Annotated in this window: 53 protein-coding genes (2 of these 53 only partly in view); 32 read left to right on the forward strand and 21 right to left on the reverse strand. The window is 61.9% G+C overall.

The genetic code is table 11. The annotated features are described in order from the left end of the window. Both BLR19_RS12420 and BLR19_RS12425 read left to right on the forward strand, forming a co-directional pair. Positions 1-295 carry the 3' portion of a PDZ domain-containing protein gene (locus BLR19_RS12420; RefSeq protein ID WP_091751509.1) on the forward strand. It extends 194 nt beyond the left edge of the window, so only the last 295 of its 489 coding nucleotides appear in the window; its start codon lies off the left edge, out of view; it ends in the stop codon at positions 293-295. Positions 296-332: 37 nt separating this feature from the next. Then, positions 333-992 (forward strand): S41 family peptidase, encoded by a 660-nt coding sequence (locus BLR19_RS12425; RefSeq protein ID WP_091751512.1) that lies wholly within the window; start codon positions 333-335, stop codon positions 990-992. 4 nt (positions 993-996) lie between these two features. Here the strand turns inward: BLR19_RS12425 and BLR19_RS12430 are convergent, their stop codons facing one another. Then, positions 997-1998: an NADPH:quinone oxidoreductase family protein gene (locus BLR19_RS12430; protein WP_091751515.1), complete on the reverse strand. Its 1002-nt coding sequence runs from the start codon at positions 1996-1998 to the stop codon at positions 997-999. 144 nt (positions 1999-2142) lie between these two features. Here BLR19_RS12430 and BLR19_RS12435 point away from each other — a divergent pair, with 144 nt between their 5' ends. Continuing rightward, positions 2143-3012 carry an isoaspartyl peptidase/L-asparaginase family protein gene (locus BLR19_RS12435; RefSeq protein ID WP_091751518.1) on the forward strand — a complete coding sequence of 290 codons (870 nt, stop codon included), beginning with the start codon at positions 2143-2145 and terminating at the stop codon, positions 3010-3012. Here BLR19_RS12435 and BLR19_RS12440 read toward each other — a convergent pair. After that, the gene (locus BLR19_RS12440; RefSeq protein WP_176758342.1) at positions 3009-4730 is read right to left on the reverse strand and encodes an ATP-binding protein; all 1722 of its coding nucleotides are present in this window, start codon (positions 4728-4730) and stop codon (positions 3009-3011) included. The genes BLR19_RS12435 and BLR19_RS12440 overlap by 4 nt on opposite strands. Before the next feature lie 247 nt (positions 4731-4977). On the opposite strand from BLR19_RS12440, the gene BLR19_RS12445 reads away from it, so the two are divergent. Further along, entirely contained in the window at positions 4978-7842 is a 2865-nt protein-coding gene (locus BLR19_RS12445) for a M16 family metallopeptidase (RefSeq protein WP_091751524.1), read from the forward strand. A 56-nt stretch (positions 7843-7898) separates the two neighbouring features. Here the strand turns inward: BLR19_RS12445 and BLR19_RS12450 are convergent, their stop codons facing one another. From BLR19_RS12450 to BLR19_RS12465, 4 genes are all read right to left on the reverse strand, one after another. After that, positions 7899-8732 (reverse strand): S1 family peptidase, encoded by an 834-nt coding sequence (locus BLR19_RS12450; RefSeq protein WP_091751528.1) that lies wholly within the window; start codon positions 8730-8732, stop codon positions 7899-7901. 12 nt (positions 8733-8744) lie between these two features. Further along, positions 8745-9185 (reverse strand): DUF350 domain-containing protein, encoded by a 441-nt coding sequence (locus BLR19_RS12455; protein WP_091751531.1) that lies wholly within the window; start codon positions 9183-9185, stop codon positions 8745-8747. Positions 9186-9296: 111 nt separating this feature from the next. Next, positions 9297-10457, reverse strand: coding sequence for a dual-specificity RNA methyltransferase RlmN (gene rlmN, locus BLR19_RS12460; RefSeq protein WP_091751536.1), 1161 nt, complete (start codon positions 10455-10457; stop codon positions 9297-9299). Positions 10458-10538: 81 nt separating this feature from the next. Then, positions 10539-10838 (reverse strand): DUF6356 family protein, encoded by a 300-nt coding sequence (locus BLR19_RS12465; protein ID WP_091751539.1) that lies wholly within the window; start codon positions 10836-10838, stop codon positions 10539-10541. A gap of 171 nt (positions 10839-11009) precedes the next feature. Here BLR19_RS12465 and BLR19_RS12470 point away from each other — a divergent pair, with 171 nt between their 5' ends. Beyond that, positions 11010-12341 (forward strand): trypsin-like peptidase domain-containing protein, encoded by a 1332-nt coding sequence (locus tag BLR19_RS12470; RefSeq protein ID WP_218119420.1) that lies wholly within the window; start codon positions 11010-11012, stop codon positions 12339-12341. Between the two features lie 320 nt (positions 12342-12661). After that, complete coding sequence (locus tag BLR19_RS12475) at positions 12662-12997, forward strand: DUF2794 domain-containing protein (RefSeq protein WP_055807234.1); 336 nt, start codon at positions 12662-12664, stop codon at positions 12995-12997. A gap of 53 nt (positions 12998-13050) precedes the next feature. On the opposite strand, the gene BLR19_RS12480 is transcribed toward BLR19_RS12475, so the two are convergent. Beyond that, on the reverse strand, positions 13051-13800 hold the full coding sequence (locus tag BLR19_RS12480; RefSeq protein ID WP_091751546.1) for a Bax inhibitor-1/YccA family protein: 750 nt from the start codon (positions 13798-13800) through the stop codon (positions 13051-13053). 130 nt (positions 13801-13930) lie between these two features. On the opposite strand from BLR19_RS12480, the gene thpR reads away from it, so the two are divergent. From thpR to mmcB, 4 genes are read left to right on the forward strand one after another with little or no spacing between them, the layout of a single operon-like run. Next, positions 13931-14470: an RNA 2',3'-cyclic phosphodiesterase gene (gene thpR / locus BLR19_RS12485; protein WP_091751549.1), complete on the forward strand. Its 540-nt coding sequence runs from the start codon at positions 13931-13933 to the stop codon at positions 14468-14470. Then, positions 14467-15051, forward strand: a complete 585-nt coding sequence (locus BLR19_RS12490) for a GNAT family N-acetyltransferase (RefSeq protein WP_091751552.1) — start codon at positions 14467-14469, stop codon at positions 15049-15051. The genes thpR and BLR19_RS12490 overlap by 4 nt, the downstream gene beginning before the upstream one ends. A 58-nt stretch (positions 15052-15109) precedes the next feature. Then, positions 15110-15643 (forward strand): lipocalin family protein, encoded by a 534-nt coding sequence (locus BLR19_RS12495; RefSeq protein WP_091751555.1) that lies wholly within the window; start codon positions 15110-15112, stop codon positions 15641-15643. 45 nt (positions 15644-15688) lie between these two features. After that, on the forward strand, positions 15689-16132 hold the full coding sequence (gene mmcB / locus BLR19_RS12500) for a DNA repair putative endonuclease MmcB (RefSeq protein ID WP_091751558.1): 444 nt from the start codon (positions 15689-15691) through the stop codon (positions 16130-16132). On the opposite strand, the gene BLR19_RS12505 is transcribed toward mmcB, so the two are convergent. Beyond that, positions 16129-16911: a C40 family peptidase gene (locus tag BLR19_RS12505; protein ID WP_091751560.1), complete on the reverse strand. Its 783-nt coding sequence runs from the start codon at positions 16909-16911 to the stop codon at positions 16129-16131. The genes mmcB and BLR19_RS12505 overlap by 4 nt on opposite strands. 184 nt (positions 16912-17095) lie before the next feature. Here BLR19_RS12505 and BLR19_RS12510 point away from each other — a divergent pair, with 184 nt between their 5' ends. Further along, positions 17096-17575: a hypothetical protein gene (locus BLR19_RS12510; RefSeq protein WP_143007379.1), complete on the forward strand. Its 480-nt coding sequence runs from the start codon at positions 17096-17098 to the stop codon at positions 17573-17575. Between the two features lie 3 nt (positions 17576-17578). On the opposite strand, the gene BLR19_RS12515 is transcribed toward BLR19_RS12510, so the two are convergent. After that, on the reverse strand, positions 17579-18964 hold the full coding sequence (locus tag BLR19_RS12515) for a leucyl aminopeptidase family protein (RefSeq protein WP_091751566.1): 1386 nt from the start codon (positions 18962-18964) through the stop codon (positions 17579-17581). A gap of 86 nt (positions 18965-19050) precedes the next feature. Here BLR19_RS12515 and BLR19_RS12520 point away from each other — a divergent pair, with 86 nt between their 5' ends. The 7 genes from BLR19_RS12520 (at position 19051) to BLR19_RS12550 (ending at position 25449) form a co-directional block, all read left to right on the forward strand. Then, positions 19051-19887, forward strand: a complete 837-nt coding sequence (locus BLR19_RS12520) for a tetratricopeptide repeat protein (RefSeq protein WP_091751570.1) — start codon at positions 19051-19053, stop codon at positions 19885-19887. 42 nt (positions 19888-19929) lie between these two features. Further along, positions 19930-20589 carry an HAD-IA family hydrolase gene (locus BLR19_RS12525; protein WP_091751736.1) on the forward strand — a complete coding sequence of 220 codons (660 nt, stop codon included), beginning with the start codon at positions 19930-19932 and terminating at the stop codon, positions 20587-20589. Between the two features lie 57 nt (positions 20590-20646). Beyond that, positions 20647-21102: an iron-sulfur cluster assembly scaffold protein gene (locus BLR19_RS12530; protein ID WP_091751739.1), complete on the forward strand. Its 456-nt coding sequence runs from the start codon at positions 20647-20649 to the stop codon at positions 21100-21102. Between the two features lie 95 nt (positions 21103-21197). Beyond that, positions 21198-21428, forward strand: a complete 231-nt coding sequence (gene yidD / locus BLR19_RS12535) for a membrane protein insertion efficiency factor YidD (RefSeq protein WP_039243812.1) — start codon at positions 21198-21200, stop codon at positions 21426-21428. A gap of 3 nt (positions 21429-21431) precedes the next feature. After that, positions 21432-23360, forward strand: a complete 1929-nt coding sequence (gene thrS / locus BLR19_RS12540; protein WP_091751573.1) for a threonine--tRNA ligase — start codon at positions 21432-21434, stop codon at positions 23358-23360. Between the two features lie 97 nt (positions 23361-23457). Then, positions 23458-23958: a YciE/YciF ferroxidase family protein gene (locus BLR19_RS12545; RefSeq protein ID WP_091751576.1), complete on the forward strand. Its 501-nt coding sequence runs from the start codon at positions 23458-23460 to the stop codon at positions 23956-23958. Positions 23959-24144: 186 nt separating this feature from the next. Next, positions 24145-25449 (forward strand): sensor histidine kinase, encoded by a 1305-nt coding sequence (locus tag BLR19_RS12550; protein WP_176758343.1) that lies wholly within the window; start codon positions 24145-24147, stop codon positions 25447-25449. On the opposite strand, the gene dapD is transcribed toward BLR19_RS12550, so the two are convergent. Genes dapD through argB form a run of 3 tightly spaced genes read right to left on the reverse strand, consistent with a single transcriptional unit; the run spans position 25450 to position 27916 of the window. Beyond that, entirely contained in the window at positions 25450-26319 is an 870-nt protein-coding gene (dapD, locus tag BLR19_RS12555) for a 2,3,4,5-tetrahydropyridine-2,6-dicarboxylate N-succinyltransferase (RefSeq protein WP_091751582.1), read from the reverse strand. It lies immediately after the preceding gene. Then, a complete protein-coding gene (locus BLR19_RS12560) occupies positions 26316-26957 on the reverse strand; it encodes a pyrimidine 5'-nucleotidase (RefSeq protein WP_255366660.1) in 642 nt (213 codons plus the stop codon). The genes dapD and BLR19_RS12560 overlap by 4 nt, the downstream gene beginning before the upstream one ends. A gap of 29 nt (positions 26958-26986) precedes the next feature. Then, positions 26987-27916: an acetylglutamate kinase gene (gene argB, locus BLR19_RS12565; RefSeq protein WP_091751585.1), complete on the reverse strand. Its 930-nt coding sequence runs from the start codon at positions 27914-27916 to the stop codon at positions 26987-26989. Positions 27917-28026: 110 nt separating this feature from the next. Between argB and BLR19_RS14710 the strand changes: the two genes are divergently transcribed. Then, entirely contained in the window at positions 28027-29364 is a 1338-nt protein-coding gene (locus BLR19_RS14710; RefSeq protein WP_143007380.1) for a GT99 family glycosyltransferase N-terminal domain-containing protein, read from the forward strand. Further along, entirely contained in the window at positions 29357-30655 is a 1299-nt protein-coding gene (locus tag BLR19_RS12570) for a glycosyltransferase family 4 protein (RefSeq protein WP_091751588.1), read from the forward strand. Before BLR19_RS14710 ends, BLR19_RS12570 begins: the two co-directional genes overlap by 8 nt. A gap of 6 nt (positions 30656-30661) precedes the next feature. Here the strand turns inward: BLR19_RS12570 and BLR19_RS12575 are convergent, their stop codons facing one another. Together BLR19_RS12575 and BLR19_RS12580 are read right to left on the reverse strand one after the other, a co-directional pair. Then, positions 30662-31711: a phytanoyl-CoA dioxygenase family protein gene (locus BLR19_RS12575; RefSeq protein ID WP_091751591.1), complete on the reverse strand. Its 1050-nt coding sequence runs from the start codon at positions 31709-31711 to the stop codon at positions 30662-30664. Between the two features lie 74 nt (positions 31712-31785). Next, complete coding sequence (locus tag BLR19_RS12580; RefSeq protein WP_091751594.1) at positions 31786-33918, reverse strand: tetratricopeptide repeat protein; 2133 nt, start codon at positions 33916-33918, stop codon at positions 31786-31788. 101 nt (positions 33919-34019) lie between these two features. Here BLR19_RS12580 and BLR19_RS12585 point away from each other — a divergent pair, with 101 nt between their 5' ends. Genes BLR19_RS12585 through BLR19_RS12595 form a run of 3 tightly spaced genes read left to right on the forward strand, consistent with a single transcriptional unit; the run spans position 34020 to position 36696 of the window. Continuing rightward, a complete protein-coding gene (locus BLR19_RS12585; RefSeq protein ID WP_091751597.1) occupies positions 34020-35114 on the forward strand; it encodes an FAD-dependent oxidoreductase in 1095 nt (364 codons plus the stop codon). Positions 35115-35125: 11 nt separating this feature from the next. Then, complete coding sequence (locus tag BLR19_RS12590) at positions 35126-35887, forward strand: NAD-dependent epimerase/dehydratase family protein (RefSeq protein ID WP_091751600.1); 762 nt, start codon at positions 35126-35128, stop codon at positions 35885-35887. Further along, positions 35884-36696 (forward strand): sugar phosphate isomerase/epimerase family protein, encoded by an 813-nt coding sequence (locus tag BLR19_RS12595; protein WP_091751603.1) that lies wholly within the window; start codon positions 35884-35886, stop codon positions 36694-36696. The genes BLR19_RS12590 and BLR19_RS12595 overlap by 4 nt, the downstream gene beginning before the upstream one ends. Here the strand turns inward: BLR19_RS12595 and BLR19_RS14715 are convergent. After that, positions 36693-38636, reverse strand: coding sequence for a tetratricopeptide repeat protein (locus BLR19_RS14715; RefSeq protein ID WP_143007381.1), 1944 nt, complete (start codon positions 38634-38636; stop codon positions 36693-36695). The genes BLR19_RS12595 and BLR19_RS14715 overlap by 4 nt on opposite strands. Positions 38637-38978: 342 nt before the next feature. Here BLR19_RS14715 and BLR19_RS12605 point away from each other — a divergent pair, with 342 nt between their 5' ends. Beyond that, complete coding sequence (locus tag BLR19_RS12605; protein ID WP_176758344.1) at positions 38979-39890, forward strand: NAD-dependent epimerase/dehydratase family protein; 912 nt, start codon at positions 38979-38981, stop codon at positions 39888-39890. 15 nt (positions 39891-39905) lie between these two features. On the opposite strand, the gene BLR19_RS12610 is transcribed toward BLR19_RS12605, so the two are convergent. Further along, entirely contained in the window at positions 39906-40769 is an 864-nt protein-coding gene (locus BLR19_RS12610; protein ID WP_091751612.1) for a class I SAM-dependent methyltransferase, read from the reverse strand. A gap of 157 nt (positions 40770-40926) precedes the next feature. Between BLR19_RS12610 and BLR19_RS12615 the strand changes: the two genes are divergently transcribed. From BLR19_RS12615 to rfbA, 6 genes are read left to right on the forward strand one after another with little or no spacing between them, the layout of a single operon-like run. After that, entirely contained in the window at positions 40927-43881 is a 2955-nt protein-coding gene (locus tag BLR19_RS12615) for a glycosyltransferase family 4 protein (protein WP_091751615.1), read from the forward strand. Then, positions 43878-44606, forward strand: coding sequence for a glycosyltransferase family A protein (locus BLR19_RS14720; RefSeq protein WP_176758345.1), 729 nt, complete (start codon positions 43878-43880; stop codon positions 44604-44606). Before BLR19_RS12615 ends, BLR19_RS14720 begins: the two co-directional genes overlap by 4 nt. An 18-nt stretch (positions 44607-44624) precedes the next feature. Next, entirely contained in the window at positions 44625-45224 is a 600-nt protein-coding gene (gene rfbC / locus BLR19_RS12620) for a dTDP-4-dehydrorhamnose 3,5-epimerase (protein WP_176758346.1), read from the forward strand. 17 nt (positions 45225-45241) lie between these two features. Continuing rightward, on the forward strand, positions 45242-46297 hold the full coding sequence (rfbB, locus tag BLR19_RS12625; protein ID WP_091751618.1) for a dTDP-glucose 4,6-dehydratase: 1056 nt from the start codon (positions 45242-45244) through the stop codon (positions 46295-46297). Then, a complete protein-coding gene (gene rfbD / locus BLR19_RS12630; protein WP_091751621.1) occupies positions 46290-47192 on the forward strand; it encodes a dTDP-4-dehydrorhamnose reductase in 903 nt (300 codons plus the stop codon). Before rfbB ends, rfbD begins: the two co-directional genes overlap by 8 nt. Further along, positions 47189-48052 carry a glucose-1-phosphate thymidylyltransferase RfbA gene (rfbA, locus tag BLR19_RS12635; protein ID WP_091751624.1) on the forward strand — a complete coding sequence of 288 codons (864 nt, stop codon included), beginning with the start codon at positions 47189-47191 and terminating at the stop codon, positions 48050-48052. The genes rfbD and rfbA overlap by 4 nt, the downstream gene beginning before the upstream one ends. A 25-nt stretch (positions 48053-48077) precedes the next feature. On the opposite strand, the gene BLR19_RS14725 is transcribed toward rfbA, so the two are convergent. The 5 genes from BLR19_RS14725 to putA all read right to left on the reverse strand — a co-directional run bounded on the left by BLR19_RS14725 (position 48078) and on the right by putA (position 54971). Then, positions 48078-49001 (reverse strand): hypothetical protein, encoded by a 924-nt coding sequence (locus tag BLR19_RS14725; protein ID WP_143007383.1) that lies wholly within the window; start codon positions 48999-49001, stop codon positions 48078-48080. Further along, a complete protein-coding gene (locus BLR19_RS12640; RefSeq protein WP_091751627.1) occupies positions 48983-49654 on the reverse strand; it encodes an ABC transporter ATP-binding protein in 672 nt (223 codons plus the stop codon). The genes BLR19_RS14725 and BLR19_RS12640 overlap by 19 nt, the downstream gene beginning before the upstream one ends. Then, the gene (locus tag BLR19_RS12645; RefSeq protein WP_091751630.1) at positions 49654-50814 is read right to left on the reverse strand and encodes a KpsE/RkpR family capsule polysaccharide export protein; all 1161 of its coding nucleotides are present in this window, start codon (positions 50812-50814) and stop codon (positions 49654-49656) included. Before BLR19_RS12645 ends, BLR19_RS12640 begins: the two co-directional genes overlap by 1 nt. Before the next feature lie 35 nt (positions 50815-50849). Further along, positions 50850-51659: an ABC transporter permease gene (locus BLR19_RS12650; protein ID WP_176758347.1), complete on the reverse strand. Its 810-nt coding sequence runs from the start codon at positions 51657-51659 to the stop codon at positions 50850-50852. 180 nt (positions 51660-51839) lie between these two features. Continuing rightward, positions 51840-54971, reverse strand: a complete 3132-nt coding sequence (putA, locus tag BLR19_RS12655; RefSeq protein WP_091751634.1) for a bifunctional proline dehydrogenase/L-glutamate gamma-semialdehyde dehydrogenase PutA — start codon at positions 54969-54971, stop codon at positions 51840-51842. A 109-nt stretch (positions 54972-55080) separates the two neighbouring features. Between putA and BLR19_RS12660 the strand changes: the two genes are divergently transcribed. Together BLR19_RS12660 and BLR19_RS12665 are read left to right on the forward strand one after the other, a co-directional pair. Then, the gene (locus tag BLR19_RS12660) at positions 55081-55542 is read left to right on the forward strand and encodes an Lrp/AsnC ligand binding domain-containing protein (RefSeq protein WP_039243792.1); all 462 of its coding nucleotides are present in this window, start codon (positions 55081-55083) and stop codon (positions 55540-55542) included. 118 nt (positions 55543-55660) lie between these two features. Continuing rightward, on the forward strand, positions 55661-57255 hold the 5' portion of the coding sequence (locus BLR19_RS12665; RefSeq protein WP_255366651.1) for an AGE family epimerase/isomerase. It continues 619 nt past the right edge of the window; 1595 of the gene's 2214 nt are visible here — the first part of the coding sequence; the start codon lies at positions 55661-55663; its stop codon lies beyond the right edge, outside the window.

The following is a 57255-nucleotide window of genomic DNA, read 5'->3' on the forward strand; positions in this document are numbered from 1 at the left end:
TCTGCGCGCCGAAGCTGATGCGGTTCACGACAGCACCACCCTGCTGCGCTATGCCGAACGGCGACTGGCGTTGCTGGCGGACGCCCATGTCATCACCGGCAGTTCGTTTTCCGACAGCTGGGCCATTGTGCCCAGCTACGCCGACCTCTGGGTCGAGCCGGAGGGCGACACCTATCGCGTGACCGCCGTGCGGGAGGGATCGCCGGCCCGGGCCGCCGACGTGGCACCGGGCGACCGGCTGGTTCGGATCGACGGCGTCCCCGGTAGCCGAGGCCGTCGCCGCCTACTGGCGTGATCTGGGCCTGGAGTCGGTCGCCGACGCCGGCTACGCCGTGCGCGTCCTGGCGGCGGGACGCCGCGACCGCCCGCGCCGCCTGACGGTCCAGCGCGGCGACGGTCCGCAAAGGGAGCTGGCGCTGCCCAACCTTTATGCGGCGCCGCGCCCCGACACCGGGCCGATCACGACCACGCGCGGACGTGACGGCCTGACCATAACCTTCAACGATTCCTTGGGCGACGACCGCACCATCGCCGCCTTCGACGCCGCCATGACCCAAGCCCGCCGCAACGAGACGATCATCCTGGATTTGACCGACACCCCCAGCGGCGGCAACACGGTCGTCGCACGCGCGGTCATGGGCTGGTTCGTGAGCGAAGCCCGCCCCTATCAGGTGCACCGCCTGATGTCGGAAGAGCGCGAGACCGGCGTGCCGCGCCAGTGGATCGAAGAAGTGCTGCCCCGCCCCGGCCGCCATCACGCCGGCGCGGTTCGGGTCAAGGTCGGGCGCTGGACCGGAAGCATGAGCGAGGGCCTCGCCCTGGGTCTAGATGCCCAAGGCGCACAGGTCACAGGTTGCCCGATGGCCGGCCTTTTGGGCGCCATCTATAACTTCCGGCTCGAGCACTCAGGCCTGACCATCAAGCTGCCCGCCGAGCGGCTGTCGTCCGTATCGGGCGTCCCGCGCGAAGATTTCCGGTGTCCGGCGTCCTGATGTCTCAGCTCTCGACCGTCACCACGATCTTGCCCAGCGCCTGACGGTCGCCCAGGGCCTTGATCGCCTCTCCGGCCTTTTCCAAGGGGAAGGTCTGCGACACGCGCGGCCGAATTTTACCGTCCGCGTACATCTGCATCAGTTCGGTCATGTTGGCGGCGTGGGCCTTGGGATCGCGCATCACCGCCGCGCCCCAGAAGACGCCGATCACCGACACAGACTTCAGCAGCGTTAGGTTCAGCGGCAGGGACGGAATGCCCGCCGGGAAGCCGACCACCAGATAGCGCCCGTTCCAGTCCATGGCCCGCAGCGCCGGATCGGCGTAATCGCCACCGACCGCATCATAGACGACGTCCGCGCCGTCGCGGCCGGTCGCCAGCTTGAACTCGCCCGACAGCTCTTTCTGCGCCGCCTTGTCCATCGGTCCCGACGGATAGATCAGGCCGTTGTCGGCGCCCAGTTCAAGCGCGAACTCGACCTTGTCATTGGTCGAGGCGGCGGCGACCACCTTGGCCCCCATAGCCTTGCCCAGTTCGACGGCGGCGGCGCCGACGCCCCCGGCCGCACCCAGCACCAAGAGGGTTTCGCCCGCCTTCAGCTGCGCCCGGTCCTTCAGCGCATAGTAGCTGGTGCCATAGGTCATGATCAGGGCCGCCGCTTCTTCGAAGCTCATGACGTCGGGGATGGGGATGACCGTCTCGGCCCGCACCGCCAGCCGTTCGACCAACCCGCCCCAGCCTGGCACGGCGATGACCCGGTCGCCCTTGCGCATGCCCTTCACGCCCTCGCCCACCGCCTCGACCACGCCGGCGACCTCGGCGCCCGGCGAGAAGGGCCGCTCGGGCCGGAACTGGTATTTGTCCTCGATGATCAGGGTGTCGGGATAGTTGATCCCAACCGCCTTGACCTCGATGATCACCTCGCCCGCCTTGGGCGTCGGGTCGAGCACGTCCTCCACGACCAGGGTTTCGGGGCCACCAGGCGTCTTGGACAGAACAGCGCGCATCAAAGTTTCCTTTCTTGGCCTATCGCGCTTTGCGCTACTTGAGGCCGTTTTCCCTGGACCGACATGGCGCGGCCTTCATCGCGACGCTAAAGAGCGCCACGCCCGTTTGAAAGAGGCGATAAAGACAAGGCTCAGGAAGACGACATGACCGCCCTCATCCTCCACGGCGGCGCCGGCGCCCGGCGCGAACGCAACTACGACGCAGAGGTCGAGCATATGCGCGAGGTGGTCGAGGCCATGAAGGTTCGGCTGGAGGCGGGCGACAGCGCCTTGGACGTCGCCACCGCCGCCGTCGTTATGCTGGAGGATTCCGGTCTCTACGTCGCGGGCAAGGGCGCCTCGCCCAATCTGGCCGGCGCCTATGAGCTGGACGCCAGCATCATGGACGGATCGACCAAACGCGCTGGCGCCGTCGCCGCACTCCAAGGCTTCCGCAACCCCGTCGTCGCCGCCCGCGCCGTGATGGACCGCACACCCCACGTCATGCTGGTCGGCGAGGGCGCGGCCTTGTTCGCCCACGACCAAGGGATGGAGCCCATCGCTGACGAGGCCGCCTGGTTCACCGGCGCGGGCAAGGGTGAGGACAATCATCCGCCCGGAACCCTCAGCCACGGCACCGTCGGCGCCTGCGTGCTGGACAGCCAGGGCCGTCTCGCCGCCGCCACCTCGACCGCCGGGGTGTTCGGCAAGATGCCGGGCCGTGTCGGCGACACGCCGATCCCCGCCGCCGGAACCTGGGCGGACGCCTACGCCGCGACCTCCTGCACCGGCCAGGGGGAATATTTCATCCGCGTCGCCGCCGCCGCCCAGGTCGCCTGGCGCGTCGCCGCCGGCCAGTCACTGACCGAGGCGACCCAGGCCGTCATCGACGAGATCGGTCAGATGGGCGGCGACGGCGGCATGATCGCCCTGGACGCCGCCGGAAACATCGCCGCCCCCTTCAACAGCCAGGGCATGAAGCACGCCTGGCTGACGCCCGCCGGCGAGATCGGCGTTCAGGTCTTCCGCGACTAGGTCTTTGCGGACATCACGTCGGAAATGGTGGTCAGCAGCCGTTTCAGATCGACGGGCTTGCTGACCACCGCATCCATGCCCGCGGCCAGATAGCTCTCGACCTGCTCCACCATCGCATTGGCCGTCAGGGCGATGATCGGCGTGCGGACCAGCCCCTGGTCGGCCTCGCGCTGCCGGATCGTGCGTGTCGCCGTCGGACCGTCCATGTTCGGCATCTGCACATCCATCAGGATCAGGTCCCAGTCGCGCGTTTGCGTCGCTTCGACCGCCTGAAGACCGTCGTCGACGATCTCGACCTCGATCCCGACCTGGCCCAGAAGGCCGCGGATCACCTGCTGATTGACCGGGTGATCCTCGGCGACCAGCACCCGCAGCGCTCTCTCCGGCTCGGCGTCCGGCGCATCCTCGCCGGTCTTCACAGGTTGCGCCGGCGTCAGCGGCAGCGTGACGACGAAGATCGCCCCTTCGCCCGCCTCGCTCTCCACCTCGATACGGCCGCCCATCAGCTCCACCAGGGTCGCCACGATCGACAGGCCCAGCCCGGCCCCGTCACGCCGATCGACGGCCGCCGCCTCGATCTGGGCGAAGCGCGTAAAGAGCTGCCCGATCTGGTCCGCCGGTATGCCCCGCCCGGTGTCCGACACGCGTAACACCGCCCCGGCGTCCGTCCGCGCGACATCCAACGCCACCTGGCCCTCGGCGGTGAACTTGATGGCGTTGGACAGCAGGTTGAACAGGATCTGGCGCAGCCGGACCGGATCGGCGCTGACCCATCCCAGGCCCGTCGACACGACATGGAACGCCAGACCCTTGCTTTCGGCCAATGGCCGCAGCGTCTCAGTCACCTCGTGCACCAGGGCGTCCGCATCGATGGGCTGCGGCACGATCTCCAGTTGCCCCTCTTCGATCCGCGACAGGTCCAGGATCTGGTTGATCAGGTCCAGCAACGTGTGGGCCGACCGATCCAGAATCTCCAGTCGCGCCTTCTGCCGATCCTCCAGCGCGTCCCCCGCCATGATCTGCGCCATGCCGATGACGCCGTTCAGAGGGGTGCGGATTTCATGGCTCATATTGGCCAGGAAGCGGGATTTGGCGTCATTGGCCTCGTCCGCCTCCTGACGCGCGCATCGGGCGGCGTCGCGGTCCAGCACGGCCGCCTCATGCGACGCCTGCACGTCTATCAGCAACGCCTTGTTGCGCTGGTCCGCCGCGAACAGGTCGCACCACAGGGCGTGGGTCGCGCGCGAGATGATGAACAGGATCGTCGCCAGCATGACGAAGGCCGCCGCCACCGCCAGACCGTGCGGCCCCATCAGCGAGGGATAGATCACGACCAACACGGTCGCGCAGATCGGAGCCGCCGCCAGCCCCAACAGCCGAGGCGCCGCGCTGAACTGAACGAAGGCCACACCGATCGACCAGACCTGGATCAGCACCACCACCAGCATCACATCGGCGCGCGGGTTTATCAGCCAGGCGATCAGCGGCCCGGACACCCCCAGGGCGAACCGAATCCCCACGATGACCATCAGCAGCGGGGGCCAGCCCGCGACGGGCGCCTCAGCCTTCTGGTATCGTTTAACGCGCCCCTGGGCCCAAGCGTCGAACGCCATGCCGACGAGGGCGAACCCCAGCCCCACCCACGGCTGCCCGAGGGCCGCCAGGATCAGCCCGGCGGCCGCCCAACTGCCGTAAAGTACGGCGGGCGGAGTAACCATATTTTGCAGGACGAAGGCCCAGACCGCGATTTTTTCGTCGGAGACAGAAGTCGCTTTCGCTCGTCTCGGCACGCATCCTCGGCAGGGGGTCGCCGCTGACATGCGACATTGGGCGAATAGATCGCCGCCGGGGATTTGTCCATGAACGACCTGCGCTCCTTGCGCTTCATTACATCTCGGTAAGGTGCAAGACGCCCAATCGCTGATACGGTCTCAGCGCCCGGCGTTCCGGGCTTCGGAGCCCTTCATGAAATCCCGCCTGATCGCAACAGTTGCCGCCTCGGCCCTCCTTCTCGGCCTCGCTGCCCCCGCCTTCGCAGAGGGCGCCGCGCCCGCCGCAGCCGCCGTTCAATCGACGGGGCAGGCGCCGCAGGGCGTGACCGTGCCCCCACTGGGCTTCACCAAGCGCGTCCTCGCGAACGGGCTGGAAGTCTATTCGGCGCGTGACGCCGACACTTCGAACGTCACGGTCCAGGTCTGGTACAAGGTCGGCTCCAAGGACGATCCAGCCGGCCGTTCGGGCTTTGCCCACCTGTTCGAACACTTGATGTTCAAGTCGACCACCAACCTGCCGCCCGAAACCTTCGACCGGCTGACCGAGGACGTGGGCGGCTCCAACAACGCCTTCACCGCCGACGACACCACCGCCTATTTCGAGACCGTGCCCGCCAACCATCTGGAACGGATGCTGTTCGCCGAGGCCGACCGCATGGGCTCTTTGGTCGTGGACGAGCCGACCTTCGTCGCCGAGCGCGACGTGGTGAAGGAGGAATACCGTCAGCGGATTCTGGCCAATCCCTATGGTCGTCTGTTCGGCCTGTTCGTGCCCGAGACCATCTATCAGGACAGCCCCTATCGCCGTCCGGGCATCGGCTCGATCGAGGAGCTGGAGGCCTCGTCGCTGGAAGACGTTCGCCGCTTCCACGCCACCTATTATCGTCCCGACGCCGCCTATCTGATCGTGGCCGGCAACTTCGATCAGGCCCAACTGGACCGCTGGGTGGATCAGTATTTCGGCCCGCTGAAGAATCCGACCACGCCGATCCCGACCAACAATGTCGTCGAGCCCGAGCCGACGGGACCGCGCAACGTCACCTACTATGCGCCGAACGTGCCGCTGCCGGCCGCCGTCGTCGCCTGGCCGACGGTGAAATACGCCGACGCCGACCGCGCCGCCCTGACCGTTCTGGACGGCATCCTGTCCACCGGCGAGTCCAGCCGTCTGTATCGCTCGCTGGTCTATGACAAGCAGATCGCGGCCCAGATCGGCTCGACCCCCGACTTCTCGCAGCAGGCCGGCAATCTGTCCGCCCTGGCCATCATGGCTCAGGGCCATACGGCCGACGAAGGCATCGCCGCCCTGAACGAGGAAATCGGCAAGCTGCGCGACGTTCCAGTCACCGCCGAGGAACTGGCCGAGGCCAAGAATGAACTGGTCGCCGACGCCCTGCGCAGCCGCGAAACGGTGGACGACCGCGCAACCGCCCTGGGCTTCTCGCTGATCAACACCGGCTCGGCCGCCGCCGCCGACGAAGAGGTCGCCCAGATCCAGGCCGTCACCGTCGCCGACATTCAGCGCGTCGCCCGCAAATATCTGACGCCGCAGCGCCAGTCGACGATCACCTTCCTCGCCGCCGACGATCAGAACCCCGCCTCAGTCCAGAAGATGAACGTGGACGCCCCCGTGAAGGTCGCCGACCTGGCCCCCGCCGGCCCGCCCGCCGTCCTCCTGCCCGAGGCGGAGCGCAAGCCCCTGCCCCAGCCGGGCGCCGAGGTCGCACCCGTGACGCCGACCGTCGCCGACTTCCGCCTGGATAACGGCCTGCGCGTCCTGGTCGCCCCGACCGACGGCGTGCCGCTGGTCTCGGCCCGCCTCAGCTTCGATGCCGGTTCGTCCGATGATCCGACGGGCAAGGCTGGCGTCGCCGCCATGACCGCCGCCCTTTTGACCCAGGGCACCAAGACCAAAACCGCGCCCGAAATCGCCACCCAGATCGAACAGCTGGGCGCCAGCGTGGGCGCATCGGCCGGAGTCGACTTCTCCAACGTCTACGCCAACGCCCCGTCGAACGCCTTCCCGGCGACCGTGGCCCTGATGGCGGATCTGGTGAAGAACCCGACCTTCGCCGGCGAAGAGCTTGAACGTCAGCAGGCCCAGACCCTGGACGGCCTGCGCGTCGCCCTCAGCCAGCCGGCGTCCATCGCCGGCATGACGGTCGGCCGCGTCATCTACGGCGACGCCCCCTATGGCGCGACGATCACCCAGCAGACGGTCCCGGCCATCACGGCGGCCGACGTCGCCGCCTTCCACGCAGCCCGCTACCGGCCGTCGGACGCGACCCTGGTCTTCTCGGGCGACATCACGCCGGCCGCCGCCCGCGCCCTGGCGCAACAGGCGTTCGGCGACTGGCGCCCGGCCGGCGCGGCCCCGGCCGCTGCGACCAATCCGGCCGGTCAGCCCCTGGCGCCGCGCATCGTCGTGGTGAACCAGCCCGGCGCCGGTCAGGCCGCGGTCGTCGCGGCCGTTCGCGGCGTGTCGCGCACCGATGCGGACTTCTTCCCGCTGACGGTCGGCAACACCCTGTTGGGCGGCGGCTTCTCGTCGCGCCTGAACCAGGAAATCCGCATCAAGCGCGGTCTGTCCTACGGCGCCTCGTCGTCGCTGGGCGCACGGGCGGATGCGGGCCTGTTCACCGCCTCGACCCAGACCAAGAACGAGACCGCCGACGAGGTCGCCGATCTGATCCTGGCCGAGATCGCCAAGCTGGGAACCGAGACCCCGACCCAGGCCGATCTGGCCCCGCGCCGCGCCACCCTGATCGGCGGCTTCGGCCGCTCGCTGGAGACGGTGGACGGCCTGGGCGCCCTGGTCGCCAACCTGGCGCTCTATGATCTGCCGATGAGCGACCTCGCCGACTACGCCGGCCGTGTTCGCGCCGTCACGCCGGAACAGGTCGAGGCCGCCTTCGCCGAACACCTGCCTGTCAACCGCGCCAGCCTGGTCATCGTCGGCGACGGCTCGAAGTTCCTGGACGATCTGCGCGCCAAACACCCGAACCTCGAAGTCATCGAGGCCGGCGCCCTGAACCTGAACAGCGGTTCGTTGAAGTAGAACTGAAAGCTGGACGGCCCGTCGCCTCTGCGTGGCGGGCCGTCACTTTTCTTAAGCTAGACCGACAGGCACACCACCTGCGCCACGCGCAGGTCGCGCCTCAGGCGGTTGGACACCTGGCCGTAATCCTCGGTCGTGATGGTCTGGCCGCGCGCGTCGTCGGCCGACGTCTGTTCGCCGCGAATGGCCGGCCCGAAGGTTTCGGGTGCCGTCGTATAGATCCGGCCCCGCCTCGGCGCCTCGGCGATGGTGACGCCCACGACGCGGCCCTGCGCATCCAGGGCCGGCGCGCCGGACAGGCCCGACAAAGTGCCCTCAAGCCCGTTCGTGCGCCCGACCTCGGCCCAGGACAGCACCGGCTCGTCGCGCGCCCCTCGCCCGAAGACCTTCAAGGTCTCGCGCCCCAGCAGGCGTGACGTCACCTCGCCGGGACGCCCTTGCGGAAAGCCCGGATGGAAGGCGCGCTGACCCTTGCGCAGCGGCGCCTCGACCGCGACCGGCAGCGCGGCGGGACCGCCGTCGGTGATCAGCAAGGCGACGTCGGCGCGCGGCGCCAGACGGACGTCGGCCGCGACCGCCCGCCCCTCGCCGACCACCAGCGCCGGCTTGCGGCACCCCTCGACGACATGGCGCGCCGTCACCCAGCGCCCCCGTCCTGCGATGGAGAAGGCCGTGCCCGACGACGGCTTGAACGGCGCCTCGCCCGCATCGACGGTGACGGCGGCGTCAAAGGGGGTGATGGGGCCCAACAGCGCGCCCTCGGCGACATCCGCATCGGCCTGCGCGACCGGCGGCGCATCGGCGTTCTCGCGTCGCCCCAGGGACACCGCCAGAAACACGGCCGCCACCGCTCCATAGATGGCCCAGTCCGGCAGGCGGGGAAACTGCATCGCTCCGGCCGATCAGCCGGTCAGCGCGGCGGACAGGATGACGGCCGTCGCCAGCTTGGCGCCCAGCAGCACCACCGCCGCCGAAATCTCGCCGTGGCGGATTCGCTCCGGCAGGCCCGTCAGCAGCAGGTCCACGACCCGGAAGGCCAGAAGCTGCAGCACCACGGTCGCCACACCCCAGATGGCGATGTCGCGCACCGAGGTCGACACCGCCAGCGACACCGCCAGCGGCACGGCCAACCCCACCAGAATGCCCGCGAAGGCGATGGCGGCGGCGACATTGCCCTGACGGATCAGGGCGACCTCCTTCCACGGCGTCAGCAAGGCATAGACCGTCGCCCCCGCCGCGAGCAGCAGCAGGGTCACGATCAGGTGCATCACCATGACCGGGAAGCCCGAGGCGAAAGCCTGAACCTCGGCGCTGGAAAGGACGTTCGACAAGGAGGGGTCCATGCCCAGACGCCTTGCCCGATTGTCGCCCCAATCCGCAAGCGCGCCGGGGACACACTGCGTGACATTATGTGTCCGAAGGTTGTGCCCTCTCATCAAGAGAGGGCATCAGGATCAGGCCGCCTCTTGCTCCGCCTTCCGCAGAGCAGAAGCCCTGATCTTCTCGCTCTCCGACTTCAGCTGACCGCACGCGGCCAGGATGTCGCGCCCGCGAGGGGTGCGGATGGGGCTGGCGTAGCCGGCCTTGTTCAGGATGGCGGCGAAGCGTTCGATCGTCTTCCAGTCCGAGCATTCGTATTCGACGCCGGGCCAGGGATTGAACGGGATCAGATTGATCTTGGCTGGAATGCCCTCGATCAGCTTCAGCAGCGCCCGCGCCTCTTCCGGGCTGTCGTTGACGCCCTTCAGCATGACGTATTCGAACGTCACCCGCCGCGCGTTCGACAGGCCCGGATAGGCCCGGATCGCCGCCATCAGCTGGTCCAGCGGGTACTTCTTGTTCAGCGGCACCAGCACGTCGCGAAGCGCATCGTTGGTGGCGTGCAGGCTGATGGCCAGCATGGCCGCCGTCCGGTCGCCCAAGGCCTGAAGCTGCGGCACCACGCCGGAGGTCGACACCGTGATCCGACGGCGCGACAGGGCGATGCCCTCGTTGTCCGAGATGATGTCGATGGCGTCGGCGACGTGGTCCAGATTGTAGAGCGGCTCGCCCATGCCCATGAAGACGATGTTGGACAGGCGCCGATCTTCCTTGGGCGACGGCCATTCCTCCAGGTCGTCGCGCGCGACCTGGACCTGGGCCACGATCTCGGCGGCGGTCAGGTTGCGCACCAGCTTCTGCGTGCCGGTGTGGCAGAAGGTGCAGTTCAGGGTGCAGCCGACCTGGCTGGACACGCACAGGGCGCCGGCCCGGCCCACGTCGGGAATATAGACCGTTTCGATCTCGATGCCCGGCGCGGTGCGGATCAGCCATTTACGCGTGCCGTCTTTGGACACCTGGCGCTCGACGACCTCGGGGCGGGCCAGGGTGAAATGCTCGGCCAGCTTGGCCTGCATGTCCTTGGCGACATTGCTCATGGCCGAAAACTCGGTCACGCCATAGTGGTGGATCCAGCTCCAGACCTGGCTGGCGCGCATCTTGGCCTTCTCGGGCGGACAGACGTTCGCGTCGATCAGGGCCTGGCGCAGGCCGGCGCGCGTCAGACCGCTGAGGTTGACGGGCGCCTTGACGGCGGGCGCGTTCGAGACGCGCGAAAGATCGAGCGTGATGCTCAAGGCGGCGATCCTGCGTGAGGTTGAGCCGGCCTATATAGCACGGATCCCGGCGATTGCATGGCCGGGGCGGATTCGACCGCCCTAGAGGCCCACGTCCCAGACGCCGGCGTCGCGCATCCGGGTCTCGCGCGCCTCTTCGGCCCGGCCGCCCATGTCCTTGGCCATGCTGCGGATCGCGGTCGAGACAGTGGCCTTATGCACGCCCGGCACGACCGCGTGGGCGAAGGCGGCGCCCGCCAGACCCAACAGCTTGAAGCCGAAGCCGGCCGAGGCGACCATATGCTGCAGATAGGTCTCGTCGACCTCGCGCGGGTGGTCGCGGAACAGGCGGTCGAACGGGGTCGAACCCGAACGGCGGCGGTCGATCGTCGTCTGACTCATGGCGGCGGCCTTCCCTGCTTCGTCGCCTCATGGTCACGCCGGACGGCCGGCGACGCAACCCCCATCGCAATCTGTTCATTGGACGTGACCGACACGCGACCCGCTCTCTTCAGACCCATCGTCAGAAGCGAAAACTCGGTCTAGGGTCGGCGTTCGATCAAGGAAATGCCCATGCCGATCCGCCTTTCGCCCGCCTCTTCCATGGCCGTCGCCCTGGCCCTGCTGGCCTCAGCGACGCCGGTGCTGGCGCAATCGGGCGCGGCAGGCCTGCCCTATGACGCCCGGCGCGGGGTCTTCAGCTTCTCGTCGGGGCTCGAGGGCTCCCTTCCGGCGGTGGTTCAGGTCACGACCCTGGGCCAGTCGCGCGGTCCCAGTTCGGACGCGGCCGATCCCAAACCCTACGCCTCCGGCTCCGGCGTCATCGTCGATGCGGCCGAGGGGTTGGTGATCACCAATAATCACGTCGTCGAGGGCGGGCGAAAGTTCACCGTCGATCTGACGGACGGCCGACTGTTCGACGCCGTGCTGGTCGGGGCGGACAAGGCGACCGACATCGCCGTGCTGCGCATCACGCCCGACGGTCGGCCGCTGAACCTGAAACAGGTCCAGACGGTGGATTCCGACACCCTGCGCACCGGCGACCTGGCCTTCGCGGTCGGCTATCCGCTGGGCCTGGACCAGACCCTGACCATGGGCGTCATCTCGGGCCTGAACCGCTCAGGCTTGGGCGATGCGGTCGAAGACTATATCCAGACCGACGCGGCCGTGAACTCGGGCAACTCCGGCGGGCCCCTGCTGGACAGCCGCGGCCGGCTGATCGGCATCAACACCTCGATCCTGTCGGGCGGTCTGGGCGGCGGCAACGACGGCATCGCCTTCGCCGTGCCGACGCGGATCATGCTCTACGTCGCCGACCAGCTGAAGAAGAACGGCGAGGTCAAGCGCGGCGCGACCGGGGCCATCTTCGGCTCGCTGAACGCCGAACGCGCGCGCGACCTGCATCTGGGCATCGTGCGTGGGGCCGTCGTCGCCGATGTCGCGCCGGGATCGCCGGCCGAGCGCGCCGGCCTGCGCCACAACGACGTCATCACCCGAATCCAGGGCCGTCCCGTCGCCAACGCCGGCTCGGTCAACGCCACCATCGGCATCGCCGCGCCGGGCTCGGACCTCAGCGTCTCCTATCTGCGCGGCGGCCGAGAGGCGACCACGTCGCTGGCGGTCGAGACATCCGCTGATCAGCCCGTGATCGTCGGGGCCCAGTCGGTGCTGGCCTATGGGGCGACGTTGCGAGACCAGGACGGCGGCGCCCAGGTCACGGCCGTCTCGGCCGGCTCGCCCGCCGCCCAGGCTGAGCTGACGGCCGGCGATGTGATCACCGCCATCGCCGGCGCGCCCGTCGCCGACGCTCGCGCGGCCGCGACCGCGCTGCAGAGCGCCTCGGGATCGGTCGAGGCGACCGTGCTCAGAAATGGCGAGACCCTGAACCTGACCCTGTCGCTCTAAGCGGGGTCAGACGCCGACGTGGCGCTGTCTGGCGGGCTCCAGACAGCGAAACGCCCGCCTTGCCAGGGAGGGGGAGGGGAAAGGCAGGGCGGGCGCTCGCTTGGAGGAAGCATCGGCCGCCGGAGCCCGTAAACTGGAAACATCCAGGGGGGCTGGGGGGGCTGTTCAGGATCCGGGACGCTTCCGAACTCCGACGAGCCGATGATCGATATTTCGTTGCGCATACGGGCGGGCGAAGGACCGAAACGGGGCCATTTCGTGTCTGCGTCGATTTCCTGGCGGCCTCTGGCGTCGGGCCTCCAGCGGCCTAAGTTGAACCTATGAGCCTGAACCCTCACGACACGACGCCGGCGCCCGGCCCCGTCTTCTTCGACCGTCGCGAACTGGACCCGATTCTCAGGGTCTATGGACGCATGGTCGCGCAGGGCGAATGGCGCGACTACGCCATGGTCGGGCACAAGGACTTCGCCGAGTTCGCCGTCTTTCGCCGCAGCGGCGACGCCCCGCTCTACCGCATCGAAAAGCGCCCCGCCCTCCAGACCCGCCAGGGCCAGTGGGCCGTCATCGGCGAGGGCGGCCAGATCCTGAAACGCGGCCGCGACCTGGCCCAGGTGCTGCGCGTCTTCGATGGCCGCAAGTTCCAAGTGGTGGAGTAAAAACAAAAAGGGCCCCGCGAGGGGCCCTTTCCGTATCCGTCTTTCGACTGTTCTCAGTTCCGGTTGCCGCCCATGAAGGCCAGCAGGAATTGGAACAGGTTCACGAAGTTGATGAACAGGCTCAGAGCGCCGAAGCCCGTAGCCACGCCCATCGCGTTCTGGTCGCCGCCCAAGGCGTAGTAGGTCATCTTCAGACGCTGGGTGTCGTAGGCGATCAGACCCGAGAAGATCAGCACGCCCAGGCCCGAGATGATCAGGTAGAAGGTCCCGGACTGCAGGAACATGTTCACGATCGAGGCGATGATCAGGCCGATCACGCCCATGATCAGGAAGGTGCCCATGCCGGTCAGGTCCTTCTTGGTCGTGTAGCCTACCAGGCTAAGACCGCCGAAGGCCGCCGCCGTCACCAGGAAGGTGGTGGCCAGCGAACCGCCCGTGTAGCGCAGGAACAGGATACCCAGGCCCGCGCCGATGGTGGCGACCACGGCCCAGTAGAGCATGTTCACGCCCTTGGCCGTCGGGTTCTTCATGAAGAACATCGAGCCGAACAGCATCACGAGCGGCGAAAACTGGACGACCATTCCCAAGATCGTCAGGCCGATCCGGCCGTCCGCCGTCTGGACGAACAGCAGGCGCTGCACTTCGTAAACATTGCCGGTGACGTAGGCCAGGGCGCCGGCGACCACGAGGCCCAGGGCCAGCTTGTTGTAGACGCCCAGCATGAAGCTGCGCAGGCCGGCGTCGACCGACATGTCGGCCGTCTGCGGCAGAGGACGGGCGTAACCGTTGTTGAAATCGCTCATGGCGACGAACTTTCTCCGATTGGCCGGAGAGGCTTCTCCGATCACAGGCTTTGAATATCGTGAGCCGAGGCCCGCGCTGCAAGGAAAACCGGACTTGGAGGCTTGTGTTCCGGCCGCTACTTTCGGTCGCATGCTTCGTCTGTTCACAGCCCTGACCCTGCCGCCCGACGTCGCAGAGACGCTGAAACGACGGCAATCGGGCCTGCCCGGCGCAAGGTGGCGGCCGTTGGACGCCCTGCATGTCACGCTCGCCTTCTATGGCGAGATCGATGAACGCCGCGCCGACGACCTGGCGTCGGAGCTGACGCGCGTGACGGGTGGCCCGTTCCAGATCGCGCTGAAAGGCGTCGGCTGTTTTGGCGACGACCACCGCAGCCACACGCTGTGGGCTGGGGTCGAGACGCCCAACGAGCGCCTGTCGGTTCTCGCCGGGCGCTGCAAGGCCGCGGGCGAACGCGCCGGGATCGGCATGGAGGCGCGCGCCTACAAACCGCATGTGACCCTGGCCTATCTGAAAACCCAGACCAATCCCGACCGGCTCGGCGCCTGGGTGTCGGGGCACAACCTGCTGCATTCACCGCCGATCCGCATCGATCGCTTCGGCCTGTATTCCAGCGTCCTGACCGACAGCGGCAGCCATTACGAACTGGAGCGGGAGTATCTGCTGTGACCACTGCCGCCTACGCCCTGCCGCCCCATGTCGCTCTGGGGCCGACCTTGGAGACCGAACGGCTGATCCTGCGTCCGCCGGCGGTTGAGGACTTTCCGCGCTGGGCTGAGTTCATGGCCGATCCCGAGACCGCCCGATTCATCGGCGGGGTCCAGCCCGCACCCCAGGTCTGGCGCCTGATCTGCACCGTCGCGGGCATGTGGGCCCTGACGGGAGAGGGCATGTTCTCGATACTGGAAAAGAAGACGGGCCAGTGGATCGGCCGCATCGGGCCGCTGCACCCCTATGGCTGGCCCGGCCGCGAGGTGGGCTGGAGCCTGCATCGCGACGCCACCGGCAAGGGTTATGCGGTCGAAGCGGCCGCAGCCACGATGGACTACGCCTTCGACGTGCTGGGGTGGGACGACGTCATACACTGCATCGCGCCCGAGAACCTGCCCTCCGCGGCGGTCGCGACACGGCTGGGATCACGCAATCGCGGGCCGGGCACCCTGCCCGAACCGCTCCAGGACATCGCCATCGATCTGTGGGGCCAGACGCGCGACGAATGGGCGATCAATCGGACGCGCCTGAATCGCTGACCGACAACCGAACGCGTCGGCGCATCGTATCCCTTCCAAACCGAACGAGGATACGCCCATGTTCCGCGCTAGCCTGATCGCCGCCTCCGTCGCCCTCGCCGCCCTCGCCGCCCTGCCGTCATTAGCGTTTGCGCAGGCGTCAAACGTCGATCTGAACCGCTTCGACGGCCGGTGGTTCGAGATCGAGCGCAATCACAACAATGTCCAGAAGGACTGCAGCCGGGCGCAGATCGACTTCACGCCGCAGGGCGCCGCGGACCGCTACGCCATCACCGTCACCTGTACTCGTCGCGCCGACGGCAAGGTCGAGACGCTGCGCGCCAACGCCCGCGTCACCGACACCACAACCAATGCGAAGTTCCGATTCAGCCTGACCGGCCTGCTCAGCTTCGGCGGGCTGGCCGGCCAGAACTACTGGGTCTACGATCATGCCCCGGACTACAGCTGGGCCATCATGGGTCTGCCGGACAAGTCGAACTGGTGGATCTGGCACCGCAACCAGAATGCGCCGCAGGCTGAGCGCGACCGCATTCTGAGCCGCGTCCGCGCCCTAGGGTTCAGCACAGGCCGCCTAGTCCACACCGGCCTCTAAGGCGCCGCTTGCGATAGGAACGTAGGCGGAACATAAACTGCCGGCATGTCCGCCGTCGCCCATCTCGAACTCGTCTTCAGCCGTTCCGAGACCACCCTTTCGGTCACGCGCGGCGCGGCGCGGCTGATGATGGACATGGGCTATGCGCCCCTCCTGGAAGTCTGCCTGCCCAACGGCCGCCGCGCCGATGTCATGGCGATCGGGCGCAAGGGCGACATCGTCATCTGCGAGGTGAAGTCGGGCGTCGAGGACTATCGCGTCGATCGCAAATGGCATGAATACGGACCGTTCTGCGACGCCTTCTTCTTCGCCGTTGCGCCCGAGTTTCCGCAGGACATCCTGCCCGACGAACCGGGCCTGATCGTCGCAGACGGTTTCGGCGGGGCGGTCGTGCGAGACGCGCCGGTGATCGGCTTGGCGCCCGCCCGCCGAAAGGCGCTGACGCTGGCTTTCGCCCGGCTGGGCGCGATGCGGACCTTGCGGGACTAGAGCCGACGGAAGACGGCGGTCGCAAAACCTTCGACGACCAGACGCGCCTCGACCTCGGCCAGGCTCTCGATCACCACGCCCTTGCCGCCTGTCGCGTGGATGATGCGTTCGCCATCCAGCATCAGCGCCGAATGGCCGGTCCAGTCTTGATGGTCGTTCGGCGCCAGCCAGACGACGATGTCGCCGCGCTGTAGATCCGATGAAGACGCCGCGCGACCCATCTGGGCCTGCGCGTCCGACCGGCGGGGACCGGGCAGGCCGCATGCCAGCAGGGCCTGCTGCACCAGGCCGGAACAGTCGGTGGAGATCGAAGACCGCGCGCCAAGTTCATGCGGCCGCCCGAGCAACCGCTCGGCCACCGCGACCATATCCGCCTCGAATGCGCCGATCGGCTTCAGATCAGCCTCCGCCACGTCCGTCGCCTCGACCACCAGAGCGTTCAGCGGCAGGACGGCATCCACGGCGGCTATCCAATGGGTCGCCAACGGCGCGCCTGCCGACAGACTGTCCAGGACGACCCAGCCGACGACGCCGTCGCGACGCGCCCGGCCCCAAGCGCGGCCGTTCGACCGATCCAGGACGTCGAAAATCTCGCCATGCAGCAGCTGGTCGATCCGACCGTCAACGTCGGACAGGATGTCGGCCACGGCGACACGACAATGCATGGCCTCGGTCGCCCGATAGGCGTCTGCGCGCACCAGCCCTTCCAGCGCCTGTTCGGCGACGTCAGGGCGAACGAGGCGGTCGCCGGGCGGAAGAAGGTCGAGGACGTCGGTCAACGTGAACTCGCATTGCTGAACCCATAGCCTTATCCCCCGATGGCTTAGGGGCCGTTAACGCGGGACGCTTTTGCGAAAGAAAATCAACAGAACCGCGTTCTCAAAATCAAGAAGCCGTCTTGAAGCATCGCCTGGTCACGCCATGTCGCAGGGCGGACGTCATGTCGGCGCGCTGGAGGCTCTGATGCTTTTGTGGCTGTTCTTGCTGATCGTGCTGGCGCTTACGGTCGCTGACGAGGGACCTTTCGGAATCACTCTACGGCGATGGCTGGTGGAAACGCCGGCGCGCCGTCTCTCGCGTCTGACGGCCGGGCAGACGGCGGGCCTTTGTCTGATCGTGGCGCTGGGTGTCGCCGCCATTGTTCTCTTCGAGGCGGATGGCGCCCGAATGTTCGCTATGGCGGCGCCAGACATGATCGCCTGGGCCCTGATGTTCGACGTGACCGTGATTTTCGATCTGGTCGTGCTAGCCATCAGTCTTCGCGCTGTCGCGGGGTGGCGTGGCCTGATGCGGCAGCGGGAATTGGCGACCCGCGTTGTCGGCACCGTGTTGGGTCGCATCAGACGCCGCGCACGGTCGCGGGGCGGGCGCCTCGGAAAGCCCAGGCCGCCGCGATCCCCGTCCGACGACGCCGAGCCGGAGCCGGGGTTCGCCTTCGCCTGATCGTCAGTCGACGTAGCGCGCCCTGAGCATTGCGTAGCAGGCTCTCAGCGCCTGGGCCTCGCCGCCTTCCGGATAGCCGGGGCGGGCGCGGGGGTTCCAGGCGAAGATGTCCATGTGCGCCCAGGCCCCCGTGGTCGGGGCGAACTTTTGCAGGAACAGGGCGGCCGTCACTGATCCGGCCTGGGCCCAGCCGGCCGGGTCGTTCCGGATATCCGCGATCTCGGCGTCCAGCGCGCCGCGATAGCCTGGCCACAGCGGCATCCGCCACAGGGGATCGCGCACCTGACCCGCCGCCGCCAGCAGCCCGGCGGCCAGGGCTTCGTCGTCTGTATAAAGAGGCGGCAGCTCCGGACCCAGGGCGATCCGCGCGGCGCCGGTCAGGGTGGCGAAATCCAGCGTCAGGTCGGGTTGGTGCTCGCCCGCCCGTGTCAGGGCGTCGGCCAAGATCAGCCGGCCTTCGGCGTCGGTGTTGCCGATCTCGATGGTCAGTCCCTTGCGGCTATTCAGAATGTCGCCGGGCCGGAAGGCGTCGGCCGACACGGCGTTCTCGACCGCCGCGACGATGACCACCAACCGCACCGGCAGGTCGGCCTGCATCACCAGCCGCCCCAGGGCCAGGGCATGGGCCGAGCCGCCCATGTCCTTCTTCATATTGCGCATGCCAGCGGCGGGCTTCAGGTCCAGGCCGCCGGTGTCGAACACCACCCCCTTGCCGACCAGGGCGATCAGCGGCAGGTCGGTCCGGTCCAGCTTCCAGCCGATCTCGATCAGGCGCGGCGCCCGGTGCGGGGCGGCGGCGCGCCCCACCGCGTGGACGGCCGGATAGTTGTCTTCCAGCAGGGCGTTGCCGGTCGTGACGGTGATCTCGGCGCCGGCGCTCTCTGCGATCTCGCGGGCGATGGTCTCGATCTGCAACGGCCCCATGTCGGCCGCGGGCGTATCGACCATTTCGCGGGCCAGGGCGCAGGCGGCGGAGATGCGCGAGATTTCGGCGACATCCACACCGTCTGGCGCGACCAGCCGCACGGACGTCCGGTCCGGCCGGGCCTTGTAGCGATCGAAGACATAGGCCCCCAGCAGGAAGGCCAGGGTCGCCAGTTCGGCATCGGGCGCTGCGACCTCAAGCCGATACAGACCGCCCGGCAGTCGCGCCGACAGTCCCCGCACGCTCATGGGGTCGAAGGTCGCGCCTGCGCCCACGACCACCTGGCCGATCTCGCCGTCCGCGTCCGGCACGACCAACAGCTGGCCCGGCTTGCCTTCGAACCCATGCAGATCGCCCCAGCGGCGAGCGGCATCGTCCAGCACGCCGCCCGTCTGCAAGAAGCGGATCGGGATGGCGCCGTCGCCGTCTTGGGCGGAAACCAGCAGAGGATGCGAGACGGACATGAGGCCCTCGAAACGAAGTTAACCATCGGTTGACGCGAACCGGCGATTCTAGGGGCGAGACCTCTAGGACCGTCTGGACCTGACCCATGTCGCGCATGCCCGCCCTTCTCGCAACCGTCGCCCTGATCGCCCTGTCCGGCACGCCGACGCTGGCGGCCGATCCGACGGCGGCGACCGCGGCCCAGGCTCGCGCGCCGTCGTCGGCTGCGGTGCGCGCCACCTATGACCGGATGGACGCCCTGTCGCGCTCGGTCTTCTGGGCCTCGGAGCAGCAGGCCGATCCGACCGACGCCGTGGCGGGCGTGAAACTGGCCCAGGCCCTGCGAGAGCTGGGCCGCTACGATCAGGCGGCCGAGGCCGCGCAGGCCACCCTGACGATCCAGCCCAACAATCTGGACGCCCTGCTGGAGCTGGGGCGCGCCCACATCGCGCGCGGCCAGGCCTTTTATGGCGTCGCACCGCTGGAGCAGGCGCGCGACTTGGCGCCACGCGATTGGCGCCCCTATTCCCTTCTGGGCGTGGCCTATGAACAGGTGCGGCGCACCGACGACGCGCGCGCCGCCTGGAACCAGGCCCTGGCCCTGTCGCCCGACAACCCCGATGTCCTGACCAACGCCGCCACCGCCGCCCTGACGCATGGCGATGCGCCGGGCGCCGAGACCCTGCTGCGCCGCGCCGTGGCCCAGCCGACCGCCTCGGCCAAGGTGCGCCAGAACCTGGCCATGGTGCTGGGCCTTCAGGGCAAGATGGGCGAGGCCGAACAGATCCTGCGCCGCGAACTGCCGCCTGAACAGGCCGAGCAGAACCTGCAATGGCTGCGCTCGCGCAGCACAGGCGGCGCGGCGACGTCCGGCGGCGGCGCGGCGAGTCCTTCGCCCGCGACCGACACCGCCCGCACCTGGAATTCGCTGCAAGGCGGCTGATCCGCCCGTTGCGGTCTGACCGCCCGCATGGTGGATGAGGCCATGACCGCCCCACCCGCGTCTCGCGCCTATCAGGCCTTCCTGTTCGACATGGACGGCACCCTGATCACCTCGACCCTGGCCGCCGAGCGCGTATGGACCCGCTGGGCCGCGCGCCACGGGCTGGATGTCGCCGCCTTCGTTCCCACCATCCACGGCGTGCGCGCCATCGACACCATTCGTCGTCAGAACCTGCCCGATATCAACCTGGACGCCGAGGTCGCCTGGGTCGAACGCGGCGAGATCGAGGACGTGGACGGCGTCGCCCCCATCCCCGGCGCCGTCGATTTCGTCAAACGCCTGCCGCCCGACCGCTGGGCCGTGGTCACCTCCGCTTCACTCCCCCTCGCGCGCGCCCGGCTGAGGGCCGCAGGCGTGACCCCGCCCGCCGTGATGATCACCGCCGAGGACGTCGAACGCGGCAAGCCCGACCCCGCCGGCTATCTGAAGGCCGCCGCGACGCTGGGCTTCGACATCGGCGACTGCCTGGTGTTCGAGGACGCCGAGGCCGGCATCAAGGCGGGCGAAGCGGCCGGCGCCGACGTGATGGTCGTCACCGCCGCCTGGACCCATCCGCTAGAGACGGATCATCCCACTCTGGCGGACTATGCGGATGCGAGTTTGGAAGTCCGATCCGAGGGGCGTCTCGTCCTGACGCTTTAAATCCTCCCCCATTACGCTGCGCTTCACGGAGGAGGATTGAGCGCCTATCTTCGCTCCATGATCGACGACCTTTACAGCGCGCGCATCCTGTCGCTGGCGGCGAACCTGCGGCATGCGGGGCGTCTGCCAACTCCTCAGGGCACCGGGGAACGGGTGGCGAAACTGTGCGGGTCGCGCGCGACGGTCGATGTGACGCTGGACGACCAGGCCCGCATCGCCGACTTCGCCCAGGACGTCAAAGCCTGCGCCCTCGGCCAGGCCGCGGCCGGGGTTCTGGGTCAATCTGTGATCGGCGCGTCGGTCGATGATCTCAGCGACGCCCGCGACGCCATGATCGACATGCTGAAATCCGGCGGCGACGGCCCCCTCGGCCGGTTCGAGGATCTGCGCCTGCTGAAACAGGTCGCCGACTACCCCGCCCGCCACGCCTCTACCCTGGTCTCGCTGGAGGCGACGCTGGAGGCGGTGAACAATGCCCTCGCCGCCCGAACGCGTCTCGCCGGCGCGGCCTGACGGGCGACGACCGGTTGATCCCCCTGCAATGACAGGGGATAAGCGCGGCGAACCTCTGAAGCCCCCGGCCCCACCCAACTCCGGCAAAGGGACATATGTCTCTCTATGAACGCGGCGTGCGCGCGGCCCATCGGGGCTACAAGCTGACGCTGTCTCCCCTGATCGGCCAGCAGTGCCGGTTCCTGCCGACGTGTTCGGATTACGGGCGCGACGCCCTGATCCAGCACGGACCGGTAAAGGGGGGATGGCTCACCGTGCGCAGGCTCTGTAAATGCCATCCCTTCGGGGGATCGGGATACGACCCGGTCCCGCCAGTTAAAGACTGACACATGATCGACCTGAAATTCCCCGACGGCGCGGTGCGCCAATACCCGGCCGGTTCGACGGCGCGCGACGTCGCGACCTCGATCTCGCCTTCGCTGGCCAAGAAGGCCGTGCTGGCCGAACTGAATGGCGAGCAACGCGACATGGGCCGGGTGCTGGAGACGGGCGGCGACTTCCGACTGATCATGCGCGACGACCCCGCCGCCCTCTATACGATCCGCCACGACACGGCCCACGTCCTGGCCGAGGCGGTCCAAACCCTGTTCCCCGGCACCCAGGTCACGATCGGCCCGGCGATCGAGGACGGCTTCTACTATGATTTCTACCGCGAAGAGCCGTTCTCGACCGACGACTTCGCTGCCATCGAAAAGGAGATGGGTCGGATCGTGGACCGCGACGCCAAGTTCGAGCGCGAGGTCTGGGAGCGGGACGCGGCGATCCAATTCTTCGAGGCGCGCGGCGAGAAGTTCAAGGCCGAGCTGATCCGCGACCTGCCGGGGACCGAGACCATCACTCTGTACAAACAGGGCGACTGGATCGACCTGTGCCGGGGCCCGCACTTCCCCTCGACGCGCCACGTCGGCAAGGCGTTCAAACTGACCAAGCTGGCCGGCGCCTATTGGCGGGGCGATTCCAAGCGCGAGCAGTTGCAACGCATCTACGGCACCGCCTGGGCCACCAAGGAGGATCTGGACGCCCATCTGCAGCGTCTGGAAGAGGCCGAGAAGCGCGACCACCGCAAGGTCGGCAAGGCGATGGAGCTCTTCCATATGCAGGAAGAAGGCCGGGGCATGGTCTTCTGGCACCCTAAGGGCTGGGTCCTGTGGCGCGTTCTGGAAGCCTATATGCGCCGCCGCCTGGACGCCGCCGGATACGTCGAGGTCAAGACGCCCCAGGTGCTGGACCGCAAATTCTGGGAGCAGAGCGGTCACTGGGACAAGTACCGTCCGAACATGTTCGTCTGCGAGACGGTCGAGGGCGAGGAGTTGTCCCTCAAGCCGATGAACTGCCCCGGCCACGTCCAAATCTTCGACCAGGGCCAGCGGTCCTATCGCGAACTGCCGCTGCGCATGGCCGAGTTCGGCGCCTGCCACCGCTATGAGCCGTCAGGATCGCTGCACGGATTGATGCGCGTGCGCGGCTTCACCCAGGACGACGCCCACATCTTCTGTCGCGAAGACCAGATCGTCGAGGAGACGGCCGAGTTCATCAAACTGGCCCGCAGCGTCCACGCCGACCTGGGCATGGAGACGGCCTACATCAGCCTGGGCACCCGGCCCGAGAACCGCGCCGGCACGGACGAGTTCTGGGACAAGGCCGAAACCCTGATGGCCGAGGCCGCCCGCGCCGCCGGAACAGAGCCGGTCGTGACCGAGGGCGACGGCGCCTTCTATGCGCCCAAGCTGGACTTCATCGTCAAGGACGCCATCGGCCGCGAATGGACCTGCGGCACGATCCAGCTGGACTACGTCCTGCCCGAACGCCTGAACGCCACCTACATCGCCGAGGACGGCCAGAAGCACCGCCCGGTCATGCTGCACCGGGCGATCCTGGGTTCGTTCGAGCGCTTCATCGGCATCATGATCGAGAACTACGCCGGCGCCTTCCCGCTGTGGCTGGCCCCGACCCAGGCTGTCGTGGCCACCATCACGTCGGACGCCGACGATTACGCCCGTGACGTGATGGCCAAGTTCAAGGCCGCCGGCCTGCGCACCGAGATCGACCTGCGCAACGAAAAGGTCGGCTACAAGGTGCGTGAACACTCGGTCGGCAAGGTCCCGGTCATCGCCGTGGTTGGCAGGAAGGAAGCCGAAGACGGCATGGTCGCCATCCGCCGCCTCGGCTCTCAGGCCCAGACGTTGGTCACGGTCGAGGAGGCCCTCCGCATCTTGACCGACGAATCGACCCCGCCGGATTTCAAGCGCGCCGGTTGATCCGCTGCGCGCGAATTCGCGCATAGGAACACTAACGGGATGGATCGCTTGTGATGGGGCGCGCGCCTGCGCTCCATCACAGATGCGAGACCTCACCATGGCCGACAAGACCCTGGACACCCTGTTCCACGACACGCTCAAAGACATCTATTACGCTGAGCGCAAAATCCTGAAATCCCTGCCCAAGATGGCCCGTGCGGCTCGGTCGCCAGAGCTGAAGGCCGCCTTCGAGAAGCATAAGGGTCAGACCGAAGGCCAGATTGAACGCCTGCAACAGGTCTTCGAGCTGATCGGCAAGCCCGCGCGTGGCAAGACCTGCGACGCCATTGAGGGCATCCTGGCCGAAGGGGACGAGATCATGGAAGAATATAAGGACGCTGCAGCTTTGGACGCCGGCCTGCTGGCCGCCGCCCAAGCGGTCGAACACTATGAGATCACCCGCTACGGCACGCTGAAACGCTGGGCGCTGGTGCTGGGTTTGAAGGACGCCGCCGCCCTTCTGGACGAGACGCTTCAGGAGGAAGCCCAGACGGACGAAGACCTGACCGGCATCGCCGACGCGGCTGTCAATGCGGACGCCATGAAGACGGCCGCTTGATACAGAGATGGGAGGCGGCTGATGACCGCTTCCTGCCTTTCCGCTCATTCCGCGCTATGTCCGACGCCGGACACTTCACGCATAAAGCTTAGCGTTCATAGTCTCTTAGTCGAATTTGGGCGACGATACGTCATCGAACCCCGAGATCCGACGATGACGAACCACACGCCAGGCCAAGATCGCTCATTGCTGCAGCATCTGATTGCCAATGGTCATATGCGGTATTTGATCATCGCTAGTTGGGCGGTCGCTTTGTTTACCGTCACCGATTGGGCGACAGCAGTGTTGTGGTTTGCAGCGGCGACCGCGTCAGGTCTGCTTCGGACGTTCGCCGAACGTGTGCTGGTATTGCGGGATCAGGGGCTTCACAGCCGGATCAAGCTGATGGCCGCCACCATTTCCTGCATCGCCTGGTCAGCGGCGCCGCTGCTCGCATTCATCTACGGTGGCGCCTATGGCGTGCCGCTGGGCGTCGCCCTTCTCATGGCCGGCTATGTGCTGGTCTTCACCCAAATGCGCGCCGCGCCCCGTGAGGCCCTGATCGTGTCGGCGCCCTATTCGGTGGTCGTGGTGCTGCTGTTCGCGAAACTGTGGGGCACGCCGGGCTTTTGGGTGGTGCTAAGTATGATCCCGGTTCTGGCGCTGGCCTTGTTGATCAAGGTGGCCATCACCCAGATGAAGGACAGCGATCTGGAAGCCGTCAACCGCCGCCAGGCCGAACTGATCGCCGAGTTGGAAACCGCCCGTGACACGGCCAACGCCGCCAGCGCCGCCAAATCCAACTTCCTGGGCGTTATTTCACACGAGCTTCGCACGCCGATGAACGGGGTTCTGGGGGCCGCGCAACTGTTGCAGATGTCCGAGCTCAGCGACCGCCAGAAAGAATTCGTCGGGGTCATCCGCGACTCCGGCGAAGGGCTTATGGTGCTGCTGAACGACATCCTCGACATCACCAAGATCGAGTCCGGCAAGATGGAACTGGACTTCGTCGATGTCGAAGCCGAGACCCTCGCCGCTCGGTTGACGGGCCCGTTCAAGGCCCAGGCCGAAGCGCGCGGACTGACCTTCACGACCGACATCCGCGGCGCGTTGCCGCCGCTTCTCAGAATGGACCCGCTGCGCCTGGCGCAGGTGACGCACAACCTGCTGGCCAACGCCATCAAGTTCACGCCCCAGGGCGAGGTTCGCCTGATTATCGACAGCGAGCCGGCAAGCGACGGCCGCACGACCTTGCGACTTGGTGTCGTCGATTCCGGCATCGGTATCGCCGCCGACGATCTGACGCGCCTGTTCCAGCCCTTCTCTCAGGTGGACGGGTCGTCCACCCGCAAGTTCGGCGGCACCGGCCTGGGCCTCAGCATTTGTCAGCGTTTGGCCGCCCTGATGGACGGCGAGATCACGGTGACGTCGACCCCCGGCAAGGGATCGACCTTCACCCTGCACGCGACCTTCGACACGCCTCAGATCGAGGCTGTTCGCGTCGCCGCCTAATCAGTCGCGCAGCAGTTCGTTGACGCCGGTCTTGGCCCGCGTCTGCGCGTCCACACGCTTGACGATGACAGCGCAGTACAACGACGGCCCGCCATTGGGATCCGGCAGCGACCCCGGCACGACCACCGAATAGGCCGGCACCTCGCCTCGGAACACTTCGCCGGTCGCCCGGTCCACGATCTTGGTCGAGCCCGACAAGTAGACGCCCATGGCCAGGACCGCGCCCTCGCGCACGATCACGCCCTCGGCCACCTCGGCGCGGGCGCCGATGAAGCAGCCATCCTCGATAATGGTCGGATTGGCCTGCAGCGGCTCCAGCACGCCGCCGATGCCCGCGCCGCCCGACAAGTGCACATTCTTGCCGATCTGGGCGCAGGAGCCGACCGTGGCCCAGGCATCCACCATCGAGCCCTCATCGACGAAGGCGCCGATGTTCACGAACGACGGCATCAGCACCACATTCTTGGCGATATGCGCGCCGTGACGGACAATGGCGCCGGGCACCGAGCGGAAGCCGGCCGACTGATAATCCGATGCGGTCCAGTCGCCGAACTTGTTGGGCACCTTGTCCCAGAAGGGACCAACGGCGACGGGATGATCCACCGACAGCGGCATGACGGACGGGGCGCCCGCCCGCATGATCTGGTTGTCGTTCAGACGGAAGGACAGCAGCACCGCCTTCTTCAGCCACTGATGCGTGGTCCAGACGCCATCGCCGCCGCGCGAGGCGACGCGCGCCTGCCCGGAATCCAGCAGGGCCAGGGCGGTTTCAACGGCGTCCCGCACCTCGCCATGCGTGGCGGCGGACACCTCGGCGCGCTGCTCCCAGGCGGCCTCGACGATGGATTCGAGATGCGACAGATCGGTCATGCGGCGTCCTTGAAGCTCAGATCGGAAAGGAAGTCGAAAAGGTCCGGGGCCACATGGTCGATATGCGGCCCGATCGGCTTGCCATGGCCGTCGCCGATCAGGACCGTCGCCATGCCCAGCGCCTTGGCCGGCTCCAAATTCTTGGGCGTGTCCTCGAAGAAGGCGGATCGGTGCGGATCGATGCCGAACTGATCCAGCATCCGGCGGAAGGTCGCGGGATTGGGCTTGGGCGTCAGATCCCCATCCTCAATGGCGAAGACGCCTTCGAAACAGTCGGCGACGCCGATACGCTCCAGCACACGGTGGGCGTATTCACGCGCGCCGTTGGTGAAGACATAGCAACGACCGGGCAGGGCCTTCAGCTGCTCGGCCAGACGCGGATTGGGCTCGACCCCGTCAAGCGGCACGTCGTGCACCTCGCGCAGGAACCGTTCGGTATCGACCGCATAGTTCGCCATCAGCCCGGCCAGGGTTGTGCCGTGCTCGTCCAGAAACTGGCGCTGCATCGCGGCTGCGGCCTCGGGCTCCAGCCCGACAGCTTCGACCACGAAGGCGTTGATGCGCGCCTGGACCAGCCGCATCAGACCCTGCTCGCGCGGATACAGTGTGTCGTCCATGTCGAACACCCAGGCGCGCACATGCCCAAGGGATGTGGAACGGGGGTCGATCAAGACGCCTTCACCAGGGTGCCGGCGCCGAACTCGGTGAACAACTCGACCAGCATGGCGTGCGGTCGGCGCCCGTCCAGAATGACCACCGCCTCGACGCCCGCGCGAACGGCGGCCATGGCAGTCTCCAGCTTGGGGATCATGCCGCCGGTGGCGACGCCGGTGTCGATCAGGTTTTGCGCCTCGTCCAGCGTCATCTGACGGATGATGTCGCCGTCCGCGCCCTTGACACCCGGCACGTCTGTCAGAAGCAGCATCCGCTTGGCGGTCAGCGAACCCGCGACCGCGCCGGCCACCGTGTCGGCGTTGACGTTGTAGGTCTGTCCGTCCTCAGCCACGCCGATCGGGGCGATGACCGGCACCCAGTCTTCGGTCTCGGACGCGATCAGACCCGCGATCAGTTTGGGATCCACCTTCGTCGGCTCGCCGACATAGCCCAAGTCGACCTCGTGCTCGATCATGCTGTCGGGATCGCGCTTCGTCCGACGCGTTTTCTCGACGGTCAGCAAACCGGCGTCCTTGCCCGACAGGCCGACGCCGCGCACGTCCGCCTCCTTGCCGGCCATGGTGATCCAGTGGGCAATCTCTTTGTTGACCGCGCCCGACAGCACCATCTCGGCGACCTCCATCGTCGCCGGATCGGTGACCCGCAGCCCGTCGACGAAGCTGGACTTCACCCCCGCCTTGTCCAGCATGGCGCTGATCTGCGGCCCGCCGCCATGCACCACCACCGGGTTCACGCCCATCAGCTTCAGCAGCACCACATCGGCCGCAAACTGCCGCGCCACGGCGCTCTCGCCCATGGCGTGACCGCCGTATTTGATGACCACGGTCTCGCGGTCATAGACCTGGATATACGGCAAGGCCTCGGCGAGCGTCTTCGCCGTCTCCCAGCTGCGTTCTTCCGACTGGCGTTCTGTTTCGTTCATCACGCGCGAGGAAATAGCGGGGCATTCACGTGAAGTCACGCGACCATCACACCGACCTTCTGCTGCCGTAGCCCTAGCTCATCTACTCATGTGCGGACATAGATCGCTCTATGCCGGCCAAGCTCAAACATTCAAATCTCGGCGCACTTCGACGCCCCATAGGGCCACACCAAGGTCTCGTCGATCTCCACGATCTGTTCGGCAGCGAACCTTGCCACAGCGGCTTGGGCACAGCAAAACGCTTTCGTATGTTCGCCCTATTCATTCTCCCCTTTGCGGTCCGAAACGATCCCATGACCTATGAATGGGTTTTCTATCGCGCGCTCGGATCGTTAGAGGCCCTGATGCTAATCGCGCCACCCTGGTACTTCGATGGTATCGACAAAAGGGAGAATTCCGACAGTTGGGCGACTTTGGCAACCACCCAAGTCACGCACAAGTACGAACTCCCCACGCAAAATCATATGGAACGCGTTGAGCGTGTAGTGATCGAAGAATCAGCGCTCACCCGTATCAAGGCGCAATACCCCAGCCCAAATAAGATTTGGGCGGAAACTTTGGGAAAAGAGATCCCCGAACTTAGATCTAGCATTAATATAGCACTAATGACGGCCCGCACTCGACCCCGCGCCGTGATACTGTGGGCAAATTGCCCTTCCGTCAGCGCAGCAGCCCGCAATCAAGAAATTCCTGTGATTCACAACGAACTAGGGCCTTTGCGAAGCCCTTGGTTTAAGCCAACCGCATATTTCGACCTTAACGGCGTAAACGGAAATACATCCAGTTTAGAGCGCTGGGAAACGTTCCGAAAAAGCGCGGAAGGCGTTCCCGTTCTCAGCCGAAAGCGCCTTCTCGAGGTGCTTGGGGCCCGCCAAGAAGGCCGAACTTCACGAAGCCGAAGGCGTGACGGCAGTGTTGACCGTCGATACAGGGCAGGTGTGGCGCTTCAAGTCCCCACCGACTCGAATCTGATCGCCTTCGGAAATGGAAACTCAAACCTGGACGCAATCCTCACTGCTCAGCGCTATTTTGGCGACGTGCTGGTCCGCCCCCACCCTTCAATGCCAGAGAAACATCATAGCCTCACGGTCGACTGGGACGAATCCGATGACCCTGCCGATTTTCTATCCAAGATAGATCACCTCGTAACCGTTAACTCAAGCTTGGCGCTAGAAGCTATGCTGAGAGGCATTCCCACGACCATACTGGGACAATCACCGTTTGCTTGGGGCGCCAATACCGAGGCGGCCCCGCAGAACAATAAAAACAGTCGAGAGCATCTTCTTTGGCTCAACTGGATTGTTTTTGGGTACTTAATTCCGGAAGATTTTTTATTCAATAATAGCTATTATAACTGGCGATTATCATTAGATGCTACCGAGCATTCAATATATATAAAAAACTTCCTGTTTTGGACGAGATGCGTTGAGGGGCCAGACAATGTCTAAGATTTGTATCGACGGCTACAACATTGCTCTTCCTCGTGGAACTGGCATTGCCACATACGGAAAAGCTCTGCTTGAAGCGAACAAGGCGAGAGGAGCAACGTGCGAGATACTTTTCGGCCCCGCTGCGACGCGTTCTGCTAGCAACCTAGTCAATGAGGCCGCCCTGGTTGAGCCGGCTAGCGCTCCGGCGCGTTTGAAGCGCTTGCAACGCCTGCGCCGCGACGTAGACACCGCAACAAGCCGATTTGGCCGCACAGCGTGGCCGATCAAAGCCACCCACCAAGTCAGATGGCGTGACCGCGCCGACCCTCCTGCAGATCAATTCTGGTCGGCACCACATTTGTACAACCGAGCAAACAGATGCTTCAAGCACTACAATACACTGACGCCCTTGCTTTTCGAAAAGTCCGAAAAGCCGCCATCGGTCATGCACTGGACGATGCCGTTACCGATATGGGCACGCAACGTACCGAATATTTACACCATACATGACCTAATACCACTGACAGCGCCGTTCACGACCTTAAATAATCGCGCTGAATACATGACCCTCCATAAGAAAATTATACGACATGCAGATCAATTTGCGGTTATTTCGCAGAAAACTAAAGAGGATCTTATATCTATATTTGGTGTACACGAGGATAGAATAACAACGACATATCAGTCTGTCTATATTCCAGACAGTGTACTTGATACAAAAGATTCAGATGTGTGCGAAGAAATTAGAAGCACATTTAACTTGGATTGGAAGTCATACTTTATACATTTCGGCGCAATTGAACCGAAGAAGAATTTGGGTCGCATTGTGGAAGCCTATTTATCTACAGGATCTCAATCACCCCTTGTTGTGGTGGGGTCCCGCGGATGGCTAGATGAAGATGAAACCGCCCTTATCAATCAGATAAAACGGATCGGAGGTGCTAGCGCAGAACGCATTTACTTATATGAATACATGTCCAGACGAATGCTCTTAAACCTCATTAGGGGCGCTAAGGCGACGTTTTTCCCCTCTCTATACGAAGGTTTCGGTCTACCCATTCTGGAATCCATGGCCCTTGGCACACCGACGCTTACCTCCAAAGACGGCGCAACCGCAGAGGTGGCTGGAGAAGCGGCATTGCTTGTTGATCCTTACGACGTTGACAGCATTGCATCAGGAATGCGGGCTTTAGATGCCGACACCGATCTACTGACTGCACTTTCTGAAAGAGGAAAGGCGCGAGCCAATGTGTTCAACGCACAGGCGTATGCAGAACGCCTAGACACGTTGTACGCACGCGTGGCCTGACGTCGCTCATATTAGCTTCAATGGGCGCCCTTCATCGCGTCCATGCTTTATCCAATGCGCATAGGCATCTTCACCGGCAGCCGCTACGTCAGGATTCGCCAAAAGGTAGGCCGCAGGGTCAAAGTCGTCTTCAGGCTCTGCGGCGAAATAGCTGGTTGCCGCGATTGCATCGAGATACTCCCGCCTGAGAGGGCGACCTAAGCTTGCGTTCTGCGCGTGTGTATCAAGAATAATATTGTACGGAGATCGAATATCAACAAGACCTCCAGGGACATCAGAGTTCATCGGAGTATAGTATACGCACCCCTCGAAAAAGTAGTGCGTGACGTGCGACCATCTCGTTTTTTCATGGCTGAGATGAATATCTCCACCATGCATCAAATTGGCGAGCCATATAAGGGCCTGCCCTTTTTTTATTGTCAGCGTTTTTGGTTGAATGCCGCTAGCAGCCACCAATTGGCTCCAGAGCCCTTCGTATACCATCTGCGTTGTTCGAGCGCGCGTTGGCCGGTAACCAATGTGCTCATTCGTATAGATTGGCCACCTGTGCGAGCCCGGATAGTAGATTACCGGGCCTTGGTCGGGACCGATATCTTCAAGGGCCACCCACACGCCGCACATGTAACGCTCCGGCATGGATGAAAAATGCACAGAGTCGGTGTGAAAGTGCTGCTGCGTACCTACGGGAAAGTTAAGGGTCTGGAAGGGCCATGCCTTTCGCCCGTAAAGTTCCGACAGAAGGTTGATGATATTGGGATTGACCGCGATGCGGCGAACGTCGTCGTTGAACTTCCAAGCGTCCTGAAGACGCATGTCCGCACCGCGACCGGCGGCGCGCGCCTCCCAATCGTACCTATCATGTAAATCCGCCCGTATCCGATCCGCCATCCCAGAGATGTCTTCGTCCGGGAAATCGATCACCGCATACCCGTCCCGTGCCAAGCTAAGCGCGATTGATCGCAGTTCAGGGGGCGTGGTTCCTTCAGCAAACAACTGATCGAAAAATGGCGATTCGACATTGGGCACACCCGGAAGCGGGTTGGGCTTCATCGACATAAGGGATACTCCAGAGGTTCTGATCAGCAGTGACCGACAGTGTCTAGGATTTCTGCTTTATGCGTTGGTTGGAACTACGGATTGGACACAATGTCTGTTCGTACCTTCAGGCTGCGCGATGATGGCTGCAAACCATCGAAAGACCGCTGTTCGGCAAATGTCCAATGCGGATTAGCGATGGGATCGACCAACGCTTCCCTCCCCCAGATATGACACAAATCTCGAAATTCGGCATCATCCCAGGCGATCTTTTCCTGAGCGTTAGCGTAGCCTCTCGTCTTGCTCTCGTGATGAATAGCCTCAATGTCGCTTGCAAATACGACTGACAGCCCCGCGCTTCTTACGCGCAGGCAGAAATCCACGTCGTTATAGGCGATTGTGAGACGCTCGTTAAATCCGCCCACATGCAAGAAGACTGAATTCCGCACGGCGAGAAAAGCTCCGGTAACGGCTGCCGCCTCACGCGTACGGCGCCATCGCGCGAGAGGACCGCCCTCGCCAGGACCTGCAGCGCGCCCCTCATGGACCGGGCGGCCTGATATGGCGCCAAGAATAATCCCCACATGCTGAAGCGTCCGGTCAGGATAGAGAAGACGAGCCCCAACTGCGCCCACTCCCTCATCTGCCAGCAAGATGCGCAGTCGATCATCCCAGCCAGCCGACAACATCTCTAGGTCGTTATTGGCAAACACGAGAATTTCCTCTTGCGCGCCCTCGGAACCCAGGTTGTTGAAACGTGACCAGTTGAAGGGCTCATCGGCGACGAGAACGCGCGTGGATCCTTCTGCTTCGAGCCTATGCAACAACTCAAGAGTGACAGGCTCGACGCTTCGGTTATCCAAAATCACGACGGACAATAGTTCAGGTCGCGCTGCCGTACGCTCCAGCGACCGCACACAGCTTTCAAGAAGGCCGGCCTGGTCTCGCGTCGGAACGACGACGCGGATACGAAACTCACTGCTAACCATTGTTTCCGCTGCAGGCGGCAGGCTTTCGACGACCGGCGGGCCATCAGCCGTGGGCTCTACGAGACGGCTTGCTAAGACAAGGGGGATTTGTCCGACGCGTTCCCCCGCCTCGAGACGGCACAGCAAATGAAGTCTAGGATCAAGATTTCCTGCCGCAATCAGGTCGATCGTCGTATCTGAGTGCGGCGACACGCTGTAAACTAAAGCCGGTGGAATTGGGTTAGACCTTAGATCATACTTGCCTGGCGCATCCTGCAGCGCAGGCCACCGCCAATGGCCTCCGATACCACCACTGATATGTACACAGTGGTCATGGTCCGTATAAAGCGCGATTGGCTCATCACCTCCAGCTGCGGAGAACCAGTCTAGCGCTGATGAAGTAAGAATGAGACCTGCATGAATAATAAGAACGTCCATGCTGCCCCATTCCAACAGCGGAACGGTGTCGAAAAAACCAATTCGTGGATCGACCTTCTCTAGGCTTCCTACGGAATGCTCGCGAACCGACGTGTCTGCCAAAACCACTGCCCGCCACTCGCTTGACGACTGATCAAGGAGAGAGGTCAAGCTGGCCCGGACATAGGATGGTCTAGCGCCGCGCGCATCCAAAATAACACAAACAGGACGTTTGACGGGCACGTTAGCCGGAAAAAGGGGGGGAAAGGCACGTCGAAAGTCATGCCAAGCTTGCGGCGGAAAGGTCGCGGCGCGCGACAAGTCACGTACCGCAACTCTGAGCCTGTCGATCTCGTCATTGACGTACCGCACTCCGTTGGCAATGGCGGTGTCCCCATAATGGTCGGTACTCAACTTCTCGCGCAACCCCAGGGCTATAAGCTCGTTACGAGCGACCTCATCTCGGGGCGCAACGGAAACGGCTCTGGCATATGCATCGGCCGCTTCCGACCGCCGCCCCAACAGCTTCAATGCGTGGCCTAGGTGTATATGAGGAGCCACGCTAGACGGATCGAGTTTAACGGCGCTTCTATATGCTGTTTCCGCCTCGGCCAGACGTCCAAGCTCTTTGAATGCATGCCCTTGCTGCAGCCGCGCCCCGATGCTGTCGGGTCGAGCCCGTATGGCCAGCGAGAAACTCTCGAGCGCCGCCTGCCAGTCGCCGCGCTTCTTGGCCATTTGCCCGGCTGCCATGCTTTCCTTGAAAGCAGGGACTTTTTCGAGAATTCCGAACCGGACTTGGTAATAGAGGCGCCGTAGGCGAACAAGAAATGAATCGAGCATTAGGACCACTTACACCAAGCTTCAGCCATAGGCGACGACGAGTTCATTCCTTGCCACCGGAGCGCTCCTCGTCATAAGGAGACTCCAAACAGGAGAGCCTTTTGCCATTCAAGGTCGGTATCATTGGGGCAGGTTGGTATGGATGCCACCTAGCTTCGTCGTTGCTCAGTTTGGGCTTCGAAGTGACTGTTTTCGAACGTCGGTTACGCGTTCTGGATGAGGCTTCGGGTCACAATCAGTTTCGACTTCACCTAGGCTTCCACTACGCGAGGCACCACGGCACGCGCCAGCAGTCGAGAGACGGCTTTCTAAGATTTATTGAAAGATATCCTGATTTATCGGCACCTGTTCCAACCAACATCTACGCCGTACCGAGAAATGAAAGTCTGATCGATTTCCACACCTACAAGATGATAATGGCTTCGTCAGGAATTGATTTCGCCGAGTATAACGACAACGCAGAATGGCTGCACGACATTGACGGCGCCGTGCTGACGGCCGAACGCGTTTTGATGATCAGCAGGGCGAGACACTTCTTTTCAAAGCGACTAGAAAATGTGCTCCGTTTGGGTGAAGAAGTTACGTGTATTAGCTACAACGGACGCAATGCGTCGGTGAATGGTGAATGTTTTGATTACATAATAGACGCATCATGGGGGAAATTCAGCAAAGGAGCTGCTGACACGTTTTTCGAGCCCACTCTATTGCTTTACTATGAAGCAAGCGCGGACGCGCCAGCAGTGACCCTAGTAGATGGACCTCTGAGCTCAGTTTATCCAACCGAAGATCCGCATATCTTCACTCTTTCCAGCGTCACGCACACGCCATTAGGAAATTTCTTGGATGTGCGAAGTGCAGAGAAAGCGTTAGATCAGGTCACGAGCGCTTTGGTAAACGAAAAACGTGAATTGATGGAGCTTCAGATACTTAAGAACGTTCCACGCTTTGGAGATGTATTCCGATTTGCTGGAGCACAGCTATCAATGAAGACCAAACTAAATGGACGAGCTGACGATCGCAGTTGCTACGTTAATCAGACAGAACGGCTATTTTCTGTGATGTCGGGAAAAATTGATACTGTGTTCCACGCCACCGAGCGCATTCTGTCTATGATTGAAGCAGAGCATTCGCAACCTTACGTAGAGACAGCTAACCGTCTCCGCGACGACATCTTGATGCCTGAGTTCGATAAGTGAAAAGCTTCGCTATGAACTGGGGCCTGATCGGCGACACTGGATTTGTCGGCTCCACCTTGAGCCGAAACATTGCCTTCACCGCATCTTTCAACTCCAAGACGATCGATGACATCGCGGGGAAGGAGTTTGATGCCGTCGTATGCGCGGGGGCACCCGCGGTGAAGTGGCTTGCCAACAAAAATCCGGAAGAGGATCTTGGCAATCTGACAAAGTTGATGGATGCTTTGTCAACCATTCGAACGCGTCATCTCATCTTGGTTTCGACTATTGATGTTTACCCAACCGCTCACGACGTGAACGAGGCGGACACTCCGGAGAAACACGTTGAAGCGTACGGCCGAAATCGACGGTTGCTGGAGTTGTTTGTTGAATCGGAATTTGAGCAATCAACAATCATAAGACTTCCAGGTCTATTTGGCGAAGGCCTCAAGAAGAACATCATTTTTGATTTGGTTCATACAAACCAGACCGAAAAGATAAATCCGGCAAGTCGTTTTCAATGGTACCCTATGGAAAGGCTCCATTCCGACTTGAAAAAAATAGTCGCTGCCGACATTCGCCTAGTCAACATTGCACCAGAGCCCATAAAAACGGCAGATATCGCGAAAGCGCTTTTCCCCCAAGTTTTGCTGGGGCCGGCAGCTTATCCCGCGCCTGCCTATGACATGCACACGCTTCATGCATCGCTACTAGGAGGCACCGGACACTATCACATATCCGCGTCGGAGATCATGGAGCGCCTGAAAGGCTTTGTCATGCGGACGACGGCATGAAGCTCGCGCTTTCAAACCTCGCGCTACCATCCTCGACCTCAGACGACGACTTGGCCAACCTAGCAGAACTCGGGCTCCGCGGACTTGAAGTCGCGCCCACACGTATTACGCCATGGGGTTCTCTCTCCCCGGATCTCCTTCGAGCGTTCCGCTCACGTCTCTCCGCGGTTGGGCTTTCAATCTCTTCCCTGCAAGCCATCTTCTACGGATGCGAGGGGGCAGAGCTTCTGGGCGACGCTCAAGCCTTTCAGGCCATGGACTTACAGGTGCGCAAGGTCGCCGAGGTTGCCGCCCAGCTTGGTGCTTCGACCGCTGTTTTCGGCGCACCCAAACAACGCCTGCTAGGGACCCTCAGCGAGCGTGACGCCTTCGACTTAGGCGCCGAAAGATTGGGGATTTTGGCTAAGACAGCGCAAAACTCAGGCGGACTGGTTTTGGGCTTAGAGCCCGTCCCAGCTTATTATGGCGGCGACTTCTTGCCTCGTTGGCAAGATGTGTTGGCCATTGTCGATACGGTCAATGATCCTGGCTTGCGGGTTCATCTCGATACGGGTTGCGTATTGCTTGGTGGCGACGACATCGGTGAGGCCATCGCTGTCTGCAGCCGAAAGCTGGCGCATTTCCAAATCGCTGAACCCGGCCTGGCAGGGTTTTCGAACCCAGAAGCCGACCATTCCGCAGCTGCTACAGCTTTAGGCAAGGTTCATTACGATAGGTGGGTATCCATAGAGATGCTCGAGCAACCTCAAGGTTTTGAAGCTGCGCGCCAAGCGGTGGTGTTCGCCACTCAGCGCTACGGCACGATCTAGCTTCTAAGCGTACGAATAAGCTCTAAAGCCGCTTCGTAGACGCTTTGCCAGTTCATCGAAAAATTCGCCTTCGTTCCTACTGGGGCGCCCGGCGATCGATCATCCCTGACCGCGGATTGCGGGACATGAATGGCCTTCCGCGCGCCTTCGCGGTAGCTGTCGTACAGCTGGCCATCACGATGTCCGGGCGTAGAGAATGTCTCGTTTGAGAACGCCACCCCAGGCAGATTCGCTACCCAGCGGTACTTTGCCATGCCCGCGCCAACATGACCTATGAAGCCATCAGCCATCTCGGCAATGACTAGGCTCTCAGCAACCGTGCAACCGATGGAATCGTAAATCATTACGTCGTCGGTGCTATTGATGAGGCTTCGAGCCAGTTGGCGCTCACGATCAACTGACATATCGGCATGCGTCCAACCCTGAGTTACGCCGCTGTTTATCCCATCGATGATAAATCCTATGGCTGGATGAACTAGTCGCAATGCCTTGAAGAGTTCTGCGAAGCCTTCCGCCTGTTCTATCCAAGCGCGATTATCCAATCGTACGTTCACAAGAATGACAGGATAACACCGCGATCTGAAATCTGCGATCTCCGCTTGAAATTCTTCGCTGACGTTGTCACCCGCCCAACTTAACATCCGCCGCGCCAACCCTTCTGTCACGAAGTCATCCTTAAGCGTTAGTACAATCGCATTTCGAGCACGCGGCAACGCAGCTAGCTGAGCTTCATCGTCACAAACTACGATCTCCCGAATTTGACTGCAGAATTCGGGGTAGATTTCGGTAACATCGCCCATCATTCGAAGATTGCCGCTGTAAGCGATGGCGTCTGGCCTTCTGTCACGCGGGCAGTATTTGAAGAAGGCGTCCCATCCAGACACACCATTCCATACGTAGTGACCAATGTGCGGGATTGGATGCTGGGCAACTATGACCTCGGTTGCATCAATGCTTAGATACAAAAGCGTTTTTTGTTGATCGCCCAGTAGGTCTACGTACAGCATCGAGATTCGATTTCGGGCATCCAAATCCCGAATGTTCGATTCTCCATAATACAATACCGTTGATATACTTGGCAAAATCCAAAAGGTGTCAGCTGTTACTCGATCAGTTTCCGTCCACTGAGCCACGATGAATGGATCATGTTCTTCTCGAAAAAGAAAAACCTCCGATCCAAGCATCTTTCTCGACCTCACCGCCTGCGCAGACCAAGGACTGATGGTCGACTTGGCGCCGTCCTGTATCGCATCAAGGACGTCACGAATTCTGGGAGACACACCCGGGTCGGAGCGCCACGGAGTTCCGTTGGTAGGCGGGGATACAAAGTTTGTTAAACCAGCTCTGTTGGCAAAAACTTTGGTTAAGAATTCTTCGTGTATGCCGCGCCCAGTTAAATAATTAACTTGAGCTGGGCTCAGTTCCTCAATCTTCATAAATACATATGACGATACCGCCTCCACTACTGATAAAGGATCACACTCCACTAGCGATTCGCGCGCACCGCGCAGGAGCGCGGCAAGTGCGCTTGCGCACCTTGCCGCGCCGGCGGAAGATGCATCCAATTCCCTCTCCAACCTATTCGCTAGCGCATCGGAAAGAAGCGGTCGCACTAGTGGCAGCGCGCTGGGATCCGCAAGCAGCAGCCGCTTCAGAGTTTCAACGAGCGAAAGGCGATCTCCCAGCCCATGCTCGATGACGGCCTTTCTATACAGGGCAGTGATGTGGATTGGTGATCCACGTTCCACTTGTTCTAGCGAAACCGCAGCCGCTTCGAGTTCCCTAAGAGCGCGGTCATGCCACCCCAAGGCAACCATGGCGTCTGCGTAACTGGCGTAGAAGGGGCCCCACTGGCGCGGCTCGGAATGGAGTATTCGGCTCATCTCTTCGGCCTCCACGCGCAAGACATCCAAACTTTTCGGCGAGGTTTCGCTTGGCATCGGCCTTCCTGAATAAGTCTTGGCTCTGAGACCAAAATTGTGGTGGCCACGTATGCCTTAGAGCCAACGCATCTTCTACCCCGGCTACGGATGAAAACGCGCCGTCCGCAGAGGCGGCGCGCGGTAAAGCTCACGGATCGGCGACGCCAGACTGCACATGTCCGTCGGCGGCTCTCGTAAAAGAGGTCGATCGGGCCGGCGTCCGATCGCTCAGCCCCCGCCCCCACCCCTCCCGCAACTAAATGGAGCGATCAGGAGCTTGGCGTCATCTCACCATTGTGCTCATAAGTCAGGAGGCTGGCGCATCTGGTGCTTGGCGGTCGTAATGATGAGAGCCTCAATTTGATCTTAGTCATCGGTGGCAGCGGTTTCATAGGTCAGCACTTTCGGGATTTTGCCCGAGGAAGATGCGACGTCGTATATGTCCTACGGAGCGGAGCTCAAGAGCAGCTTGAGGCCAACACCGGCGAGACGTTTATTGACGCAGACTCATTCGAAGGTGCTGTAGGCGATCAAATCATCCAGCAAGCCAGCGCTATACTCTATCTGCGTTCGGCTTCCGTGCCAGGGACATTTGAAGCCAATCCAGATGGTGAACTCGACTTCAATGCCACGCCGGCACTCCGTTTTTTCACTCGATGCGCGCGGCTCAATCTGGATGCACGCGTCATTTTTACCTCATCCGGGGGGGCGGTGTACGGTGCACGTCAGCAGGCTCCGATAACCGAAGCTCAGCCAACGCTGCCAATATCAGCGTACGGGTACGGCAAAATGATAATTGAAGACGGCCTCAGACTGCTGTCACGCTCTAGGGGACAGAGGTTTTCAATTCTCAGGTTATCAAATCCCGTTGGTCGTTACCACACCAACCCCAGACAAGGCCTAGTTCCCGCCGCTTTTCACGCTGTTAGGACTGCCCAGTCGCTGCCGCTTTTCGGCACGAGCAACGTCAGGGATTATGTGGACGCGGACGACGTCGCAGCCGCCCTGATGGCTGCAGCGTGCGACGTCAGCTCGGAATGCCGCACATTAAACATCGGCAGCGGCAAGGGCCTCAGTATAGCCCAGATGATCAAGTTGATAGAAACAACGCTCTCCCTCACTGTTCCTGTGAAGATAGAGCCCGCTCGACAGGTTGATGTTCCATACGTGATCCTCGACTGCAGCAATGCCGAGCGGCAATTGGGGTGGAGGGCATCCACACCCATCAGCCAGACACTGTTAAAAACGTGGCTGGGACCCAAGTCGAATTGACGTTCTATTATCCCGTCAATCCTTTCGCCTTAAGACGACGACGTCCTGATAAGACGGCGAGGCTGGGAAGAGATCGACAACTTCGAAAAAGCGCCCCCACACTCGCCGAATGTATTCGTATCTGTAAAACACATTGGCTGAGTATGACGTTTCCGACACCCACCGGAAGACTAAACGATCTTCTGGCAACTCTTTCTCTTCTTCGTATTGGGAATATTCAGGGTGGGTTGTTAGGGGAATATAAAGCGGCCACGTATCGTTGATTTCACGCCACGTCCGGTCGCCATGGATGGTTATCCACGCTATGCCTCCTGGGCGAAGTATTCGCCGCAATTCCATCATCCATGAAGTGTCGAATGATTCGACATGAGTGAAGACTGAAAACGCAGTGATCAAATCCAAGGTCGCGTCCGGCATGGGCAAGTGTGGTAATGACGTGTTCTGAAACACGCTCACATTTGCGGGCATGTAAGCAGCGCACCAGTCCACGTGGCGACGATTAATGTCACAGCCAAACACTCGTACGTCAGGACTTTGCGCGGCGAAATGGCGCAGCACGCGCCCTGAGGCGCATCCCATATCCATATAATCCCGAAGAGGGATATTTCGCTCCCTAAGCCAACCCGTAATTATCGCATAATCGACAAGCCCGCTCGCCCAATAGTTGAAATGATTGGGCCCGTAATAACCTTCACGATCCTCGACTGAGGGCAGGGGTGCCGGGTCGCGTTCGACCATATCGGCGAGCGAATCGGCGGAATAGGAGCGCCAGGCTACCTCTCCGGCGTCTTGGTGTAGGTAGTTGCTGACACTACCGATCTGTTGCGGATTGTATGACGTCGCCGTTTCAAGGGCGATGCCGTCTTCCCATCGTGCCATTGTCTAATACCCTGGTGGTTATCGAAACAGGTGGATTCGAAAAAGCTCTCGAGCGCAAGGCTTTGGACGAAAGTTGCTTGATCCTTCAAGGGAGATTTTGTGATGGATCGCCGTACCGATCACCGCTAAATCCTCGGCATAGAAGATTGGGGTGGTGATGGCCTGGGCGAAACGATTGATGTCTAAAACGTCCGGCGGCCCCGCCTTGAGTGAACGGCAGAAGCTTCTTCTGGCATCCATGCTACGGACTAGCGATTTCATGAGCAGCCGTGGGCTTTCCACTACCTGCTCACCGGAAAGCCTTGTCGAATCTTACCTTCGTAAACCAGTCGCGGTTCGAACAGCGCTGTTTGATTTTGAGACTTACACCAGGCGTGCAGCCGCGGCTGGAACGTCCCCACAAGCCGAGCAAAGAGGTGCTTTGGTGCATTGGGCCACGGTTGGCATTCGAGCAGGCGTCAACCCAACGACTGAGTTTGATGCTGATGCCTACCTGCACGAGAACCCGGATGTGGCTGCGACAGGCGTTGATGCATTCGAGCATTATGTGCTTCACGGCTTTTTTGAGGGACGCAATGCGCCCGGGATGTCTGCGACCAAGCCAGGCTCATTACCTCGCGCCAAGCTCAGCTTTCGCTTCAAGCGGGACAGGACCATCCCAAATGCTTTTCTGGCGGCAATGCCTAGCGCCAGCATGGCGTCGGACTTTTATAACCGCGTCGTAGCGCCTCTTCGGCTAACTTTGCCGACATTCGGCGAGCCCGAAGCCGCAATTCTTGTTGCGCTGTATGAGCCAATGTTTGCGCCATCCTCAAAACTTCCGGCCTCGGCGTCGCGTGAGCAACATCTCGAACATTTCTTAATGCATGGCTTGTGGCATAATCAGGCGCCGTCGCCTCTGTTCGATCCTGATTCATATGGGGAGATGGCGAGCGAAGCTGGCATCTCGATGGATGGCAAAATACCCGCACTCTTGCACTGGTTGGCCATCGGCAGGGAACGAATTGAGACGCCGACATGGCGCTTTGATGAAGTGTTCTACGCGGCGGAGTATCCTGATCTCGCAAGTTACAGCGGCACAATGTTTGAGCACTATGTCCGTAACGGCCTTTGGGAAGGAAGACGACCGAACAGATTTTTCGATCCCGCGTGGTATGTTGAGAGGGCAAATGGAGAACCCGGCCTTCCCGCCTATTATCACTATCTGATGCACGGGATCGATCAAGGCTTTTGGCCTTCCAGGATCGTGACGGCGCAAGCGTCGAGACGTCCAACACGCCTAACGCTAGACGACTATGATCGCGCTTTGAAAGCCTCACGTGGCTTGGCCTTGGCCGTCGGACCTGATGCTGCGCGCATGGCGATCAGCATTTTCAGCCCGCTTCCGGATGAAATTGGAAACAGCTGGGACAGCTTTATCGCTTTCCTGAACCAATCAGCTCAGGGGGAGGACTACGAAGGCGTTTTCTTCTCTCCCAGTGTTTATCGCGCGGAATCCAAGGATGGCGGTTTCGAGCTTTCGAATGATGATTCAGCCTTCGCGCATTTCTTGGAGGTTGGACGGCTTCGCCGCATCAACACCAATAAGGCCTTTGATGAAGGCGCATATCTCGAGCGCTACCCTGATCTGACGTCTTGGAATGCTTGGCTATTTGAGCATTTCCTTAGCCACGGGATTTTCGAAGGCCGCGCCAGTAACGAACTTCCGATGCTCGCGCTTGCGCCAGCCCTAGCCGACAAAGACGTTCCTCTTGAGGGCGTGAATTGGCAGAACTACTTCCGACGCGCTCTGACTTTGTCAGACCGAATCTATAGTCGCGCGCAATTGGCTGCACGCAGCTTTCTCAACCCCGTTATTCACAAACAAGTAGCCAGGGCGTTGACGATGGAACCGCTGGTCGGTCCCTTGAAGACCTTCCACCAGCTTCTTGCGCCCCCCACTCATGATGTAGTCGCCGACCGCCTTCTGGAGCTCACAAAGCGTATATCCACACAGAGCTATGATTCTGTCGTATGTATTCCTTGGCTTCGGACAGGCGGTGCTGATCTGGTTGCTTGCTTACTCGCGGCATCATTGCGTCGAATCTATCCTAACGAGTCAATACTAATGCTGCAGACCGACCATCCTGCAGTCGATCGCATCGAATGGAAGCCAAGCGATGTCAACCTTGTGGATGTGTCCGATATAATGCGTTCCGTCGACGCGCCCACTGCGGAGCGTCTCCTCAACACTATTCTGGCGGGACTTGCCCCCAAGCGTGTAGTCAATGTGAACAGCAATCTCTGCTGGAGGGTTTTCAGGCGGTTCGGAAAGCGCCTGAAAGACCGCACAGACCTATTCGGTTATCTCTTTTGCTGGGATCGTACGCCGGAAGGCGCCTGGGCAGGATATCCTAGCGATTTTTACGCTGAGACGGCCAACAACCTTGCCGGCATTTTGACTGATACCCAGTACCTAAAAGATCAGCTAACGCAGATTTACACGCCGCCCGCTGATCTCGAGGACCGCATTTATCCAATCTATACTCCGCTGGCAAAAAACGTCGCCCCCCCGGATCCCGTCAGCACATTTGGATCCGGGCAGCCGCCAAATGTTCGACCGCTCGTGCTTTGGGCGGGTAGATTGGATCGTCAGAAGCGTTTCGACCTTGCGATCGAAATTGCCAAGGCCATGCCCGACGTAGATTTTCGTGCGTGGGGTAAAGCACTTCTGGACGAAGGGCCGGATTTGAGCACCCTGCCGAAGAATATGACTCTTAAAGAATCCTTCACCGGCTACGATGAGCTTGGGCTCGAGGCTGCGGACGCTTGGCTTTTCACTTCCGAATGGGAGGGATTGCCGACACTCCTGATTGAGCTGGGCGCGCGCGGTGTGCCAATCGTCGCCAGTGCGGTAGGCGGGGTGCCTGAACTGATCACGCCTGAAACCGGCTGGCCTGTGCATGATGTAGAGAGCGTTCAAACTTATGTAGCCGCCTTGAGGTCAGCCATCGCCAGCCCAAACAGGCGGTCCGCCGAAGGCGCAGCGCTTCGAGACATGGTTGCGCAACGTCATTCACAGGCGGCGTATGATCACAGACTGCGCAGCATACTTGAAGGATCGAAGCAGTGATTGACGTCACCGCCATCATCACCGCGCATGGCGAAGGACTGCTCGCGGGTCCTGCTTTAGCCAGCTACTGGGCAGCGATCGATGAAGCTCGCAGCCTCGGAATTGTTGTGGAAGCACTCGTTGTCCTAGATCGCCCAACAGCGTTAACACAAAAAATGTTCTCGGCTGTAGATTCGCGCGGCGGCCGTGTCATTTTGAATAATGATGGTGATCCTGGCATGACTCGAAACAGAGGCGTCGAAGAGTCTAGAGGTAAGTATGTCACTTTCCTTGATGCAGACGACCTATGGGGATGCCAGTGGATCGCGCTTAGTCATGCTTTTTGTGAAGCGAACGGTGAGAAGGCAATCGCTCACTCCGAAATGAACCTCGTGTTTGGAGAACACCGCCTGGCTTGGTTTCATGAGGACTCAGAGGCCACAGACTTCGACGTCGGTTATCAGAGGATAGCCAATTATTGGGATGCTATGTGCTTCGCGCCCAGAGAGATTTTGGTGAAAATACCGTTTGAGAAGAACGCAATTCGGGATGGCTATGCACACGAAGACTGGCATTGGAACAATGTGACTCTCGAGGCGGGCTTCAGCCACCGTCCAGTGCCCGGAACTGTGCACATGAAACGGCGTAGGATTGGCTCTCAAATGACTAAATGTGATGAAAATGATGCTATCGTTCGACCAACCGCACTGACCTCGTTCCAGTGGCAACGCGGTGCAGCTGTGTGACCCTAAAAAGACTAGGTAATGTCGCCGATCTTTGAATCCGACCCAGTCCGCATCCCCAGGCGGCTCCCTTCACCTCGTCGGTTCATTGATGACAGGGGATGGTTTATGGAAACCTATTCTGAAGCATCCGCTCAAACGGCTGGGATTGACGTAAGATTCGTACAGGATAATCACTCCTACTCGGCCCTCCAAGGCACGATACGTGGTCTGCATTTCCAGCGCCCACCGCATGCTCAGGCTAAATTGGTACGATGTGTGCGCGGGGCGATTATGGACTACGCCGTCGACATTCGCCGCGGATCACCCACCTACGGCCAGCACTTAGCAGCCAAGCTAACTGCGGAGGGGGGCGAACAGTTCTTCGTGCCCGTCGGCTTCGCTCACGCTTTTATCACACTCGAGCCCGACGTGGAGGTCGCCTATAAGGTTTCAGACGTCTACGCGCCAGCCTGCGACGGGGGTATTGTCTGGAACGATCCCTGCATTGCTATCAACTGGCCCCTGCCAAGGGACGGCGCAATCTTGTCCCATAAAGACAAAGCTCTGCCAACCTTGGCGGAGTTTGACAGCCCCTTTGAGTACGACGGCCAGCCGCTTCTTCCGCTGACCGGTGCCTGATATTGACGGAGAGTCCGATGCGTATCCTAGTCACCGGCGGCGCCGGCTTCATTGGCTCGGCTCTAGTGCGGCGCTTGATCGAACATACGGATCATGAGGTCCTGGTTTTCGATAAGTTGACTTATGCGGGCGTGCTCAGTTCGCTGGATCGCGTGGCGTCCAGCAATCGCTATTCCTTTTTCCAGGGCGATATCTGCGACACCGATGCCGTGTCCAAAGCATTTCGGGAGTTCAGGCCTGAAGTCGTCGCCCATTTGGCGGCCGAGAGTCATGTCGACCGTTCGATAGACGGACCGAGCGCCTTCATTCAGACCAACATGGTCGGCACCTTTGTGATGTTGGATCGGGCCCTGGATTATTGGCGAGGGCTGAACGGGAACGCCAAGGCTGCGTTTCGCTTCCACCACATCTCGACGGACGAGGTGTTCGGCTCGCTGGGCGAAGACGGATTCTTCACCGAGACTACCCCCTATGATCCACGCTCCCCCTATTCGGCGTCCAAAGCAGGGTCTGACCATCTGGTGCGCGCCTGGGGCCACACCTACGGCCTGCCGGTGCTCGTGACCAACTGCTCCAACAATTATGGCCCCTACCATTTCCCTGAAAAGCTGATCCCGCTGATTATCATTCGGGCCCTGAGCGGCGAGCCGCTGCCGGTCTATGGTGATGGGTCTAACGTGCGCGACTGGCTTTTCGTTGATGACCACGCCCGCGCGCTACAGGTCGTGTTCGAAACTGGCACGCCGGGCGAGACTTACAACGTCGGCGGTAACGCTGAGCGGAAGAACATCGAGGTGGTCACTGCCATCTGTTCGATCCTGGACCGGCTGCGACCCAAGGCCGAAGGTAAATACGCAGACCAGATCACCTATGTGACCGATCGGCCAGGTCACGATCATCGCTACGCAATCGACGCCTCCAAAATTCGATCCGACCTGGACTGGAGCCCGTCTGTGACCTTCGAACAGGGCATCGAACAGACGGTGATCTGGTATCTGAAGAACCAGTCCTGGTGGCAGGACATTCTGGATGCCCGCTATTCGACCCAGCGTCTGGGCGTGGGCAATGGCTGATCCCGTTCACATCCTGATCACGGGCGGGGCTGGTCAGGTTGGGCTGGAACTTCAGGCCGCCGCTTGGCCTCAAGAGATTGTGCTGCACGCGCCGATGCGGGCGGAACTCGACCTGTGCGACGCTGCCTCGGTGCGCGCCGCCTTCACCGCCACTCCCTTCGCCGCCGTGATCAACTGCGGCGCCCATACGGCCGTGGACAAGGCCGAAAGCGAAGTCGGCGCTGCCTTCGCCGCCAACGCCATGGGTCCGGCGGTCCTAGCCGACGCAACGCGCGAGGCCGGGATCCCGCTGATCCAGGTCTCGACCGACTATGTGTTCGACGGGGCCAAGGACGGTCTTTATGTCGAGACAGATCCGGTCGGGCCGCTGGGCGTCTATGGCGCATCCAAGCTAGCCGGCGAGATGGCGGTGCGCGCCGGCAATCCGCGCTCGGTCGTGCTGAGGACGGCCTGGGTGCTCAGCGTGCACCGCGCAAACTTCCTCAAGACCATGCTGCGCCTTGCCGCTGATCGGCCGGCACTGCGCGTGGTTGGCGACCAGCACGGCTGCCCGACTTCGGCTCGCGACATCGCCCAGACGCTTAAGATGATCACACTGAAGATGATCGCCGACGCGCACGCCCCCACCGGCGTTTATCAGTTCGTCAACGCTGGCGAGACCACCTGGGCCGGACTGGCCAGCGAGATTTTCGCGCTCAGCGCCGCAACCGACGGTCCGTCCGCCACGGTCGAGGCCATCCCCGCTGCCGAATATCCGACCCCGGCAAAGCGACCGGCCAATTCGCGCCTGTCGACCGCCAAACTGACCCGCGACTACGGCATCGCGCCCCGCCCTTGGCAGGCCGCCGTCGCCGAGATCGTCCACGAACTTCACGCCGAAAGGACCCTCCCATGAAGGGCATCATCCTGGCCGGAGGATCGGGCACGCGCCTGCATCCGATGACTCTGGTCACGTCGAAGCAGCTGATGCCGGTGTACGACAAGCCGATGATCTATTATCCGCTGTCGACCCTAATGCTGGCCGGCATCCGCGAAGTGCTGATCATCTCCACCCCGCGCGACGTCCCCAGTTTCCAGGCCTTGCTGGGCGACGGCTCGCAGTGGGGCATGGAGATCCAGTACGCGGTCCAGCCCAGTCCCGACGGTCTGGCCCAGGCCTATGTCATCGGGGCGGACTTCGTCGGCGATAATCCGTCAGCCCTGATCCTGGGCGACAACATCTTCTACGGCCACGGCATAACCGATCTGTTCACCTCAGCCATGAGGCAGCCGGATGGGGCCACAGTGTTCGCCTACCACGTCAACGACCCCGAGCGCTATGGCGTCGTTGACTTCGACGAGCACATGCAAGCATCGTCGATTGAGGAGAAGCCGATCGCCCCCAGGTCGAACTGGGCCGTCACCGGACTCTATTTTTACGACTCTGACGTCGTTGAACTTGCCCGACAGCTGAAGCCATCGCCGCGCGGTGAGCTTGAGATCACCGACTTAAATCAGATCTATCTAGCGCGCGGAAAATTATCGGTAGAGGTGATGGGCCGCGGCTATGCATGGCTCGATACCGGCACGCCGGACAGTTTGCTGGAAGCCGCCGAGTTCGTCCGAGTGCTGGAAAAGCGTCAAGGTTTCAAAATCGCCTGTCCTGAGGAGGTCGCATTCCAAAAAGGTTTCATTGATGCACGTCAGCTGGAATCTTTGGCCGCTAGGCTCGGGAAGAGCGCGTATGGCACTTACCTTAGAATGTGCCTCAGGTAACTACAGCCCTTACGCGCTTACCTCCTTAAAATCTCTTTAAACATAGAACCTCGGCAGTATCGAACCTAAATTGCCCGCCCATACTTCCCTCGCATAATACAATCCTAAGGTCAGCTTTAGTCGACTTAATCCAGCTACATACTGCTGTTATTTTAAATCTTCCTTCGCGTTTTGTATGGATTTCCACGCGCTGAAGGTCCTCAATATCACCGTAGTCTAGCGCGTACCTATGTCTTGCAGCATCCTCGTTTAAGCCGAATGTCACTGAGAACTGCCATTCGCCTGCTGGCAGCGAGATCCCTGGGCCACGCAATAGCCAGCGTGGGCCACCCATCGTATCAAGATTGACGTCGTCCAGATTTACAGTCTGTCTTTCATCAAATTCAAAAAGTGGTGCACGCAGGGTGGCTCTTGCACCGGGAGCCATTCCAGCGACTTCGTAAATGCCAAAAGCTTCGGCGGCGGCGCTCTCAATAGGCGTTGGTCGATCGAGGGCTAATGCAGCGGGACGCTCCACCCATACGTCAGGCAAGACCTCCAATAATTTCTCAGGCTCGTCAGAATCGTAATATCGCCGGGTTGCTGGAAATTGTATCGCTTTCAAGATCAGTTTGGATGCATCGACGACGCCATCATGACGGCTGGCTCCTGTGAGAACCTCGGTCTGGCGTAGTGCTGATACCACATCGGTTACTATCACTGTAACATGAGCATCCGGGCTGGGCGCAAGGAAGTCGGGATCGCAAGAAAGTATGACCCGTTTATCCGGCCCAACCATAGGAGACTGGCTTCGGTCTTGCACAAAGACGAACTCAAAGCCCGCTTCGGTGACCGCGGAACGAATTCTCTCTAGCCATTGGCCATGACTATTGTTTGGGGTGAGAAGAATACAGCGAGGCATCCACCCGCAGGCATAATCTGCACCCACCATTAACTCGCCCTCAGCCATCGATATATTTCGAGCGCCTCCTCTATATCATCAAATATTCTTGCCTTGCCGCTTTCAATAAGTAGCGCCCTATCACAATGCTCGGAAATAAGTTCGACATTGTGAGACGCGAGCATAAATGCCCGGTCAGCCCTATTCTCAAAAAGCTCTACATGGCACTTTCTCGAGAAGCGCGCGTCTCCGACAGCAACAAGTTCGTCAATCAGATAACAATCGAATTCTATAGCCAAAGACAAACCGAAGGCCAATCGCGCCCGCATACCTGAGGAATAATGTTTGACCGGTAATTTAAGGGAACCGCCAAGTTCCGCGAACCCTTCAACTCGGTCGAAGACATCACTAAATTCACGGTCATAGACTCTTGCAATAAATTTTATATTATCGAGGCCTGAGAGGCTTCCCTGAAAACCGCCACCAAAGCCGATAGGCCAAGAACGTGACATAGTCCATTGCACGGAGCCTTCCGTTGCACTCTGGATACCGCCAAGAAGCCTTATAAGCGTTGACTTGCCCTGGCCATTCCGCCCCAATATCGCCAATCGTCCGCTACGCGATAGGTCGAAAGACAGATTTGAAAAAACGGGCTTGTGCGCCGTCCTGTAGGTCATGCCTAGGGATTGGACACGCAGCCCCACATGGTCAGAGTCCGGCATCAGTGCTGCCGATGCTCGCGCACACCTGCCACGATCAGCCAGCCAACGCCATAAAGAAGCATCAGACCGAGGAAGATGGTGCCAATAGCTAGCCAACGCTTCGGTTCCGTGGCTTCTTCTGGGAGGCTGGGCGGCACGATGCGTTCGAGATAGAGCTGTTGTCGCTTCGCTTGCTGCTCAGCGACGAGGAGAGCTCCCGCAGCTTGGGTCAAATCTTCTGCCGCCAGCTTTCTCTCAAGTTCGAGTGCTTCGTAAACGCCCACCTGTGGTGCGAGAGAATCTGCCCCACCCGCAACCTTCAATCGCTCCACCTCAACCTGTCGTTGGTAAGCGGCTATGCGACCGTCCAGCTGGGCCAGCATAGGACTTTCCGGAGCCTCAGAGGCAATCTGCTCCCGCTCTGCACGGATTTCGGCAACCCGGCCCAATAGCGTACCGATAATGCGACTAGCTTCGGATGCCGTTACGCTTGGGTCGATAAAGCGCTCTTTAGTTCTAAGGTTCGTCATTTGAGCCTGAACGGAAGCAAGTTTTTCTTCCGCCCGCGCCTTCGCGCCCCGAGCGTCTATAACGGCGTTGGTGGTCGATCTTTCATTTAGCCTGTTTACCAACTCCTCACCAGAGTTCAGGATCGAGACAGATATCTTCTGTGCATCCTCCGGTCGAAATGCGTTCACCCGCAACGTGCTGATGCCCGTAGTCGAGTCGTAGCCTATCACTACAAACCTCTTCATGGCTCGCTGCAGGCCTTCTTTCGTCGCGCTTTCGCCCAACCGGGGATATCGAGAGAGAAAATCAACTCCAGATCTCCCCCATATCGCCGAAAGGTTGTACCTTCGAGTGAGATCGCTAACCGCTTCTGTCGATCCTACATACTCGTGAATAGCAAAGGCGTCGGTTTGAGCTGAAGACAGACCGACGCCCTGAAGGGCGACGCCAAACGCTGATGGAACACCGCCCCCATTTGCGGTTCGAACTACAAATCGCGCTTCCGAGACATACTGAGGAGATGCCAGAAGCAAGAAGTAGATTGCGGAGATCAGCGTTGGAAACACAACCAATGCCAGGAAACCCCAAGGCAAACTCTTCCACCTTTCGGACTTTCTCGGAAGTGACGAATTTGCCAAAGGCCCCAGATAGTCCAAGCGAGATTCGCTCATGTCCTCGATCTTTTCACCTAAGATATCGCAGATAACTATTCGATATCGATTCGACGACGAGCGTCGGCTAATAACAGAAGAGAAAACGAGAACATTATTCCCGCCAGCAGGAGAGCGTACGGCCACCTATAGTGGGTAGCCACGAACTCCCCAAAGACGCCTGCACGAACCATCTCTATTCCATGCGGAAACGGCATCAGTAAAAGTATTTCCCGATACTTATACGGGATCCAGTCCACCATAAAGAAGGCACCGGACAGCGGAATGAGCATGTAGGAGATCAGAGGAACAAGTCGTTCTGCCACTTCTGACCGCAGCGAAAGCGCCGCCAGCATCATCGCAAAGGATGTACTTATGATCCCCATAAGCATCCAGCCGCACAAGAGCAGTGTCCAGTTGTGAGGCAGACTGACCTGTCCAAGCGCGATCAACGCGACGTAGACCACCGCAAAAGCTGCCGTTCCTCCTAAAAATTCAAGCATATTTCTTGCTATAAACAAACTCAGAATGCTCACCTGGCTATGGTAAAGCAAACCGATATTTGCCTGGACGGCGCCAACGGAGAAGCTGGCTTGGTGCCGCAGCAGCAACAGACACATATAGCCCGTCATCACAAACGGGCCCAAACGAACGCCATGTTCATACGGCGGCTTGATCAGCGACCACATGATCAAAACGCCGAAGCAAAATATCAAAGGCTCGCCAATCAACCAGAGGAAGCCCAACCCCTCCCGTCCAAACCGCGTCACAATTTCGCGCATCATCAACGCCCGGATGATGCGCAGGTTCTTTGCCACCAAACCTAGTGGCTCTGCGGCTTTAACAGGATGCTGGACATTCACCATGGCTCACTAGAACCGCTTAATCGCCTCGTCAACGAAAGGTGCAAAAGTCCAGGCATCCCCCGGCGTGAGAACCCAAAAGTTCCTCGTTCAAACGCGACCCACATTAGGCTTGGCCTCTCGCTGGTGAGACAATCACACCTCCTTAATAACCGTCATGCAGCTCAGAACGATCACTACCGTCTAAAGGTTGAGCAGCGCCGGATCGCCGCCTTGCGCTGCGATGTTCACGCTGATCGCCTTCTCGGCCGCGTAGCGGATCAGGCTGTTCGGCCCGCCGGCCTTGGGACCGGTGCCCGACAGGCCTTCGCCGCCAAAGGGTTGAACACCGACCACCGCGCCGGTGATCGAGCGGTTGACGTAGACGTTGCCGGCGGGGACCAGATCGACGACTTCGGCGGCGAAGGCTTCGATACGGCTGTGGACGCCCAGGGTCAGGCCGTAGCCGCGGGCGGCCAGTTTGCCGGCGACCGACTTCAGGTCGGACGGGGCGTAGCGGTAGATGTGCAGGATGGGACCGAAGACCTCGCGTTCGAGGAAGTCGGGCGTCGGGATTTCAGCGATAGTGGGGGCGAACAGGTCGCCCTTGTCGGCGCCCATCGGCAAGGCGGCGCGAGCGATGATCTTCGCTTCCTTCGACAGGCGCTCGACGTGCGCTTCGAGCGCCCGGCGGGATTCGGGATCGATGACCGGGCCGATGTCGGTCTTGGGATCGGCAGGGTCGGCGACGGTCTGGACCGCCAGCGCCCCCTTCAGGCCCTCGATCAGGGCGTCGGCCGAATCCCTGGGCACATAGAGGACGCGCAGGGCCGAGCAGCGCTGGCCGGCCGAGCCAAAGGCGGACTGGATCACGTCGTCGATCACCTGTTCCTTCAGCGCCGTGGTGTCGATGAACATGCCGTTCAGGCCGCCGGTCTCGGCGATGAAGGGGATGATGGCGCCGGGCCGGGCGGCGATCGAGCGGTTGATGGCGGCCGCCGTGTCGGTGCCGCCGGTGAAGGCGACGCCGTCGATCCCCGGATGCGTGACCAGCGCTGCGCCGACCGTCTCGCCGCGCCCGGGGACCAGGGCCAGCAGGTCGGGGTTCAGACCGGCTTTGTGATACAGGCGTACGGCCTCGGCGGCGATCAGCGGCGTCTGTTCAGCGGGCTTGGCCAGCACGGCGTTGCCGGCGGCGAGGGCTGCGGCGATCTGGCCGGTGAAGATGGCCAGGGGGAAGTTCCACGGCGAGATGCAGGCGAAGACGCCGCGTCCGTGCAGGAACAGCTGGTTGGTCTCGCCGGTCGGACCCTTCAGGGTCTCGGGGGCGGTGAAGTCGCGTTCGGCAAGCAGGGCGTAATAGCGGCAGAAATCGGCGGCCTCGCGCACCTCGGCCACGCCGTCGTTCAGGGTCTTGCCCGCCTCGCGGCTGAGCAGGGCGACCAGCCGATCCAGATCGGCCTCCAGCGCGTCGGCCATGGCGCGCAGGACGATAGCGCGCTTGGCACCGCCCTGGCGGTCCCATTTGACCTGAGCCTCGGCGGCCGCCTGGACGGCGGCGTCGATGTCAGCCGCCTCGGCTTCCGAGACATGGCCCAGCACCTGTGATCGATCGAAGGGATTGGTCACGTCCTGAGCGTTGAGGCCGGCGCGCAGCTTGCCGCCGATGATCGGACCGCTGGTCAACTTCTCGCGGTCGACCAGTTCCAGCGCCTTGGCGTGGGCTTCACGGTCAGCGGCCTGAGAGTAATCGCGGCCGAGGGAGTTCTGACGATCGCCGTACATGTCTTTCGGAACCGAAATCTTGGGGTGACGGTCGGGCGCCTGCTCGACCAGGGAAATGGGATCGGCCGCGACGGCCGAGGCGGGCACGCGCTCGTCCAACAGGGCATGGACGAAGGAGGAGTTGGCGCCGTTTTCAAGCAGGCGACGCACCAGATAGGGCAGCAGTTCCTCGTGCCCGCCAACGGGGGCGTAGGCGCGGACGATGACGGTTTCATTGGCCCAGACTTCTTGAGCGGCGTCATAAAGCGCCTCGCCCATGCCGTGCAGCCGCTGGTGCTCGACCGCGACGCCGTGATCACGCGCCATACGCCGCACGGCCGCCAGGGTGTGGGCGTTATGGCTGGCGAACTGGGAATAGATGGCCGGCGCGGCCTCGATCATGGCCTTAGCGCAGACCAGATAGTTAAGATCGGTCGCCGCCTTGGTCGTATAGACGGGATAGTCGGTGCGGCCGAACACCTGGGCGCGCTTGATCTCGGTGTCCCAATAGGCGCCCTTGACCAGGCGCACCATCAGACGACGGCCGGAGCTACGGGCGAGGTCAGCGACGCGTTCGATCGTCTCCAGACCGCGTTTCTGATAGGCCTGAACCGCCAGACCCAGGCCGGTCCAGCCGCCAAGCGACGGCTCGTGCGCCAGCCGGTCCAGCAGCTTGAGCGACAGGGCCAAACGGTCCGCCTCCTCGGCGTCCATCGTGAAGTTGATGTCGTATTTGGCCGCGATCTGGGCCAGGCGAAGGATGCGGGGATACAGGGTCGCCCAGACGTCATCCTCGTGCGTCGCCTCATAGCGGGGGGAGAGGGCCGACAGTTTCACCGAGACGCCGTGGCCGTGCTCTGGCCCCTGACCCTTGGACGTCTTGCCGAGCGCCTCGATGGCGTCGGCGTAGATCTTCTCATAGCGATCAGCGTCGGCCATGGTCCGGGCGCCCTCGCCCAGCATGTCGAAGCTGCACAGCCAGCCTTCCTTGTTCGACCGCTTCAGCGCGCCCTGAATGGTGCGGCCGACCACGAACTGCTCGCCCATGATCTTGACGGCGGTCGCCACGGCCTGGCGGATGACCGGTTCGCCCAGACGACCGGCGATCCGCTTGAGGAAGCCGGGCAGATCGGTGCGCGCCTCGTCGTCCACATCGACCAGCTTGCCGGTCAGCATCAGACCCCAGGTCGAGGCGTTGACGAACAAGCTGTCGGACTGACCCAGGTGGGCGGCCCAGTCGGCCGAGCCGATCTTCTCGGCGATCAGGCGGTCGCGGGTGTCCTCGTCCGGAACGCGCAGCAGGGCTTCGGCCAGACACATCAGGGCCAGACCTTCGCGGGTCCCAAGCGAGAATTGCTTCAGGAAGCTTTCGACGACGCCCTGTTTCTTCTGGCTGCGACGCGCGTGTTCGACCAGGGCCGTCGCCTCAGCGACCACATCAGCCCGTTCGGTCGCATCCAGGGGCATGCGCGCCAGATTGGCGGTGACGGCCTCACGCTCGTCGCGGAACTTGTGCGCATCCAGACCGTCCCAGGCGGCCAGGCTCGAAGGCAGGAAGGCGGGCATGGTCATTGGCGACAGATCCTGTGGATTTCAGCCATATATGCCGTAGTTCATTGAAGGTGCTTCGTATGATACAAACCCAAGCCGAAGATCGTTCGGCTCACGTCTCGGATTTCCGATGATCGATATTGATGCCGTCGACCGCCGCATCCTGCGCGTTCTTCAGACCGACGCCCGCATTTCCAACGCCGAACTGGCGCGGCGCTGCAACCTGTCGCCCGCCGCCTGTTTCGAACGGGTCAAACGACTGCGCGAAAAGAAGATCATCACCGGCTACGCCGCCATGATCGACCCGGCTCAGGTTGGTCGGGACCTGCTGATCTTCGTTGAAGTCCTGCTGGACCGCACCACCGGCGACGTCTTCGAAGCCTTCGCCGCCGCCGTTCGCAGCCAGCCGGAGGTGCTGGAGTGCCACATGGTCGCCGGCGGCTTCGACTATCTGATCAAGGCCCGCGTCGGCGACATGGACGCCTACCGCGCCTTCCTGGGCGACGTGCTGGTGCGGATGCCGGGCGTCCGCGAAACCCGAACCTATGCGGTGCTGGAAGAGGTGAAATCGACGACGGTGCTGCCTCTATAAGGAGGCTAAAGAATACTTTTGATTGCGGTCTATCTACCTAAAGCTTTGCGGCAGGTGACGGACGCTCTCAGTTACCCTATGCCTGCACGCACAACAACAAGGTACGACGCCGTCGCCAATGCCGGTTATTTTCCCTGTCATCATGTGCGGCGGTTCCGGCACGCGTTTGTGGCCCGCGTCGCGACCGTCGCGCCCAAAGCAGTTCATTCCATTGTCAGGCAATCGGTCCCTGTTTCAGGAGACCGTCGAGCGCGTCATCGACCTGGCCGGCTCGAAGGGCAGGCTGATCGTCATTGGCGGCGCTGCGCATCGACAGACGATTTGCGAACAGTTGAAAGAGCTGGGGCGCGACGCAACCATCCTTTTGGAGCCCGAAGCGCGAGAGTCCGCCGCCGCCATGGCCGCCGCCGCCATCTGGACCAAACGACAGCATCCTGATGCGGTGAATTTGTTTGTCGCGTCCGATCACCACATCCCAGACGGCGACGCGTTTCGCGCTGCAGTTCTCACGGCAAGCGAGGCCGCACATACCGGCCGCATCGTCACGTTTGGCGTCGTGCCTTCCGGCCCCTCGTCGGCCTATGGGTACATTGCCCCCCGCAGCGAGGGGTTGGCGGAGGTCAAGGCCTTCGTCGAGAAGCCCGACCTCGTCACCGCGGAACGCTACATCGCCGAGGGGTATCTGTGGAACAGCGGCAACTTTGTCGTCCGCGCCGATGTGCTTCAAGACGAGCTACGCCAGGCCACCGCAGGCCTGATCGAGGCCGTTTCTGATGCGCTCGATTCTTCGCTCTCGGACGGCGGCGCGATCCTCTTGGGCCGCAGGTTCGGCGATGCGCCGAAGATCTCCATCGATTACGCCGTCATGGAAACGACTCGGCGCGCCGCCGTCCTTCCAGTTGCGTTCGATTGGTCGGACCTCGGCGCCTGGGACGCCGTTCACCGGTCGGGTGAGGGCGACGTCGGCCTGCATGTGTTCGAGGACGCCGAGAACTGCCTGGTCCGGGCCTGCGACGGCGTCCTGGTCGCCGCCGTCGGCGTGTCCGATCTCGCCATCGTGGTCGAACGGGACGCGGTATTGGTTACCGATCTGGCGCGAAGCCAGGACGTGCGAAAGATCGTAAGTCGATTGGAAGGGCTGTCGCCGCGCCATCTCGACTTCCCGCAGACGCCCCAGGAAACGCTTGAGCAGGGCGCGACGCGCTTCGCGGCGTGGGTGCGGCAAACGGCGCTGCCGACCTGGTGCACCTTGGGCCAGAACGCCGAGGGCGGCTTCGAGGAGTTGCTGGCCCAGGACGGGCGGCGACTTCCGGCCTCACGACGCGCCGTCGTGCAGGCGCGCCAACTCCAAGTCTATTCTGCAGCAGGTCGTCTCGGCTGGCCAGGGCCTTGGAGCAGTGTGGTCACATCAGGCTTGGCCTGGACTGAGCAGCGCCTCATGAAGGCTGACGGGCGGCTGCGGACCCGGCTGTCTGTCTCCGGCACGCCCGAAGACGATACGACGACCATCTATGATCAGGCCTTCCTTCTCTTCGCCCTGGCCGACATTTCGATCGCCGTGCCCGCGGCATCCGTCGAGGATCAGGCGGCCCAAATCCGCGATCAGGTGGTGGCTTCCATGGACGCTGACGGTGGTGTCGTGGAAACTGGCGACCATCCCTATCAAGCTAACGCGCACATGCATCTGCTAGAAGCGGCGCTCGCGTGGGAGGA

Source organism: Brevundimonas sp. 374, from assembly GCF_900102995.1.
Lineage (GTDB): Bacteria > Pseudomonadota > Alphaproteobacteria > Caulobacterales > Caulobacteraceae > Brevundimonas > Brevundimonas vesicularis_C.

Coding starts and splice junctions, on each gene's coding strand:
- BLR19_RS12650 (WP_176758347.1), bottom strand. CDS start 51,659: ATGGTGAATGTCCAGCATCCTGTTAAAGCCGCAGAGCCACTAGGTTTG.
- BLR19_RS12525 (WP_091751736.1), top strand. CDS start 19,930: ATGACCGCCCCACCCGCGTCTCGCGCCTATCAGGCCTTCCTGTTCGAC.
- BLR19_RS12440 (WP_176758342.1), bottom strand. CDS start 4,730: ATGGTTACTCCGCCCGCCGTACTTTACGGCAGTTGGGCGGCCGCCGGG.
- BLR19_RS12615 (WP_091751615.1), top strand. CDS start 40,927: ATGGCCTGGGCGAAACGATTGATGTCTAAAACGTCCGGCGGCCCCGCC.
- BLR19_RS12575 (WP_091751591.1), bottom strand. CDS start 31,711: ATGTCGATGAAGCCCAACCCGCTTCCGGGTGTGCCCAATGTCGAATCG.
- dapD (WP_091751582.1), bottom strand. CDS start 26,319: ATGACCGATCTGTCGCATCTCGAATCCATCGTCGAGGCCGCCTGGGAG.
- BLR19_RS12580 (WP_091751594.1), bottom strand. CDS start 33,918: ATGCTCGATTCATTTCTTGTTCGCCTACGGCGCCTCTATTACCAAGTC.
- BLR19_RS12450 (WP_091751528.1), bottom strand. CDS start 8,732: ATGCAGTTTCCCCGCCTGCCGGACTGGGCCATCTATGGAGCGGTGGCG.
- BLR19_RS12480 (WP_091751546.1), bottom strand. CDS start 13,800: ATGAGCGATTTCAACAACGGTTACGCCCGTCCTCTGCCGCAGACGGCC.
- rfbB (WP_091751618.1), top strand. CDS start 45,242: ATGCGTATCCTAGTCACCGGCGGCGCCGGCTTCATTGGCTCGGCTCTA.
- mmcB (WP_091751558.1), top strand. CDS start 15,689: ATGTCCGCCGTCGCCCATCTCGAACTCGTCTTCAGCCGTTCCGAGACC.
- BLR19_RS12545 (WP_091751576.1), top strand. CDS start 23,458: ATGGCCGACAAGACCCTGGACACCCTGTTCCACGACACGCTCAAAGAC.
- BLR19_RS12445 (WP_091751524.1), top strand. CDS start 4,978: ATGAAATCCCGCCTGATCGCAACAGTTGCCGCCTCGGCCCTCCTTCTC.
- putA (WP_091751634.1), bottom strand. CDS start 54,971: ATGACCATGCCCGCCTTCCTGCCTTCGAGCCTGGCCGCCTGGGACGGT.
- thrS (WP_091751573.1), top strand. CDS start 21,432: ATGATCGACCTGAAATTCCCCGACGGCGCGGTGCGCCAATACCCGGCC.
- argB (WP_091751585.1), bottom strand. CDS start 27,916: ATGAACGAAACAGAACGCCAGTCGGAAGAACGCAGCTGGGAGACGGCG.
- BLR19_RS12660 (WP_039243792.1), top strand. CDS start 55,081: ATGATCGATATTGATGCCGTCGACCGCCGCATCCTGCGCGTTCTTCAG.
- BLR19_RS12465 (WP_091751539.1), bottom strand. CDS start 10,838: ATGAGTCAGACGACGATCGACCGCCGCCGTTCGGGTTCGACCCCGTTC.
- BLR19_RS12515 (WP_091751566.1), bottom strand. CDS start 18,964: ATGTCCGTCTCGCATCCTCTGCTGGTTTCCGCCCAAGACGGCGACGGC.
- BLR19_RS12610 (WP_091751612.1), bottom strand. CDS start 40,769: ATGGCACGATGGGAAGACGGCATCGCCCTTGAAACGGCGACGTCATAC.
- rfbD (WP_091751621.1), top strand. CDS start 46,290: ATGGCTGATCCCGTTCACATCCTGATCACGGGCGGGGCTGGTCAGGTT.
- BLR19_RS12530 (WP_091751739.1), top strand. CDS start 20,647: ATGATCGACGACCTTTACAGCGCGCGCATCCTGTCGCTGGCGGCGAAC.
- rfbC (WP_176758346.1), top strand. CDS start 44,625: ATGTCGCCGATCTTTGAATCCGACCCAGTCCGCATCCCCAGGCGGCTC.
- rfbA (WP_091751624.1), top strand. CDS start 47,189: ATGAAGGGCATCATCCTGGCCGGAGGATCGGGCACGCGCCTGCATCCG.
- BLR19_RS12640 (WP_091751627.1), bottom strand. CDS start 49,654: ATGCCGGACTCTGACCATGTGGGGCTGCGTGTCCAATCCCTAGGCATG.
- BLR19_RS12645 (WP_091751630.1), bottom strand. CDS start 50,814: ATGAGCGAATCTCGCTTGGACTATCTGGGGCCTTTGGCAAATTCGTCA.
- BLR19_RS12510 (WP_143007379.1), top strand. CDS start 17,096: ATGCTTTTGTGGCTGTTCTTGCTGATCGTGCTGGCGCTTACGGTCGCT.
- BLR19_RS12595 (WP_091751603.1), top strand. CDS start 35,884: ATGAAGCTCGCGCTTTCAAACCTCGCGCTACCATCCTCGACCTCAGAC.
- BLR19_RS12455 (WP_091751531.1), bottom strand. CDS start 9,185: ATGGACCCCTCCTTGTCGAACGTCCTTTCCAGCGCCGAGGTTCAGGCT.
- BLR19_RS12470 (WP_218119420.1), top strand. CDS start 11,010: ATGCCGATCCGCCTTTCGCCCGCCTCTTCCATGGCCGTCGCCCTGGCC.
- BLR19_RS12590 (WP_091751600.1), top strand. CDS start 35,126: ATGAACTGGGGCCTGATCGGCGACACTGGATTTGTCGGCTCCACCTTG.
- BLR19_RS12430 (WP_091751515.1), bottom strand. CDS start 1,998: ATGCGCGCTGTTCTGTCCAAGACGCCTGGTGGCCCCGAAACCCTGGTC.
- BLR19_RS14725 (WP_143007383.1), bottom strand. CDS start 49,001: ATGGCTGAGGGCGAGTTAATGGTGGGTGCAGATTATGCCTGCGGGTGG.
- BLR19_RS14710 (WP_143007380.1), top strand. CDS start 28,027: ATGCCGGCCAAGCTCAAACATTCAAATCTCGGCGCACTTCGACGCCCC.
- yidD (WP_039243812.1), top strand. CDS start 21,198: ATGTCTCTCTATGAACGCGGCGTGCGCGCGGCCCATCGGGGCTACAAG.
- BLR19_RS12435 (WP_091751518.1), top strand. CDS start 2,143: ATGACCGCCCTCATCCTCCACGGCGGCGCCGGCGCCCGGCGCGAACGC.
- thpR (WP_091751549.1), top strand. CDS start 13,931: ATGCTTCGTCTGTTCACAGCCCTGACCCTGCCGCCCGACGTCGCAGAG.
- BLR19_RS12495 (WP_091751555.1), top strand. CDS start 15,110: ATGTTCCGCGCTAGCCTGATCGCCGCCTCCGTCGCCCTCGCCGCCCTC.
- BLR19_RS12475 (WP_055807234.1), top strand. CDS start 12,662: ATGAGCCTGAACCCTCACGACACGACGCCGGCGCCCGGCCCCGTCTTC.
- BLR19_RS12570 (WP_091751588.1), top strand. CDS start 29,357: ATGTCTAAGATTTGTATCGACGGCTACAACATTGCTCTTCCTCGTGGA.
- BLR19_RS12520 (WP_091751570.1), top strand. CDS start 19,051: ATGTCGCGCATGCCCGCCCTTCTCGCAACCGTCGCCCTGATCGCCCTG.
- BLR19_RS14715 (WP_143007381.1), bottom strand. CDS start 38,636: ATGCCAAGCGAAACCTCGCCGAAAAGTTTGGATGTCTTGCGCGTGGAG.